This is a genomic window from Rossellomorea sp. LjRoot5, assembly GCF_964253455.1.
Classification (GTDB): domain Bacteria; phylum Bacillota; class Bacilli; order Bacillales; family Bacillaceae_B; genus Rossellomorea.
Map to the genome: position 1 here is coordinate 3,330,525 of NZ_CAXUQN020000001.1, position 57,671 is coordinate 3,388,195.

The window sequence follows — 57,671 nt, forward strand, 5'->3', positions numbered from 1 at the left end:
GTTGCGAATGAGAAACGGGATGGTCAAACTGAATCCCAGCAGGCTCATATAATAGGTAATCACGAGGGATGGGAGCTCAATGCGAAGTTTTTTCAGAAGCACAGAGTATACCGCCCAGTTCAATGTACTGAGAATCATCAGGAGATACCCGATATTGGCAGCAAATCCGATCGACTGTCCGCTCCCCGCAGTCGTTACCATCAGCACACCCGTAATCGCAATGATCATCCCCAGCGCTTTAGGGAGAGTCATTTTTTCATGTAGGAACATCATAGAGAGGATGACGGTGGACACCGGAGAAAATGAAATCATCCATCCTGCCGTCGATGCATCAATGTTCAGGAGGGCCGTCGCCTGGATGACTTGGTGAATGAAGACCCCGAGGACCCCAAGGATGATCAAGTGAGGGATATACTTCAGAGGGATGGTGAGTTTGTATCCTTTTAGTAATAGAAGCATGAGCAGAAACAGAGCTCCGATTCCAAAGCGTAGGACGAGGAGCGTATAGGGATCAAGGGTACCCAGCACCGCTTTCGTCGATACGAAGGATATGCCCCAGAAGCTGATTGACATTGTGGCATATAGGGACGCGGCTGCCTTTGTTTTCACTGAGATCATGGACGGTGCATCCTTTCTGGACATGGTTTCTTTTTATCAAGGTATGCTCGTCCCGGGGAAAGATGCGCAGGGGATTGGTGTTGTTTTGAAAATAAGTTGGTTGGTTTTGAAAATATATTCTGGTTCTTGAAAATAAGTTGGTCTGTTTTGAAAATAAGTATGCCAGTTTTGAAAATATAACGGGAGTCGTTCCGTCACGGGCCATATAGAGTTGATAATAAAAGCGGAGAAGTCGATAATATTTCTGGAAAGTCGATAATAAGTCCACCAATACCCTTTCCTTCCCTATTCTCTCCACCAAAAAAACGTCCCAAAGCATAATTCGGGACGTTTCCTATCTTTAATTATGGGTCACCTCTCACAAAACTGAGGCAAATACTCTTTATGAACCTCAAGCATTTCATCCAGCAGCTGCTTCGCTTTCACATCACTCGTCACTAGCGGATTGATAGTCATGGCAAGCAAGGCTTTTTCATAGGAGCCGGTTACGGATGCTTCTGCCGCCACCCGCTCAAAGGATTTGATCTGTTGCACAAGTCCACTGACCGACACAGGTAGTTCCCCGACGGCAATCGGCTTCGGTCCTGCTTTCGTCACTACACAGTTCACTTCCACGGCAGACTCCCTTGGCAAATCATTGATTGCCCCGTTATTGCGTACATTCAAAGTCTGGATATCCCCGCGATCGTTATAGATGGAAGATATAAGATTGCATGCAGCATCACTGTAATAAGCCCCTCCCCGCTCTTCAAGCTGAGGAGGCTTAACCGCTAAACTTTCATCCTTATACAAATGAAACAGCTCATTCTCCAACTTCTGGACGACCTCCGCACGAGTCGTACCCGTCTGGAATTCCTCAAGCTGCTTTTCTAAAATATCACCCGTTTTGTAGTAATAACGGTGATATGGACAAGGGATGACTCTCAGACTCCTGATGAATTCAGAATCCCACGGCAGGGGCGCAATATTCCTCATGCTGACCTGCCTCTCGGGATCGCTCATGATGTCGAGTACTTCCCCCAATACAGATTCCCCGTCCACCAGCACGTCCAACCCATAGACCATATGATTGAGTCCGGCAAAATCGATATGCAGGCGTTCCACCTCGACACCGAGGAGCCCTGCCAACGTAATCCTCGTATTGATGGGAAGATTGCAAACGCCCACGACCTTCGGATGAGACCCATAGCGAAGCATTGCTTCTGTCACCATGCCAGCAGGGTTCGTGAAATTGATCAGCCAGGCATCGGGGCACAGTTCCTGCATTTCCTCCGAGATTTCCAAAAGGACAGGGATCGTCCTCATTCCCTTAAAAAGTCCACCCGCCCCATTCGTCTCCTGACCAATCATCCCATATTTGATCGGGAGACGCTCGTCCTGAATCCGGGCTTTCAGATGTCCGATCCGCATTTGGGTCGTGACAAAGTCAGCTCCACTCAACGCCTCTCTCCTGTCCAGTGTAAGATGGACTTCCATCGGGACTCCCGCTTTTTCCACCATTCTCTTCGCTAAGTTCCCGACAATATTCAATTTCTCTTTTCCCTCTTCAATATCCACAAGCCACAGCTCATTCACCGGCAGCTCATCATAACGCTTGATCAATCCTTCAACAAACTCGGGAGTATAGCTCGAGCCCCCGCCGATGGTGACGATCTTGATTCCTTTTTTCATTGCAAAAGCCTCCAGTTACCTGGCCACAAAAGCCAGAATGAAACTTATGACGAAACTGACCACAACGGCTAATACGATCCGCTTCTTTTTAACAGAAGCGTCTTCAACCGGTCCTTCAATTTTCAATAAAATGTATGAAAGCCCGATGGAAGCTGAAATACCCGTAGCCAAAAACATACTCCATTCTTTAGCCAGTCCCGTGCTCATCAATGGTTTAGAAAGAAGTAAAAGTCCAATAGATACAGAGATTAATAATACAAACACACTCTTAAAACCGATTCTCTTTGGCACAACGGTTTCTGTCATTTCCATCACTCCTGACCTAGTAAAGAAGTGGGAATCCTGGGACTCCCACTTCTTTTTTATATAATACTCTTATGCTTGTCGCCTCAGGGCGAGCCCCTTCCGCTTTTCTATGCCGCTTGTTGGTCGCTTTCTTCCATCTTCATCATTTTCCTGTCGTACATTTTCAAGAATGGGAAATAGATAGCGAATGAGATTCCGACATTGATCAGAACCATGACGATCGCTCTCCAGTCACCACCCGTTGCAAGGTACGCTCCGATTGGTGCAGGCAGTGTCCATGGTGGCATGATGTACGTTGGTGATACCAACCCGACAGTGGTTGCCACATATGAAAGAGTGGCTGTAATCAAAGGTACGGTGATGAATGGTATGATCAAAATCGGGTTCAATACGATTGGAGCACCGAATATGACAGGCTCATTGATATTGAAAAGACCCGGTACAAGACATGTTTTCCCTAATGCTTTTAAATATTTTGAACGGGAGAAGAAGACCATCGCAAGAACCAATCCAAGCGTGGCTCCTGATCCACCGATCCAGATGAACCATTGGTAGAACGTTTCCGGAGCGATATGCGGGATCGCTTGCCCGCTTGCAACCGCATCAGCGTTGTTCACAAGGAATACTTCCCATAGTGGACGCGCTACGGTACCGACAACGGATACGCCGTGTATCCCGAATGACCAGAAGAAATCGATCAGGAATACCGGAACCAATACACCGAATATGCTGTCACCGGCTGTAACCAGTGGTGCGACGGCGACACCGACCAACTTATGCAGGTCTACCCCTGCTAAGACCGTCACGGATGAAATCAATAAAATTACGATTGCTACAGGTATGAGTGCTTCAAAGCTTCGTGAAACGGATGCCGGTACTTGCTCTGGCATTTTGATCGTGATGTTCTTTGTCTTACAGAAACGCAGGATTTCAACGGCCAGTATCGAGACGACCATGGACACAAATAATCCCTGCCCACCGAGGTTGGTCATTGGAAGGACCCAGCCTTCTCCTTCCATTACTTTCGGTGTGATGGTCAATAGAAGTGCTGCGACTGAGATCTGTGCGCCGGATAAAGGATCCAGTTTATAGCTTTTCGAGAGATTGTATCCGATCCCGAAGGCGACATAGAGCGACATGATGAACATCGTCAGACGGTACGGAATCAGGATCTCGACAATATTGTCTGCTGCCCACTGTTTGATGTCACCGAATATCCATGCGTCAGGCAGCGGCGGAAACGCTAAGATCAGAAAGAATGAACCGACGATAATAAATGGCAGTGCTGAAATAACCCCATCCCGGATTGCTTGCAAATGCCTTTGTTCAGAGAGTCTGGCCATTGGACCCGACAAATTATTCTCCAGAAAGTTCACAAACGTTTGCATGTTACTACCCCCTTGTTTCCTATTAAATTAGTTTGTTAATTCTTTTACTGTTTTCAGTAAAGTCGGCCCACCCAGTGGCGTGTAAGCCTGTGGCGGAATCGGCCCGCATGGAACATTGGCCTCATCGGCGGCTTTCTTCACTTGATCAAATCGGTGTCTGATCTGAGGTGCTACCATACATACATCCCATCCCTTAGAGATTTCCTCGGATACTTCCCCTGTTCCGATTGCATGGACTTCCATCTCAATGCCCTCTTTTGTTCCTTCTTTTTTCAGGGCATTGACGACGATTGCACTGGACATCCCACCAGAGCATACGAATAATACTTTCATCCCTATTCCTCCTCCTCTTTCATTCGCTGGACCACTTCATGTGTATGAATAATTTGCTCGTAAACGCCATGTCCCTTTTTCATGCATAATGCCACGAATAAAGCGTCGATCACGACGAGTTGAGCAATTCTTGCCGTCATGGTACCGATTCGGATATTATGTTCCTCCTCGGAAATCGTCAGTACGATATCGGCGAGCTTTCTTGCCGGTGATTTACCGTGCTGTGTCAGGAGTACAATGGTGGCTCCCTTTTCTTCTGCGACATGCATCAGCTTCAGGATTTCCTTCGTCTGACCGGATGTTGAGACGACGAAGAGTACGTCTCTTTCCGTTAAGTTCGCAGCCATCATCATCTGCACATGGATATCACTTGCCTGAAACGCCAGGTAGTTCAACCTCAAGAGCTTTTGCGTGAAATCTTCCGCTACCACTGCGGAACCGCCCACTCCATACAGATAGACTCTTTCGGCTTCATGAAACGCATTAACCGCCCTACCGAGTTCATCAATGGAAAAAAGCTTTTCCGTATTCTTGATAGCTTGATAGGTATTGACCAATACTTTATTGAAGACGGTTTCAAGATTATCTTCAAAGGAGAGAAGCGTATTGATATCATGACTCTTCGTTTCTTCGATGTTCGTACTTTTCGCGAGCTCGATCTTCAGGCCGCTGAAACTGTTGATCCCGATCCGTTTGCAGAACCGGATGATGGCGGCTTCACTGCTGCCGCATGATTGTGATAGTTGCTTTGTGGTCATCTCCATCACTTTCTCCGGAAATTCGAGCACATATTGAGCAACCGCTATTTCAGACGGTGTAAAGCTCTCCATCTGACTTTTGATGTGTTTTAAAACCTGGAATTCTGTCATGGTCACCTCCAAAAAAATGATTGTCTTGAAAAGGCTTTCAGTTTAATATGATTATATGCGATAATGAAATTAAATTTCAATATTATTTTAAAATATTTAAACTTTTATTTTACAAAATTGGTAGAAAAGAGTTCTAAAAAGGTCCAGGGAGGAATACACGATGGCAGAGATCCGCAACGTGGAAATGGAGATATTTGAGATCATATCAAACGGTGGAAATGCGAAGAGTACGGCTTATGAAGCCCTCGCTAAAGCACATGAGGGGAAATTCGATGAGGCGGAAGTGATGATAAAGACTGCCCATGACGAACTGAATAAAGCCCACAAGACGCAAACAAGCCTGATCCAGGCCGAAATCAACGGGGAAAAATTTGAAAAATCCCTTCTTATGATCCATGCACAGGATCACTTGATGACGTCAATCAGTGAAATCTCATTAATTGAACAAATGATACCTATGTTAAAGAGAATCCATGCACTCGAAAGCCAATCTAATTAAGGAGGGAACCCGATGAGTAAAAGACTGGGCGTTTCAATCTATCCGAATCATTCTACAACTGAAAAAGATAAAGACTATTTGACCCTTGCCGCTTCTTACGGATTCCAGCGTGTGTTTACCTGTTTATTATCCGTTGAAGGGGACAAGGAAGGCATCATTGCGAACTTCAAAGAAACGATCAAGTTTGCCCGTGAGAAGAATATGGAAGTCATAGCCGACATCAGCCCACGTATTTTTAAAGAGCTGGATATTTCTTACGATGACCTATCCTTTTTTGCCGACCTGGGTGCTCACGGTATCCGCCTTGACCTCGGATATACCGGTCATGAGGAATCCATGATGTCGTACAACCCTTATGATTTAAAAATCGAATTGAACATGAGCAATGCCACGAAATACATCGATAACATCATGACATATCAGCCCAATAAGGATCAATTATTAGGGTGCCATAACTTCTATCCGCACCGCTACTCCGGCTTATCTTATCCCTTCTTTATCGAATGCAGCCAGAAATTCAAAGACTTCGGTATGAAAACGGCAGCCTTTGTGTCTTCCGCAGATGCCACATTCGGTCCATGGCCGGTCACAGAAGGATTGCCTACCCTGGAAATGCACCGTTCCCTTCCTATTGATGTGCAGGCGAAGCATCTTTTTGCGACTGGACTGATTGACGACGTCATCATCAGCAATGCGTATGCATCAGAACGTGAAATGCAGCTGCTCAGTGAACTGAATACATCGAAGCTGACTTTTACCGTCGAAACCCATGAGACGACAACCGATCTAGAGAAAACGATCATCTTTGAAGAACCACACTTTTACCGCGGGGATGTATCGGATTATATGATCCGTTCCACTCAAAGCCGCGTCAAATACAGAGGAAGAGAATTTGCTCCCCATAACAACGTCGACATCAAGCGTGGAGACATTATCATCGAAAACGACCTGTATGCTCAATATGCGGGAGAACTTCAAATTGCCCTTCAGGATATGGAGAACTCCGGTAAGACGAATGTCGTGGGACGGATCCGTGAAGAAGAAATTTTCTTACTGGATTATTTGAAACCCTGGGGCAAATTTGCCTTTCTGCCAAGTAAGAAGGTTTAAGAGATGACTAGAGTAATAGGGATCGATGCAGGAGGAACGAAAATTCAGGGACTCGTCATGGATATGGAGAAGAATATCCTTTTCCAAAGTTTATCCGGACACGGGAACCCGTCAGTCTCGTACGAGGAAGCATTGCGTAATCTCTCCTCCGTCGTTCAACAATGCCTGGACCATACTGCTTCAGATGATGCCACCCACGTTGTAATCGGTATGGCAGGGGGAGGGTCGGGAAACCTCTCCCACCGAATTCAATCAGAATTGAGCAGGATGACTTCCCTTCCCATCATTCTTATAAACGATGCGACACTCGCCTATTTCAGTTTGATCGGTAACCGGAATGGCGTGATGACAATTGCGGGGACGGGATCGATTTGTTACGGAAGGAACGGAACAAGGGAAGAAACGACCGGGGGCTGGGGGCATCTTCTTGGAGATGAAGGCAGTGCGTATCACCTTGCCATCGAAGCGTGTAAAAAGATCGCCGGGGAAATCGATTTCGGCATCCCGCTCTCTCCCCTCTCCTTGAGCCTGATGAAGGAAATCGGCACCTCTGATGTCAAAGGGTTGAAGGGATTTATCTATTCTTCTTCAAAAGGGGAAATCGCCCGGCTTGCGAAAGTGATCCACAAGGAAGCAGAGGCCGGGGATGAAACGGCCCTTACCTTATTGAAAACCGCCGGCACACAGCTTGCCGCACAGACAATCGCATTGATCGAAGCGTTACAGATTGAAACAAAGCCTGTCATAGCTTTGAAAGGTAGTGTCCTCGAACACAATCCTGTGGTTCAATCCACGTTTAAAGAAACGATTTCATCAGTGTTTATGGATCCGATTTTTGTCGTTGATTCTACGTCCCCCGCTACAGGCGCAGTGGACATAGTTGAAGCCATACGGAAAGGAAGGTTGTCATATGAGTAAACGATTAGCAGTCGGACTGATGTCCGGCACGTCCGTTGACGGGGTGGACGCCGCCCTTGTTTCTATTGAAGGATCCGGGACGAATACAGTTGTGGAGCTTGTGCACTATTCGTCGGCCCCCTTCCCTCCCCCTGTGAAAAAGAAAATCTTTGATGTCATGAGTCCTGATGATTCCTCCACTCCCCTTTTATCCAGCCTGCATTTTGAGCTTGGTAACGTATACGCCGATGCCGTAGAGAAAGTATGTACGGAGGCGGGCATCTCTGTTGATGAGCTTAGCTTTATCGGATCCCATGGACAAACGGTCTATCATCAGCCCTTTCAAACGGAAGATTCGGTTGCTTCCACTCTTCAAATCGGAGAACCGAGCGTGATTGCCTACCTTACCCGCACACAGGTGGTATCCAATTTCCGTTCCATGGATATGGCTGCAGGGGGAGAAGGTGCCCCGCTTGTCCCTTATACAGAGTTCCTTCTCTACCGGAAAAAGGATGGGGGGAGGCTCCTTCAGAACATCGGGGGAATTGGGAATGTAACCGTCCTTCCGAGGGACTGCTCCCTTGAAGAAGTGTTTGCTTTTGACACTGGTCCCGGGAATATGGTGATCGATGGACTATGCGAGAAGTTATTCGGCTTGGCTTTTGACGAGGATGGATCGATTGCCTCCAGGGGAACGGTTCACCATGAAGCAGCACGGAAATGGGTGGAGTGGGAAACGGATTTCTTTCAGAAAGCGCCTCCTAAGTCCACCGGCCGGGAACTGTTTGGCGAGGTGTTCGTGAACCGGATCCTGGCTGAATATAGTAATCTTGCGAAAGAAGATTTGATTGCGACGGCCACCTACTTTACCGCCCTATCCATTTCGGATGCCTATAAGACATTCATCTTCCCTCAGCATCCGATCAACGAGGTCATCATCGGCGGCGGGGGAAGCTATAACAAAACGCTTCTCCAAATGATGAGGGAACTTCTCCCTGAAGTGACAATTCTCATTCAGGAAGATATCGGATACTCATCCGATGCCAAGGAAGCGATTGCCTTTGCCCTATTAGCCAACGAAACCCTGCACGGCAATCCAGGCAATGTCCCAGGGGCAACCGGAGCGAAAAAACCCGTCATCCTCGGGTCGATCACCCCAAGCCCCATCATTACCAAATAATCTATCATGAGGGACGGACCTTGACCCCAGTCGGGTACCGTCTCTCTACTCATTTTATGAACCGTTTTGAAAACTCGCAAAAAAGGTGGAAACCAGTATGATTACTCCTGATATCAAGAATCAGTTCGTCAGCATCGTCGGTGAAGATCATTACCGTGATACCCCTGCTGAAAAACTTGTCTATTCCTATGATGCAACACCTAACTACCAATCCATGCCCGATGCCGTCATCGTTCCCCGGTCAACGGGGGAAGTAGCGGCAATCGTGAAGATCTGCAATGAGCACGGCATCCCCATTGTCCCGCGGGGATCCGGAACGAATCTATGTGCCGGGACGTGCCCAACCGAAGGCGGTCTTGTTCTCCTTTTCACCCATATGAACAACATCCTCGAATTGGATGAAGAAAATTTAACCATCACCGTCCAGCCCGGGGTTGTAACACTTGATTTAATTCACGCCGTTGAAGCCAAGGGACTCTTCTATCCTCCAGACCCCAGTTCCATGAAAATCTCCACCATCGGAGGGAATATCAATGAAAACTCCGGTGGTTTGAGAGGGTTGAAGTATGGAGTCACCCGGGATTATGTACTTGCCCTTGAAGCGGTCCTTCCGAATGGTGATATCATCCGGACCGGCGGGAAACTCGCAAAAGATGTAGCCGGGTATGACTTGACCCGCCTGTTTGTCGGGTCGGAAGGAACGCTTTGTGTAATCACGGAAGCGACATTGAAGCTCGTCCCCATGCCGGAGACGAAACAGACGATGCTTGCCCTTTATCAGGACATAGAAGCAGCTGCAAAAAGTGTGTCGAGCATCATCTCGAATCGGATCATCCCGACGACCCTGGAATTTCTGGATCAGCCTACATTGGAAGTGGTGGAGGATTTCGCCAAAATCGGACTGCCTACGGATGTGAAAGCAGTCCTGCTGATTGAACAGGATGGTCCTCCCGAAGTGGTCGCACGTGATATGAAGCGTATCAAAGAAGTGTGTGTTGAAAACGATGCCGTATCCGTTCAACTCGCTAAAACCGAAATCGAAGCAGATGCCCTTCGAACTGCCCGGCGTTCTGCCCTCTCGGCTCTTGCCCGACTTAAACCGACGACAATCTTGGAGGATGCCACGGTACCCCGCTCCGAAATTGCCAAGATGGTGAAAGCGATCAATGATATAGCCGAGCGCTACGAGTTGAAGATTTGCACCTTTGGCCATGCAGGGGATGGAAACCTTCATCCGACCGTTGCCACAGACGCCAGGGACCATGATGAAATGGAGCGGGTCGAAGCGGCCTTTGAAGAGATCTTCGCCCACGCCATCGAATTGGGCGGGACTATCACCGGAGAACACGGCGTTGGGATGATGAAGGCCCCTTATCTGGAATGGAAACTTGGACCTGAAGGAATCGGTGCCATGAAGATGATCAAGCAATCCTTCGACCCCAATAACATCATGAATCCGAATAAAGTATTTGCGAAAGAATCAAGAAAACGTGTGGTGATTTCAAGATGACGACCGTCCAGGAAAAACAAAAGATTCAACAGGCGTTCAAAGACCGAATGGATGAAGATGAATTATTGAATTGTATGAGATGCGGATTCTGTCTTCCCTCCTGTCCCACTTATATCGAATCCGGATTCAAGGAATCACACTCCCCACGGGGTCGCATCGCCCTTATGAAGGCCGTCGTCGATGGTGTGATCGAGCCGGATGAAGAAGTCGAGCGCACACTGGACCTTTGTCTCGGATGCAGGGCCTGTGAACCGGTCTGCCCATCCGGTGTGAACTATGGTCACTTATTAGAAGAGGCACGGGATATCATCAATCAAAATAAAAAGCATTCCCTCCCTGTCCGGGTTGTCAGGAAGACCGTATTCGAAGGTTTATTCCCACATCCGGACAGAATGAGGATGGTCACGAACCTTCTCGGAATCTATCAGCGTTCCGGTTTACAAAAGGCCGTCCACACGACAGGCGTCATGAAGCTATTCCCGGAAAGCATGGCAACGATGGAACGCGTCCTCCCTCAGGTCCCAAAGCTGAAAGCGATGAAGGAACGCCCGACTTCCCTTTCTTCGATTGGTGAGGTTCGGAAAAAAGTTGCATTCTTTTCCGGTTGTTTGATGGATACGATGTTTCTGGAAACCAATAATGCCACAACGAAACTCCTTCAACTGGCAGGCTGTGACATCGTGATTCCGAAGACACAAACCTGTTGCGGGGCCTTGCATGGACACAGCGGTGAAAAGAATGCTGCCAAGGGATTGGCTAAACGGAATATTGAGGCATTTGAAGCTTCCGGGGTCGATTACATCATCACGAATGCCGGTGGCTGCGGAGCTTTTCTTGTGGATTACGATCACTTACTGAAAGATGATCCCGAGTGGAAAGAGCGTGCAGTCCAATTTAAAAACAAGATTAAGGACATTTCCTCGCTTCTGGTAGAATTGGAGTTTCATAAAAAGGCATTGAATGTGGCACCACAACGAATCACCTATCAAGATTCCTGTCACTTACGAAACGTACAGAGAACATTCATGGAACCAAGGGTACTTCTCCAATCCGTGGAAGGTGCCGATTACGTTGAGATGAAACAAGCTGACCACTGCTGCGGATCGGCAGGAATTTACAACATCGTCGAATCCGACATGTCCATGAAGATCCTCGATCACAAAATGGAAAAAGTCGAAGACACCCGGGCCACCACCATCATCACATCCAATCCCGGCTGCCTCCTCCAAATGAAACTCGGCATCGAACGGGAAGGCCTATCAGACAAAATGCGAGCCATCCACATCGTCGACTTCCTTTTAGAAGCAGTCGACTGAGAGGGACGGACCTCCAACCATCCTTTTGCTTTCTGCAAAAGAGATGATGGGAGGTCCGTCCCTCGATTTTTATCTTTTGATTCAACTGCTGACTTATCACGAATTTTCTGCAGCTGAATACTTCCACTTATTCACCTGCTGAACATAAACATAAACAAAAAAAAACACCAGACACCCCCAAAAGGCATCCGATGTCTCCCATTCTCATTGACTCGCAATCTCATAAATCTTCAAATTCCCATAAATCAATCGTAAATCAGGGACATCTACGTCCTTACTCTCGGCAGCTTCCAGTAAGTAACCGTATAAATGATCGGCCTCCACTGATAGACTTTTCTCCATATCACGCTGCAGGGAAGACTTCATGCTGTAGCCCATCCCGCTGATTTTATCGTAAAGAGCGTCTTCAATATTTTCTGCAAGTGGCGCCTTCAACTTTCTCATGACCATCGCTGCCTGAGAAAGGACCGCCTTGATCCGCCCCTCTCCTTCACCGGTCTCCCTGATCGGACCGATCGGTGCACGATAAAGGGACGTGACGCCTGACAGGGTAGTGATGAAGAGATATTTATGCCACATTTCCTGCTCGATGGTAGCGGATAAACGGAAGCTCGCTTTCGTTCCAGAGAAAGCTTCTTCCAGTCTGGTGATCCGGTCCGTCCGATCTCCATTTCTCTCTCCAAACACCAGGTCATGGATAGGGCTTGTCTGAATGACTTTACCTGAACCATCAAGTGTGGACTCGACAAAGCATAAGCCGCCTATCACTTTTTCTTCCCCGAAGGCTTGGATCAAGTCATCGACGTGAGACATGCCGTTTAACAATGGAAGTATCATAGTGTTCTCCCCTACAAACGGGTTTAGACTATCGATTGCCCCTTTTAGGTGGTACGCTTTGGTGGATAATATGACAACATCAAAGGGCTCTGCTTTTTCTTCAGCCTTAATCGTCTTCGGCTGATAGTGATAATCGCCTTGAACGCTCTCGATGTGAAGGCCATGTTCTTTCAGCTGATGTTCCCTTTTATCCCGCACGAGAAACGTGACGTCCTCACCTTTCTCTGCCAATCTGCCTCCAAAGTATCCGCCGACGGCTCCTGCTCCTACAACCAATATTCTCATTCCATCCGCCTCCTTTTTCTGTTAGATCTTCTATTTCATTCTCCAATATGAAAGCGGATAAATCAAAAATTCTGATTAATACATCAACCCATAAACCAGAAACCGCTCATATTCGTTCTTCGCGAACTCCCCTGTTAACGAAACTTCTTGTCGCAACTGAAATAATGGATGATCCTCCAAGAAATGAACATAATCATCCGAGCTGTAGTACAGAAGAATCTCGATGTCACGGGGGAAGGATTCCACTGAAAAGAGAATATTGTTAATGACTTTCATAAAGATTTGTACGGAAAATGGATTGAAAAAGTAAAAGCGATTGTCTTCGGGATGAATCTTATACTCCTCTGCCAGGCAATGGCGGAAGGAAATCGCACCATTCCTGATTTTTGCTTTCTCACGATAGGTCGAAAGATTTCTAATGCAATCTCCGTAAAACTCGTCGTTCATTTCCACACCGATGACAGTCGATTGAAAAAGATGATGAATGAAGAAGTTCAAACGCCCTTTCCCACATCCGAAATCCACCACTCGGTCACTGCTTTTCAGTTCATAATGCCGAAATAAATCTTGTAATGCCGCGTATGGAGTCGGTTCATAGCGATGATAGTGAAATGATCTATGAAAGCCTATTTGACGATCGCCCGTATTTATATTCAGTAATGTATCGTAATCATGTTCGTTCATCTTGATCTCCTTATTGAACCTGCCGTAAGCACTCTTCAATCGTAACACTTTTGGGCGGACCTTTCAGATATATAAAAAAGCAAACCCCTCCCCAATGGGGTTTGCTTTCATATTTCTTATACCCAGCCCAATGCCCTGACAATCGTTGCCACCAGGAATGTGACCCCGATTGCTATCGCTGTCGGAATCGCAAAGGATAGGAACGTCCATTTCTTGCTTTTCGTTTCCTTATAGATGTTCACAAGGGTCGTGCCGCAAGGGAAATGGAGCAGGGAGAAGAGCATCATATTCAGTGCCGTTAACCATGTCCATCCATGACTGACAAAGACTGCTTTTAACTCGGTCAGATCATCAAGCTCAAGCATCGCCCCTTGAGAAAGATAAGCCATGATCAGGATCGGCACGACTATTTCGTTGGCAGGCAGTCCGATGATGAAGGCTGCCAGGATGAACCCATCCATTCCAAGTGCCTGCCCGAACGGATCAAGGAACTGTACAAAATGCATGAGGATGCTCGTGTCACCGATATGGATATTCGCGATGATCCACGTGATGATCGAAGCAGGTGCGGCCACGATCACGGCCCTTTTTAACACATACCAGGATTTATCTTTACTCGAGCGCAAGACGGTACTCCAGATTTTCGGACGACGATATGGAGGTAACTCGAGTGTGTAATGCGTCGGAACTCCTTTAAGTGCCGTTTTGGACAGTATCCAGGATACCGAAATCGTGACGACAATTCCGATCAACACCATGGTCATGACCATTCCGGCGGTCACAAGGGAAGCCATTCCCCCGGCATACCCCGCTGCCATGAATAGGGAGGCAAGCAGGATCAACGTCGGCCAGCGACCATTACAAGGAACAAAGTTATTGGTCAGGATGGCCAGCATCCGTTCTCTCGGTGATTCGATGATCCTGGTCGACATGATGGCTGCAGCATTACATCCAAAGCCCATCGCCATCGTCAAGGATTGCTTTCCGTGCCCTCCTGCTTTCTTAAACAGGCGATCCATATTGAAGGCGACACGGGGTAAATACCCGTAATTCTCAAGAAGAGCAAAAGCCGGGAAGAAAATCGCCATCGGAGGAAGCATAACGCTGATCACCCAGCCGGTACCCCTGAAGAATCCCAGTACGAGTACACCGTGAAGCCATGCTGGTGCATTCATGGCGTTAAACAGCAGGGTCAACTTCCCTTCCATCCAGGCAAACCCTTCCGCCAGCATGCTGGATGGGATATTCGCCCCTGCAATCGTCAGATAAAACACCGCTCCAAGCATGGCAAGCATAATAGGGAAACCCCAAATAGGTGAAGTCAGCACTTTATCCAGCTTTTCGGAATGGATCCGTTCTTTGTTTTTGTACTTTACGACTTCCTTGCAAATCCCTCTGCTCGTTGAATAAATGTTTTCTACAATTTCATCCCGCAGGTTGTCACTCGACATCCCTTTCGCATGATTGAATAAATACGCAAGACTCTGATCTCCATTATGTGGTTGCATTGACTGAGACATTCGTCATTCCTCCTCCCTTTCTTTCCTTCTTGAAGTGATCATTCAACGAGTTGAGTATACTTTCATCCCCATCCAATAAACGCAGGGAAATCCACCGAATCGGAAATTCATCCCCTATCATTTGCCTTACTTTTGGAGAGAGCTCTTCAATCTTTGCTTCGATATCCTCTGAATAGGTCATGCGATATGGAGTGGTCGCTACATTTCCTTTGGCCATTTCATGGACGGTATCCAATAACTCTTTGATGCCTGTATTATTTCTAGCAGATATTTTTACTATTGGAACACCAAGCTTTTCGCGGAGTGCTTCACTATCTACTTCAATTCCCTTTTTCTTCGCTTCATCCATTAAATTCAAGGCTACGATGACCCGATCCGTCATTTCCATCACTTGAAGAGCGAGGTTCATATTTCTCTCGAGTGAGGTTGCATCCAGTACTACAAGTGTCACATCCGGTTTATCAAAGATAATATAGTCCCTCGCAACCTCTTCATCCGTTGAATTGGAATAAAGAGAGTATGTCCCGGGCAGATCGACAATGGTGAAATCCGTTCCATTATGCTTAAACTCACCTTCTGCATGAATCACAGTTTTACCCGGCCAGTTTCCTGTGTGTTGTCTTAAACCTGTCAACAGATTGAATAACGTGCTTTTCCCTGTATTTGGATTTCCTGCAAGGGCAATTCTGTATGAACCCATCCTTACGCACCTCCTATTTTCTCAACATGAATCCTTGAACTTTCTTCTTTACGGAGGGCAATCGTCGTATCACTCACCCGAAAGGCCATTGGATCCCCCAGTGGACTTTTTTGAACGACCGTGATCTCGGATCCCTTCACAAATCCTAAATCCAATAATCTTCTTCTCATCGTACCTTCTAATGATAATGATGTTATAAGAACGCGATCTCCCGGCTTACATTCTGAGAGAAGTAACGTTTTGACTTCGGACATGTTTGATTCCTCCGGTAAATTATATTGTCTTTGCGTTAAAAAGTTTCCCTAGTGCAAATTATATGTTCATCTTATTCCCTTCACCCCCGAAATGTCAAACAAAGTTTTATATTTTTATAGAATTTTCCGATTAGATATCTCCACAAGTCTTATCCTTTTACAAGAAAAAGAGGCATCTGGCAACCAGATACCTCTTTCTTAATAAATCATATGGAACTCTTCTTCTAACCAAGATATCCTAATAGATCAAGCTCACCCTCTTCCCATTCTTTCTCACCCACCGCTTTCACCATCAGCTCATTGATTACTTCATACCCAATGCCAGCCGTTTTTTGTGTATCGTCATCGACCTTTAACCATTTGCATCGGTTGTGAACTTTCTTGTAACCATTTCTTTCATATACTTTTGGATGATCCGCAAATAATATGATAAAGTCGATGTCCCGTTTGCCGCAGAATCCCTCTGCTTCCTTCAGTAGTTGTGAAGCGATGCCCCGGGAACGGTTGGCTGCAGACACACAAACATCGATGAGACTCAGCACATTGATTCGGCGTCCATTCAGATTCATCACCCGATAATCACATGCAATATGTCCAACCAAACGATCCTCTATGTATGCCAAAAATCTTAAGTGAGGCTTCTGTTTGAAATAGATCCTGTCCAGAGGATAATCCTCTCCGAAGCACTCACATAATAACGGCTGCAAGTGACTTTGAACCTTTCCGTTTATATCGAGTTCCGAAACTTTTCTTATTTCAACATAATTCATAATCTCTTCCCTCCCCATGTATTTTCAACACGCCTATCCCTTTACAGGCTCTCTTATCTTCTTTTCCTTATTTACGGATACGATCAACCATTTGTTTAACCTTACCGAAAAAAAAGTTTCAGCAAACACATCACATGATTAACCTTCGGGACTTGTGGTAAGTTAAACATGTTGGAATTAATGGATAAGGAGTGAATGTTCGATGTCTACAAAAGACCAAATCAAGCAAGACATTTTAGATGCTTACCATTTCAGACATGCAACCAAGGAATTCGATCCTGACAAAAAGGTTTCCGAAGACGATTTCAGGTTCATTATGGAGACGGGGAGATTGTCACCGAGCTCATTCGGGTTCGAACCATGGAGATTTGTGGTCATCCAAAATCCTGAACTGAGAGAAAAGATCAAGAACACCGCGTGGGGAGCGTACGGAAAACTGCCGGAAGCCAGTCATTTCGTCGTGATCCTTGCGAGGACAAAGAAAGATACCAAGTACGATTCAGACTATTTACAGGATCATTTTAAAAATAAAAAGAACATGCCTGAGGATCATTTGGCAAAGTATTTAGAACGAATCGAACAGTTCCAGAAGGTTGATTTCGATTTACTTGAAGGCGAGCGTCCTCTATACGACTGGGCCGGAAAGCAGACTTATTTAGCCCTTGGTAATATGATGACCGCTGCTGCCCAGATCGGCGTAGACTCCTGCCCGATTGAAGGCTTTGACATTAAAAAAATGAATAAGCTGCTGGATGAAGAAGGCTTACTTGAAGACGGAAGTTTCAGCATTTCTGTCATGGTTGCATTCGGTTACCGTGTCAACGAACCTGCACCTAAATCACGCCGTCCTTATGAAGATATCGTGAAGTTTGTGTGATAATGTGAAAAGGAATCCCGCTTTCGCCGGGATTCCTTTTTTAATCTATTCACCCTGTATCTGCCTTCAGAGACTTGTCCAATTCTATAAAAACAGTGGTACCTCTATTTAACTCACTTTCCACTTGGATATTGCCCTTCATCGAATGCACAATAATAGTGGCTGCCATCATACCCAGGCCCGTTCCCTCATCCTTTGTCGTAAAAAAGGGTTCTCCAAACCGTTGAATTTGTTCCTTCGTCATCCCCTTCCCAGAATCAGAAATGGAAATCATAAGGTTTTCTTTTTCAACCATGGTGATGGACACCTCCCCACCAAGAGGCATGGACTCTATGGCATTTAATAGTATATTTCCAATACATTTCCGAAAGCTATTACGTTGACCATCCACATACACCTCATCTATAAGCTCATGGTGGAATGAAACCTGTCCAGCCTCAGAGTTTAAAGTTTCGATTAGTTCTAGGATGGACTGCTTTACATCAATTCTTTCTATTTTATCCGCAGCTGAGTTTGTGAACGTCAAATACTCCTCTATGACATGAGTGGCTTCATCAATGCCTTTTAAAGACAGTTCAATAAATTCCCTCTGTGTTTTTTCGTTTCTTTCTTCTTGTACAAGCTGCAGGAATCCTTTGGAGGATGTTAGAGGATTTCGTATCTCATGAGATATACTGGCAGCCAATTGACTTACCACTCTCAGCTTCTCATGTTGGGAGAATGTTTTTCTCAGCATCATTACTTTTCGTATCATTTCCGATATCATCACAGAAATCATGGTGGCAGCTAAAGGAATAATCACAAGATAAAGATACTCATCCACTGAAATCTCAGCTTGATGGATATATCCAAATAAGAGATTAAAGATTGTCATACTAAAACAAATGGCAACCGTAAAGACCATTTTCACTTTTTTCTTAGCCCGCAGAAAACCTTTTGAAAAGGCTGACAAAATGATAAAGGTGATAAAATAGTTGAGGATCACTAAATGAATCAGACTGCTCCCGATGATCAAGTAACGTAACGCGATGATGATGATCATCAAAACAAATGATACGGCCGGTCCAAAATATAAGCTGGCCAGAAAAAAAGGTATCCTTCTTAAATCGACATAAACTCCATTTGTCAGCTTATGACTGAACATCACACATAACAGGATCGTAGCCGTTGAAAGTATGATAACGATTCCTTTTGATGGTTGCTTCTTTGTCACGTCGTAATAAAGGGCGAATAGCAAGAGTCCCACTACAATAAATAAAAAATTCAATAATAAGTTCGTTAAAACAGAATCATGCATGTGTACACCCCTCTCTCACTTCAATCGGACAATCTTATCAGGAGGGAATTTCATAATCCTTGGCCTGTTCCTCTTCTTTAATCAGCTGAGTGGAGGCAGAGCTTCCTCCAATCAGTTTACCTTTATGATTAAATAAGGGGTGGCAGGTAACATCATATTCATATGTTTGATCGGATAACGGAAAAGAGATTTTCCTTCTAATGGATGTACGAACACTAATGACCTCTTGCTTTAATTTCATTAATTCCCTGGTACCATCATTATCTTCTAATTCCACGTCCCGCTTACCAATTACTGAAACAGGATCGAAGTCCGTATGAGGGTTGAAAATCCATGTATATCTTAACTCTAAATCAAAATGGGCAATCACCATCGGGGAATCTTGCAGGGCGAAATAAAAGGGACTTTCCTCCAACTCGAAGACGGAAACATGAAAATTCAACAGCTCTGCCAAATTCTCTGCCAGCCTCCTGCTTGGTACTCTGACGCCACTTTCAATTTTCGAATAGTAGGACCTGTCGATATGAATTAAATAGGCAATTTCTTCTTGGCTATACCCCTTCATCTTTCTTAATCGTTCTAGCCAATTTCTCTTTTGATGACTCATTCGCATCCCTCCTACAAAACCTTTCTAGTTCTATTATACTGATTCAATATCCAAAAACTATGTGACTATTTTGTCACTATTGCAAAATAACGTAAAACCCACTAAAAGCCCTACATTTAAGGAAAAAACAGAAAAATTCTGCTAGTAAAATGGAATTTATGTCACCATCCATTCATAAAAAAAGAACTCCAGGAGTAATCCTGAAGTCCCGCATTTAGTTCCTGAACCAATCCGCCCCCTCATCCATATGAACAAACGGAATGTCAGTATCCACTTTACCCATCACTTTTTCCTGTTCAACATCCTTACCCTTTAGCCATTCGGCAAAATCAAAGATAACAGGCTCCCTATCCCCTCCAAGGGCAAACCATGCTTTCATTTCTTTCGGAAAATAAGCCGATGTATGGATCGTGCCGGCCCAGCTACCATAAAGATCTGAGAATACCCCTTTATCACTGTCATTCATTAATCGGAAGGCATTATGAGCGTCTTGGTCACCCGCTTCCCTCATGACGCTCAATCTTCGCTTGGAATCGACCAGGTGATTTCTGTTCTCATGGGTCATGATTTCAAAATGATTGGTACATGCATTCGCTTGGCGAGTCTCCACCCCACGCGGTGAGGTTTCCACTATAAACGTTTCCCCGCTCCTGTCATACACGACATAGCTGAATGAGTGCCGATGAGGGATCTGCTTCAACATGTCAACGGCTTCGGTAACATCTTTACACGATTCGAGGATCAATCGTCCAATCATGCAGCAGATGAAACCATCACCGGGATTTTTCCGGTGCATGAAGTTGTATCCCATTGCCAAGCCCTTTTCGTTCATGCCATCCATCCTGCCCGTCACGCGCTGACTGGGACCGATGATCGCGTATCCTTTATCCGTAGGCTGATAAAACGTATACCTTCCCTCATACGTTTTCGGATGATAATCATAATTCCTGATTAGATAATCTTCACCCGTTACGATTGAGCAGCCGGACTTCACATAATCCACCCGGTAGCCGCCAAACTCCTTCAACACCCGCTCCATCGGCCACTGGAGTGCTTCCTGTAATCCAAGAAGCTCATCCCAGATCCCTGGGGCAAATCGATTGATCGCATTCTTTGTTTCTTCAACACTGATAGAAAACCGGGGTTTTCGTACCTTCCATTGATTCTCCCGATTTTTAACCGTTATGGAATCTTTTATCCGTTCCCCTTGCATAAACCCGAAGTCATAATGGGACCCGCGAAATTGAATCACATCGCTATGTATTGTTTTCATGTTAAAACCTCGTTTTCATCATAATCTATTCTACAAGGATAATAGAATGGATGAGAAAAAGAAAGAAATCGCTATCTCCTATACATGCTTATCAACGAGTGATTGTACCAGGTACAGAATCACCACTCTGTACCTGGTACATTCCAGTTCGTTCAGCTGCTGAATAAAAAAAGAACGGCCATCAAGACCGTTCCCCCATCTATCATTTCTTCTTCTCGATAATCTCATCAATGATCCCATATTCCTTCGCCTCATAAGCACTCATGAAATAGTCACGGTCCGTATCAAAGGCAACTTTTTCAACCGATTGACCCGTCTTCTCCGCAATGATTTCATTGATATGTTCCCTTAATTTCAGGATGCGCTTTGCCGAGATTTCAAGATCTGTCGCCTGACCACGCGCTCCCCCTAAAGGCTGGTGGATCATGATTTCACTGTTCGGAAGGGCAAATCGTTTTCCTTTCGTACCCGCCAAGAGCAACATCGCGCCGAATGATGCCGCCATGCCCGTGCAGATCGTCCGCACATCCGGACTGATATACTCCATCGTATCAAAGATCGCGAATCCCGCCGAAGTCGAGCCCCCCGGACTGTTGATATACAAGGAAATGTCTTTATCGGGATCATCTGCTGCGAGGAATAATAATTGAGCAACGATACTATTGGCCATATGATCATTCACTTCGTCACTCACCATGATGATCCGGTCCTTTAATAACCGTGAATAAATATCGTAGGAGCGTTCCCCTTTACTTGATTGTTCAATCACATAAGGTATTGCATTCATATCTTCTTCCTCCCTCATTCGTTATGCAGCCATCGAGAGGACGTTCCAAGGCGAAGGAGATGTCGGTGCAATCATGTGGACTGTTGTACCATTGGCAAGCAGCGTCGGGATGTAGGCAATGAGAAGACTGGGATCCTGTGCTTTCAGGCTCCGATATAAAATGGCGTTCAACTCTTTTTGAAGAGTATCGTCTCCATATGTTTCACTTTCGCCCCATTCATCATCGCCGGAGATCTTTTTCAGCTTGGATCTGGAACGGTTCAGCAATGCCTTCACAGCGGTTTCTGTCAATTTTAATAAAACGGCCACTTCAGAAATCTTGTACTGAAAGGCTTCCTTTAAGACAAAGGAAACCAGTTGCTTAGGCGTCAACCTGCTGGAAAGCACGCCGACCATCTCAGGACTGATCCATTCTTTTGGATGGATTTCCAAACCAGACTCCGGAACAGATCCGATTGTTTCCCTGCTCTCTTTCCGTCCCTTATCGATCCACAGATGATAGGCCATTTTCTTCAGTAAAGCTGGACTCCAATCCTGACGATCGGGGTAGCGGCTGAGGGCTTTATAAACCGATTCCTGGGCAAGATCCTCCCCGTCCCATTTGTCCTTCGTCAGAAAATAGCAATACCGGAACAGTTTTGGGACCATTTCTTCGATCCCTTCTTCGTCCAGGTTGAATACCGATCTCATTTGCATTGTCTTCACTCCTTTTGCATCCTCTCATGCTTATAACGGATAAGGGTAGGAAAAAGATATGGGTATAAGGATGATTTTATTATAATTATATCCAACAGGTGGGAGTTGGGTAATAAATTGGTTTCATCTCATGATGAGTCGATGATCGGGGGAATGTGATTGGTTTATCGCATGGGGTTGGAAAGGATCGTACCTGATAAGAATCAGGCACGATTTTTATATTGCTCTAATAATCGCTCTAACTTCTCAGGATCATCCACTCTCAAAGCCACTTTAGATATCTCTTCTCTTCTACCCATGAAGAGTGTTGCTTCGACGGGATCCTTCAATATCAGGATAACTTGAGGATGAATCTCTTCAAAGTCTTTCTGCATAAAGACCATGGTGCATTTACTTGGTTTCTTCTCACCCCATTCCATCTCCTCGATGTTTGATAGGGGCAGAATCAGTCGCTGCCTTAATCACTGCACGACACGGTTGGGAAATGGTAAATGTTTCATTTTTTAACCGTAAAAAACCTATCCACCATGTGATGGATAGGCTTCATTCATGCTGCTTGTTTTTTACCCGCTTCATTATTTTTCAGGAACATATACAATGATGCCCCGAAGATTACAATGTATCCGATAATACTGAAGACATCCGGCACCTGACCGAACAGGAAGATGCTGATAAGCGCGGAATACACGACAGTGGAATAGAAAAAGATCGATATCTCCCTCGCCGGCGCAAACTTGTATGCGATCGTAATCCCAAACTGACCGACTGTCGCAAAGACACCTGCGGATAACAGGTACACCCACTGTTTCACACTCATCGGTTCATAAAACCCGATGACGAACGGCAGCAGCACGACCGTCGTGAAAAAGGAAAAGTAAAAGACGACTGTATAAAACTTCTCCCTGCTCCCGAGCACCCGGAGGACCGTGTAGGCACCTGCTGCAAAAATAGCGGAACACACCCCTGCAACGTATGGGATGACATCAAATGAGAACGCCGGTTTGATGATGAACAGCGTCCCGATGAACGCAATGATGATCGCCACCACCTGAAAGACGCGGGTCCGCTCTTTCAAGAATAGCGCCGAAAAGATGATGGTCAGAAACGGACTAAGTTTGTTCAGCATATCGGCATCGGACAGCACAAGATGATCGATGGCATAAAAAAAGAGCACGATCCCGACAGCCCCTAAACCGGAACGCAGTAAAAGTAGTTTTTGATTTTCTTTTTTTCCGAATAGGCGTTCCTTGTGGTATCGGACAAAACCGAATGCAATGAACGCAGAGACGATATTCCGGAAGAAGGTTTTCTGGATCGTAGGCACATCCCCCGATAACTTGACAAATGCCGCCATCAAGGAGAAACCAAACGCTGATAATAATAATAGTAATATGCCTTTATTTCGATTCGACATTATATCCTCCAATGATAAACAATTTAGCAGCTAAATTAGTGTATCAAAAAAAAGAGGCAAAGAAAAAAATCCGAACCGTTACCTATTTTTTCCTGAAAAAGGAATGTCTTTTGAACTAGACGGGTATAGGAACAAATAGTATTCACACTCTCTGTATAGGAAAATATTCCTCACTTATACGGTTATTGAAACATACAGGGTCTTCATCCGTAGATACATACCATGAAAAAATCAGAGGTGACCAGTTTGACGTTAATCGACGTACTACAAGAAAGAATTTCTATATATGAAGTGGAAGATCATCAGGATGTTTCAGAGAACATTGTCCATCATTTAGATGATCGCATCATACAGCTTCTCAAGAAGGACAACGAGTCCAATGCCCGGATTATCATTCACACATCCAGGGGAATGACCGTTACGACGGACAAGGAGGAATTCGAGGCATTTGAAAAAAGAGAACAGCAATATAAGAGATTGGATACCATCTGTTCGGTCTTCTTCAGGAAAAAGACGAAAGACAAAGACCGACAGGCATTCCTTGATTTTCTTGAACTCTTTGCCGTCCCCAGCCGTTCACAGAACGACTTGCTTTCCTGCTATAATGTTTTGAACGAACTGAAAACGTATGACGAGGAAACGACCCAATACAATAAACTCCTTTACAGGAACTTTATGACTGCGGATGTGGATAAAGCAACTATTCGTGGAGTCATGAAGCAACTGCATGAATGTTTCACGGTATTCCGTCAACTGTCCAAAATGCCTTCAGCCCAGATCAAAAAACTGATCTCCCCTGCAAAAGTCATCTATTTCGCTGTCCTTACCTGGAAGATGACGAAATGGAAGGTGTATAACTTTTGGCACGACCATTATTTTTACCTGTTTAGCAAATGGGAATCCAATCCTGACAGATTTGAAGAAATGTATGAAACCTTGTGTCCGACTTCCGGGGTGACATATACAGGTGATGAAAGTGCTCGCCTACAGAGTAAAACAATCTCGATTACAAATAGAGACCTTTATATTGAAAATGCAGAAGAAAGGAATGAAGCACCATGGCATTCCTGATCATCCCTCTTGCCACCATACCGTTTCTCATTTATATGTTTGCCTTGGTGGACCATCACCGGCATTACAGGGTCCTCCTGAGATACGCTTTAATCAGTGCAGGGATTTGGGCTGTAATCTTTTCTGTCACCCTCATCGTAAACCTCCATTACTTGGAGGAATATGGTTTCCCACTCCTTCCAACCGGATCAGAAATCAAGATCATGTTGATGGTTTGCGGATTATTATTGGGAATGATCATGTTGATCGTCATCCTGATGGGAATCTTTTCACGAACGCCATTTATGCAATCAATCATGCAAAGTTCTCCCATTTTCATTGTCATAAGCCTATTATGCCTGACCATGATGATGATTTTCATTTTCGTCCTGCCCGTCGCAGAGAAATCCACCTACGCTGCGGCCATGAAGCGAGCAGATAAATCTTTAAGCGATATGGATACACAAACCGATCAGCCGATTGGGATGACGCTTTCGATGTCACAGCAAATATGCTACTCAAACTCCTCATCCTGCAGGGGATCGGATTATTCCAACCTCGTATTCATGAGGAACTTTGAGGATCGTGACCTGCTGGTCCAAGTTCAGATTGCGTTTTATGATTCTTCGGGGAATGTAATGGACACCATTGAAACGGATACTATGTCCATTGGTGCGAATGAAACGATCCCCTTCCTCCCGAAAAGTGAAACCACTAGGGACACTAGCCTGTGGAATCGGTTTACCATTGATACAGATGAACGTACAGCAAACATTCAATATCGCTACCGGTATAAAGAGGCCAATTAAAAGAAGAAGCACCTGCTCAAAATTCAGGTGCTTCTTCTTTTTTAAAACATGACCTTATTTCTTCATAACGGGAACCCAGACCTCGCACCTGTAATCCTCGTCATTCGGATTCCCCGGCGGATATAGTTCAAATTCAGGCGCATCTCCATGCTCATACCCTGTAGACGGGAACCATTCAGAGAAAATCCTTTTCCACACACTTTGAATCGCGTCAGGCATCGGACCGACCGATTCAAATACTGCCCATGTGGAAGCAGGTATCTCCTTTACCTCCAGCGGGGGATGAGTGTCAGACTTCTTTTCTGATCCGATAAAATAGGTGAACTCTTCATTCGGATCATCAAACTCCATGCAGATTCCGAGCATTTCATCATTACCCGCAGCCTCGCAAATCTCACTGTCCAAGCCGGAAGTATTCACCTCATCCCAAAATGTCGGAATCTCCTTCAAGTTTTGGCCATTATTGGTTGAGACTCTTTTCCCTTTTCCAATCACCCGAAAGGCTTCTTTTTCAACGATTTTATAATTCATTTCAACTTCCCCTTTTAATTGGATTTGGAAGGAGATACGCGGGAATGCTTTCAAAGGAGTTCCCGATTCTCTCACCTGGGATGGTGAAACACCGTGAGCTTTTCGAAACGCCTTCGAGAAGGATTCGGGTGTTTCGTAACCATACCTGAAAGCGACATCAATGACCTTCACATTCGGATGATTCAGTTCCTGAGCCGCAAGAGTCAGCCTTCTTCTCCGGATGTACTCAGCTACAGTGCAGCCTGTGACTAAAGAAAACAGCCGTTGAAAGTGAAACTTCGAGTTCAGCGAGAGCCTGGCAAGCTCCTCCATCTTGATCTCCCCTTCAAGATTTTCCTCTATATACTGAATGCAGTCATTCATCCTATGAAGCATTTCCATGGTTCATCTTCTCCCGTCTCAACTAATGTACCATGCAGATTGTATATACTCCGGTCATTCTGTGCGATGTGGTGACCGGTGTTTCTTTATAAATTGTACAAAGTATGCAGATACTAGTATTCACCAAGACACTACTTCTACACTCTTTCAACTATCTCCTCTTTTCATTGACGCGAAACCATATGGTGTTATATTATTAAAATGAAACCAATTGGTGTTATTTTAATCACAGAAAGCAGGCGAGAAATATGAAATCAAGTCAAAGCAATCAGCTTCAAGATATTAACCAAACTGTCCTCTTCAATACCCCCATCCAGAAGGTTTGGGACACCGTTTCCACTTCAGAAGGGATATCTTCATGGTTCATGCCCAATGATTTTCATCCTGAAGTCGGGCACGAATTTCACATTCAGTCCCCTTTCGGTCCGTCTCCATGTAAGGTATTGGAAGTTGAGGAGCCTCATAAGCTGTCCTTCTCCTGGGATACGGATGGCTGGGTCGTCACTTTCCTTTTAAAAGAGGTTGGGACACAAACCGAATTCACGTTGATTCATGGTGGCTGGAAGCATGATGATGCGGTTGTTTCAAAACCGAACGAAAAAAGCTCTGTTATCCGGGAACGAATGGCGAACGGCTGGGTCGGCATTGTGGACCAGCGCCTTCGGAAGGTTGTGGAGGAATAAGTGTCTGCCGTTAAACATGACGTATTCCAGGCGATTGCAGACCCGACCCGCCGGGAAGTGCTTCGCCTTCTTTCAGAAAAAGAGATGCCCATTTCCGCTCTGACTTCCCATTTTCCCATGAGCCGGACCGCCATTGCAAAGCATCTTGCCATCCTGACAGAAGCCGAGTTGGTTTCAGGTGAAAAAATCGGCAGGGAAAAGATCTATCGCCTTCAGCCTGAGCCCCTCGCAGAACTTAAGGAATGGTTAGCCTATTACGAACAGTTCTGGAGCAATAAACTGACCAAGCTGAAATATGTTCTGGAAGAGAATAATGAAGATTGAATTATGGGAGGGACCGTCAAGTGTCCTTTACATCATTCGAATGACTTTCTTCACAGATGGCTATATCGGTGATAAAAAAGAGGGACGGACCTTTTTTCCAAAGGTCCGTCCCTCTTATCATTATTTCACTTTGATCACGATTTTCCCTTTTGCGTGGTGCGTTTCGCTGAGTGCGTGAGCATCTTTTACTCCTTGTTCACTCAGTTCGAATGTTTCTCCGATCACTGGCTTTAATTGACCGGATTCGTACAGGTCGGCAAGCTTTGAGAGTTGCTCGCCTTTCGGATCAAGCCAAAGGAATTCGGCTTTCACTCCGTACTTAGCTGCTTCCTCCTCTTTCGGGGGCTCTGCAATCGATACGAGCTTCCCATTTTCCTTGAGGACTTCATAGCTGTTCGACTGAACCTCTCCGCCCATGGTATCCACCACCAGGTCAAAGCCCTGTAACACGTCACTGAAGTCTTCTTCTTTATAATTGATGAATTGATCGGCTCCCAATGATTGGACGAACTCCTCATTCTTTCCGCTTGCGGTTGTGGCGACATGTGCTCCGAAGCTTTTGGCTATCTGAATCGCGAAATTCCCTACCCCGCCGGATCCTGCGTGGATCAGCACCTTATCGCCTTCTTTGATTTCACCAAAGTCGACTAAGCACTGCCAGGCTGTCAATCCTGCCAGGGGAATCGCAGCCGCTTCTTCAAAGCTCATGTTTTCAGGCATTTTAGCGAGCAACTCTTCATCCACTGCCACATACTCAGCGTAGGTACCTTCCCTTGTCGTAGCCGGCCTGGCAAATACACGGTCACCCACTTCGAACCCTTTTACATTTTTACCTTTTTCAGCGATCACTCCCGCTGCATCCCATCCAAGGATGATTGGGAATTCAAAGTCCAGCATCTCTTTTAAATAGCCTGCCCTCACCTTCCAATCAATCGGGTTGATGGATGTAGCATGATTTTCGAGCAAGATTTGATTGTCCCCGATCGCCGGATGGTCGATTTCTTTTTCCTGTAAAACGTCTTTGTCTCCATACTGGTTGATGATGATGGCTTTCATATTGTTTCGCCCTCCTTGTATTTATTCATACGGTTTATCTTCCCTCTTACTTAGGGTATTTAAACAATGGAGAGCCCATCGTCATTTATTAAAATGTATTACTGGATTCTTCCCTCACACTATTGTAAATTTAAGACAACCTACATAGTCATAAGCATATGGGAATCTATCTTACTAAAGGAGGAACACTATGCAACACTATAATCTCATCATCAATGGAGAACAAACCGGATCAGATCTTGAAAAGAAAGAGGTAACCAATCCTGCTACATCAGAAGTGATCTCAACCATTCCGAATGGAGGCAAGAAAGAGGCGTCAAAGGCGGTGGATGCCGCTCATGAGGCATTCAAGGAATGGTCCCAATTCTCGGCATACGAACGAAGTGAACTCATCCGAAAATGGTATGATCTTATTAATGAGAACAAAGAGGATCTTGCACGCACGATGACCATCGAGCAAGGAAAACCGTTAAAAGAGGCACTCGGCGAAATTCAATATGCCAACGGATTCATCTCTTGGTATGCAGAAGAAGGAAAGCGTGTTTACGGGGAACAGATCCCTGCCACTCAGCGGAACAAGCGATTATTCGTCCATAAGCAGCCGGTCGGGGTTGTAGCAGTCATTACTCCGTGGAACTTCCCTGCGGCAATGATCACACGAAAGGTTGCACCGGCACTTGCCACCGGCTGTACGGTCGTGATCAAACCGGCAAATCAAACCCCTTTGACTGCGTTAAAGATGGCTGCGCTTGCTGATGAAGCCGGCATCCCGAAAGGCGTCATTAACGTCGTGACAGGTGATTCGAAATCCATCGGGGAAGCGTGGATGGAAGATACACGCGTCCGGAAACTGACCTTCACCGGTTCAACGGAAGTCGGAAAGGTCCTGATGAAGGGATCAGCCGACACTGTTAAGAAAATATCCCTGGAACTTGGTGGCCACGCCCCAGTTATTGTAATGGATGACTCGGATTTGGAAAAAGCCGTTGACGGTGTCATCGCCTCTAAATTCAGGAATGCCGGCCAAACCTGCGTCTGTTCCAATCGGATCTATGTACATGAATCCATCGCAGATACTTTTTCTGAAAAACTCGTTGAAAAAGTGAAGGGGCTGAAAGTCGGAAACGGGCTCGAAGAAGGCGTCGATATCGGTCCATTAATCGATGAGGATGCCATCGAGAAAGTCCGCAAGCATGTGGAAGATGCCGTAGACAAAGGAGCTTCCGTTGCCTACGGAGGAAAAGGAATAGAAGGGCTATATTTTGAACCGACCGTCTTGACGAACGTCAACGATGACATGCTGTGCATGAATGACGAAACATTCGGACCGGTCGCGCCGATCACCACCTTCAAAACCGAAGAGGAAGCCATCGAACGGGCCAATGACTCCATTTACGGCCTCGCTGCCTATGTATTCACCGAGAATATCACCAAGGGGATCCGGATCAGTGAGCAACTTGAATACGGAATCGTCGGACTGAACGATGGGATGCCATCGACTCCACAAGCTCCATTCGGAGGATTCAAGCAAAGCGGCCTCGGCCGCGAAGGCGGTCATCAGGGCATAGAAGAATTTTTGGAAGTGAAGTATATTTCCCTAGGATTGTAAGCACAATGCATAGACAAAGGCACGCATCCCCACGCGTGCCTTTGTCTATTTTTTTCGAAAATGCACCCTGATTTCCCGGTACAGATACAATGCCCCGGTCATTAGGAATAAGAAAATAATAAAATTCATATTTTCCGGTCCAATAAACCCTTCAAACCCTTGCAAAAATAAGAATAGCATCCCGAAAGAAAGATAGATTGCCGCAGCAACATGCTTCATGGAACCAACTCCCCCACTTTTTCTATATACATATTCCAGACCCATTCTTTCCATTACCTGAAGACAGAGAAGAAATTAACATTATAGTAGGAAAATTCATTGACGACCCAAATAGCCTGTGCTAGATTGTGAGTATTAATGAAATTTTAAAAAAGAAGAAAAGTATGAATATAGCAAATCTGTTTTTCCTTACGAAAGTTTGGAACATAGGGAATATGGTTAGTTATGCGAGTTCAGACTCGTCCCTGATCAGGGGCGGGTTTTTTCATGTGTTATGTAAAATGTGACTGAAGGCCTATCAGTCGGTCATTCATTTGGAGGCGTGTGTATGAGAAAAAGAGATGTCCTGATTTCGGGATTCATGCTTTTTTCGTTATTTTTTGGTGCTGGGAATTTAATATTTCCGCCCTATCTCGGGATGGAATCCGGAACCCACTTTCTAGCAGCGATTGCCGGATTTATTTTAACGGCAGTGTTCCTGCCTTTTTTAACGATCATTTCCGTATCCCTTTCAAAAAATGGATTATTATCGATTGGTGAACGAGTCCACCCCTTGTTCGGGATTGTTTTTGCCGTTGTGATTTATTTGTCCATCGGTGCTCTATACGGAATCCCGAGAGCTTCCAATGTGGCGTACGAATTGGGATTTCTGCAAATGGTCAGTGTGGAAGGGCGGCTTCCATTATTATTATTCTCGATCGCTTTCTTTGGGTTGACCTACTTGCTCAGCATCAATCCTAAAAAAGTGATTGATCTCGTCGGACAATTTTTAACACCCATATTACTTATAGTATTAGCGGTACTATGCTTACGGGCTTTTTTCACCTTTGATTATATTGACGTGAAAGCGACAGAAAAGTTCCAGTCAGCACCGTTCCTGAAAGGCTTCCTTGAAGGGTATTTCACGATGGATGCCGTGGCAGCCCTGGCATTCGGTATTGTCATCATCAATGGATTAAAAGATAAAGGAGCTTCCGGTAAAAAAGAGCTGATCCGGGGAACCATCAGTGCCGGAATGATTGCCGCCATCGGATTGGTGATGGTGTATCTTTCCCTCGGGTGGATCGGACGGGTAATTCCCCATGAAGCACCTATCAGTAATGGTGCAGAAATACTCGTGTTAGCATCCCAGCAACTATTTGGGTACAGTGGCAATTTCCTTTTTGGTTTGATTGTGATGATTGCCTGTTTGACGACATGCATCGGACTGATCAATGCATGCGGGCGCTTTTTTCATGAGATTTATCCAAGATACTCATATAAAGCATATGTACTGATTTTTATCCTGATCGGGATGGCCGTGACCAACCTGGGGCTGAATATGATCTTAAAGGTCGCCACCCCCCTGCTTGTTCTCATTTATCCCGTGGCGATTGTGCTCGTAGCCCTTTCCCTCTTTCAGCACTTCTTCGGGGAAAGCAGAAGGATGTATGTGTATGGTGTCAGCATAGCAGCGGTCTTTTCCTTATACGAAATGCTCGCAAGCCTCAACCTGAAAATGGAAGGAATACAGGGAGCCATCAGCCATCTTCCCTTAAGTGCAAATGGACTTGCCTGGACCACCCCCGCCCTATTGGCCGCCATCATCGGATACGGTCTGGACCTCTTTCAGAAGAAAATCATTTGAGGGACGGACCTCTCAAAAAAAAAAGCAGCAAGAGGATGTGACCCATCACATTCCCCTTGCTGCTTTTTATATACTGGTCTGTTTTTGATAAACTTTCATAGAACCTCCACTGAGACCAATGGCTTCGGTTGCATGAGTCCACCCGTATTTTTCATAATATCCTTCCAGGTCAGTCGTCAGGTAAAGCCAGTTGTACCCTTTTTTATGAGCTTCCCGGAGAGCATGGTCAAGGAGGGCAGAACCAAGTCCGTCCCCTCTCTGGTCAGGGTGAACATACAGACATGCAAACCACGGAAACAGGTCCTGACGGCTGTTAAGATCGTTTCTTAGCAATGCGTACGTGCCGATGATTTCCCCCTCACGAACAGCGATATAAAAACGGGGAAGATCCGCTTCGGTATGACAGGAATGAAACATGCAGTCATGGTAGAACCTGTAATTATCCTCATTACCCCATTGTTCCCAGAACACCTTCACTGCTTGTTCAAACATGCTTGAATCCTTATGTAATTCAATTATTTTCATGGCGGTTTTCCTCTCTCCCTTATGGAATGTAACACTATTACATTCTTCATCCATTACAGAAAACCTCTTTCAAAAAAGAAAAAAGGCACGCCCAAACATAGAACATGCCTTTTTTTCATCAATTAGTAAGCCCCATCGGAGTAAGTTAATTCATAGCTGTGGGAATAAATCTCGAAAATATTTCCGAATGGATCCTCCACATACACCATGCGGTACGGTTTTTCACCGGGATAATACTCACGGACCGGCATACGCTGCTTTCCTCCGTGCTGCTTGATCTTTTCGACCATGCCTTCTACATCGGGGTCCTGGATACAGAAATGGAATAATCCAGTCTTCCAATACTCGAAGTTATTCTCCGGTTTTTCATTATGAGGGAATTCAAATAGCTCGATCCCGATTTTATCACCTGTTGCCATGTGGGCGATTCTGAACTTCTCCCAGTCGTTTCCGAACACGTCGCGGCACATCTGACCGATCGCCGTGTCGTCATTTTCGACATCGGAAGGTTCCATGATGACGTACCAGCCGAATACCTCCTGGTAAAATTTTATCGCTTCTTCAAGGCTTGGGACGGATAGTCCTATATGAGAAAATGATCTTGGATATGGTAACATTGAATGGTTCCTCCTTTGTTTTGATTAGTTTCATCTAACACGACTTCATTATACGAAGAGAAGCGTATCTATGTAAGAATGCACTTTTTTGTGAGAAACTAACCTTTAGGTAAGAAAGGACTGGTTAAAGATATGGATATCCCCATCGATCAAGACGGAAAACTGAAGTGTTCAATTGAGTACACATTGAGGAAAATCGGAGGTAAATGGAAGACCGTCATCCTCTGGCACCTCGGGATGGAGGGCACTCACCGGTACAATGAACTCCGCCGTCTTCTTCCAGGTGTCGCCCACAAAGTACTGAGCCAGCAGCTGAAAGAACTCGAAGAAGAAGGATTCATCAACCGCACCCAATACGACACCATCCCCCCTAAAGTCGAATACTCCATGACCGACCTCGGCATGACCCTCATGCCCATCCTCCACCACATGCACCAGTGGGGAAATGAGCATGGGGATTTCTAAGAAGAGAGAGAGAGAGGGACGGACCTCCAAGCGGGTACCTTATGTAAAGTAGAAATCCCTTTTGGAGGTCCGTCCCTCAATTAAACCCGTGCCGCAGATTATATCAGGTCAATCAAAAAGAGTACACTGAATATTGTTAGGACGATGCCCGCTGCTCGATTAATTATTTTTAGTGAGTCTGGTCCGAGCCTGCTGCTTATCCAGCCACCCACGAAGGCAAGTATCCCCCACCATAGAGCAGAACCGGAAAACACTCCCGATACCACTGTCAAAGAGGTCAGGAAATCCTCAGGACCTGCCACCCGAAACACCCCGAAGATCGCGATAAAGGCAAGAATGGTCATCGGATTCGTGAGCGTTAATAAGAAAACGGACAAAAATCCTTTCACCGACGAAGGAGTATCCAGCCCCCCTGCGTATAATGCAGCCGGTTGTGAGGTGAAAGTCTTCCAACCCAACAGCAAAAGGAATACCCCTCCCCATACTTGAATCCAGAACTGATGAGCCATAAGGAAGCCGGAAACGACCGTGAGCCCCATAACGGCAATCAACCCATATAAGGCATCTGCCGTGGCAGCTCCCAACCCTGATAAGAAACCTGTCCGCCTCCCATATGCCAGTGTCCTATGTATGCAAAGGATCCCCACAGGTCCAACAGGTGCAGCAATGGCCACTCCTATAATAACGCTCTTTAAAAACAGTAATGCAGCAGTCATTGTTCCCTCTCCTTATTCTGAAGAAAACATATCTGATTGTAACAACAAGAAGAACCTTCATTAGGAAGATCCATCATCAGTGTTTGTCCAGATGAAATGATTATCACAAGGAGGGACGGACCTCCAACATATCCCTCAATGAATTCCAAGAGAACCGTTTGGAGGTCCGTCCCTCTCACTTTCTATTCAAGCCATCCTGTCAGGAATTCTTTTTGGCTGCCTTCATAGTATTCTTCGAAGAACTGTGCAAAGGTGTTCGAATCTACATGTTTGAATTGATACTCTTTGTAATAAGCCGACAGGAAGTTCAAAGCTTCCGTTCGTCCCCCATTATTCTCGAAGAAATCATTCAACAGGTTCGGCCCTTTTCCGTACACAGTTGAAACATAATTCTGCTGAAATTCATTGAGGGGTGTATTCAAGAACTTTTCCGGCTTCACCGTGTTCAACACTTGATTCGAAAAGGCAAAGGCTTTTCCCTCGTCCTTATATGCATATGCGAGATAGTAGGAGGATAGTAACTCTGCGAGACTTTCATCAAGCCATGCATCCCGATAAGGATTGTTCGCCACTCCCTGGTAGAACCATTGATGGGCGATTTCATGGACCAGTGGATGTTCATAGCCATCGGGATCACCCGATATTTCCACGATATTGGAGTATTCCATGTCCCCATTATTTGCAATGAGATCCAGTTCACCGGTCGGATTCTCACCGATGTTATCATGGTAAAAAAGAAATGAATCTGCTGCTTTTTTGAGCACATCAACCATAATGGATTCCTGTTCCTTTTTCATAAAAGCACGGATGGCCACGTTTCGATACATCCCAACTTTCACTTTTTCTGTTTTTTGTTCCCATTCATCCGGGTTCAGGAATGCGAGATAGAAATCCCGGATGCTGCCTCCTTCGATTTCCCCTTTATTCACCGGTTCTTCCGATCCATCTTCCCCAGAGCTTGCCACCAAATATTCCTCTGGAGTTTCAAAGGAAACATGATAATTTCCATAGGTTGTATCATATGATTCGCCTTTGGGATCGAAAGGTTCAATATCCCAACCATCTTGATACGTCGCAAGCATCGGATACCACTGTGCCAGAAAGAAGTCTTCCCCTTTCTGCGATAACCGCAATCCATCTTCCGGAAGTTTCAAGCGGTAGTCTATACTGATCGATTTCGTTTCACCAGGCTGGAGCTTTTCATCAAGATCGACAAGGAGCTGATTCCCATTTAAGGAGTACTGGAGATCCTCACCGGTACTATTGATCGAGTGAATACTCGTTTCCGCATGATCTTTAAGGAAATCCGGTTTATTTTTTTCCGTAAATGCATTCGGAATAAAATAAAATCCAATATCCTCAAATGCTTCTTCCGAATGATTGGTCACTCTGATGTCAGTCTCCACACTCCATTTTTTCTCCTTATCCATTTTTATCTTCATCGTATAATCCCCTGTTGCACCAGGGGAAACACCGGTTTCCTTCAATGAAAATGGCTCTCTGCTTTTTCTCAGGTCTTCTCTCGTAAGTTCCGCCACTACATCTTTGGGATGATCAGGAATCCTTCCGCTTATCAGAAAGCGCTGATACTTCTCGGGCACTTCAAACGTCAATAAAGCCGTCACTCTACCTGGGAACTTCAATCTCCCCCCACGATAATTGAGTGCATCCACAATGTCCGTTTTCAATGGATAATACTTCTTCTCCTTTTCATCCAATAGGAAATAGGCACCTGGTTTGAATGAGAGGCTGGTTGTATTGGGATCACTATATTTAACGTCCCAGCTGACAGGAATCGTGATGAGCTGATGACTTTTTTTTGCCTTTAATTCGGGTGGTGTTTTACTCGGTGACTCAATAAGGATCGTTTGCTGATCAAGCTCCAGTTTTTCACCCAGCTCTGCCTGTTTTCCTGCAAGTTCTTTTGCTTTTAAAAATGCGAGGGGAGCATCCTTTTGTAGTTCAGCCTCCTCTTTCTTTTCCGGAGCAAAGACCGCTGTTGTTTTTCCTTCCGTTCCTTGTTCTTTCACGGGAGATACCACTTTGGCGGTTTCAACTTTCTGCACTTCGGGAATACCCTTCCCCACTAAAGTCATGACACAGAGGAGGAGGATGACAGCAGCGCCTGAAAGAATGTATTTGAATTGCTTTTCCACTTTCTTATCGTTGCTGTATCCTCCATTCAGCCCTTGATAAGGAGGAGTATTGGCTGCCTTCCCCGCAGGCAGGACGGCTGCGATGATTCCAGTGACGACCGGGATTGATAGGGCGGCCCCATAGATCCACCAAAGGGTGAAAGGGAAGCTTCCGTAAACCTTCCAAACTAACGTAAAGGCAAAAATCAGGCCAACGAAACCGGCAAGTGCCCCTGAAAACATCCCTTCCAGAATGACAAGCATCCGGACGGTCCCATTTTTCCAGCCAAGGGCTTTAAACACCGATATTTCGGGCTGTCTCTCAGCTACATTCTGCCAGATGATTTCAGCCGTAGTCAGGATGGCGATCGAGAGGGCGATCCCCATTGCCACATAATGCATCGTACTTACTTCCATGGCCACGTACTCCCCTAACCAGGTCGTATACATGACTCCTTTCAATCGAAAGGTGATGAATAAGTAAAAGACAAGAAGACCCGTCGGCAGACCCATGGAAACGACGGATAGAACGGTCCGTTTCCACCTGGACACCATTGAATTGATGGCCATTCCGACCACTGATTCAGACCTTGCCACCCGTTTGTGTTTAAGGGAGATTTCCCCTGATCGCATCGCTTCGTATGGTCTGATTTTTTTCACAAGATAGGCGGGAATGACTGCACCCGCGATATAAATGGTCAGTCCGATCAATCCGATGAGGGCGACTCGAATATAGGATGTTTCCAGTTCACCTGCCACTGTAAACCATGCCAGGATGAGCCAGCTGATAAAAGATACGACGATACCCAGCAATAACGCTTCAAGGAGCAGGAGCTTGGAAAGCTGATTCGGACGCCATCCCAGGGAAAGTAAAACGGCAAACTCCTTCTTCCGTGCATACATCATGATGAGATTCGATGAAAACACATACACGATCGCCACCAGGATGACGCTCCCCACCACTCCTGACACCCCAAGCTTTGCTTCTTTAAAAATCGTGATGGAAGAACCGATCTTAATCCACGGCTGTTCGATCCAGCCAAAGCCCTTTTCCCCCTGTATGCCAGGGATATGAGTCAAAGCAGGCTGCGGGGAGGAACCTAACGTGACATCCACGATCAAACCCGTATTTTCTTCGATTTCTTTTGCCACTTTTTGAAGGGCGGCTTCACTTTCTTCATTGAAGCTGTCAACCCCCTTCACGTTGACACGTATGGCTGAGATGGGTTTATCCCCCAGGACATGAGCTGCCGCATCCAGTGTCGTCAACATCAAAGGAGGCTTGGTCAGGAAACCATAAGGATTGTTTGCAGGCTTCATCGTGACAGGAGGATTGATGGGATCCCCTTTCTCATCTAATACCCAGCTGGCTTTCGAAGGAAAGTACGTTTCGACGGGAAGCTCCGTCAAGGGATCTTTCGAAATGGTCAGCTTCTGGGCATCAAAGATCCCGATGTAATCGAGCCGAAGCCGCGGCCAGCTTGAGCTATCCTCTCCGAACGTCTCAACCGGCCTGTACGCCTGATCGACAGCCAGGAGAGAATCCTTCGGTAAGCTGTATGGTTCCACTTCGTAACTGAAAGCCCACCTTTCCTGAAACGGGCTCGACACCGGTTTGTATTCGACCGGAGACGGCTTGAGGGCCATCCAGCTCATACCTCCCAAACCTGATTCGAAACTTGGGTTCATGACGGTATTGACAATTTTTTCGTGCGCTTCCTCTGTCGTAAAACTCCTTTCTTCCACGACACTCCCTGCTTGCTCCTCTAAATATTTCTCCCCGCCATTTTTCTTCACTTTTTCCATCGTTGCATCCTGATTGTCGGGATCAAATGGCATATCGAGCTTTTCCACTGTATAGTGTATTTCCCCATCAACGAATTCACGGTTGCTTAGAATGACCGGTATCGACGTATCAGTCAAACTATCTCCCAGAGGTATATCCATGACCTCGTCATTCTCTGAAAAATATCGGCTCCCTTTTCCCGCCACCATAGCATTGTCCAGTCCGACAAGCTTCGCTTCCTGTTCGGGATCGATCCCTGCAACGAGGACCTGTGTACCGTAGGATAATTCACCTAATGACTCACCAACCCCATATGCCGGGTCCATCGAATACTGTCCGCCCCCGACTGTAAAATAATAATTCCCATCGTTGACTTCCGCTTTCGCCCCGGTCTGAACCGTTTCTTTTTGATTCAACCTGTAAATACCCGGCTCTGTTATATTTAACTGTCCCATCTGGACGTCATTGAATACATAGCCCACCATAGAGATGGGTGCCGCAATCTTGACATCGTCCATTCCTTTGATCACTTCATATTGTTCCAGCGTGATGCCTCCGTCGAGTCCACTCAGATAGTTCGGTTCCAATAGATTCATCTCTTCCGTGACACTTCTTGAATCAGGCGGCCTTACAACCATGTGATAGGAAGATTTCCATCTTTTTTGCAGTTCATTCACAATTGTTCCATTGTTGGTTTGCGTCATCCCGACGAGATAACTCAGTCCGACACTTAAAAGGAGGACTCCGATGATCAAGAGGATGAACCGTTGCTTGTTCCGCCACCACGTATTCCATATAAATCGGATCATATGGGTTCCACCACCCGATCAGACACGATCCTGCCATCCTTCATTTCAATGATTCGATCCGCTTTCAGAGCAAGTTCGGAGTCATGGGTGACAAAGATGACCCCACAGCCTTTTTCCTTATTGAGTGACTTAATGATTTGAAAGATAAGGTCCCCCGTTTCCGTATCCAGGTTGCCTGTCGGTTCATCGGCCAGCAACCACTTAGGCTCGTGTACCAATGCACGTGCAATCGCGACCCTCTGCTGCTGCCCGCCTGACAATTGAGAAGGAAGGGAACCTAACTTATCCCCAAGACCTATCGATTCCAACAATTCTTTCGCCCGCTGTTTTTTATCATATGGAACTTTCCTTGAGAAAAGAGGTGCCATCACATTCTCCAATGCCGTCATCGTAGGGATCAAATGAAATTGTTGAAAGATAAAACCGATGTTCTCAAACCTGAAATCCGCCATCTCCCTCTGACTGAATTCAGTTACATCCTTTGACTCGAATAAGATACTTCCACCTGTCGGACGGTCCAACGTCCCGATCACACTCAATAGCGTTGACTTTCCCGAGCCGGATGAGCCTACCACAGAGACAAATTCCCCTTGTTGAAATTCAGCCGTTACATTCAATAAAGCATACGTCTCTACACCTTCACCTTTATATACCTTAGATACCCCATCGACCTTGACCCCACTAACCATCCAAAAGCCCCCTTTATTTTGAATTTTTTAACAATTATAACAGAAATACTACAAATGCATTACAAATATTTGAAAACCCATGAGGGACGGACCTTGATGTTTGGATGATAGGGCTATAGGTAGGGATGAGTTTTCATAGATTTCTAATCGTTGCTTCTTCCCCCATTCCCATTTATCCTGATAATAGAAGGAGGGTTTACGATGTCTATCATTTTGAAACGAATCTATGAGGAACCTCCCCGATTAGGAGGTCACCGAATCTTGATTGACCGTATCTGGCCCCGTGGAATATCGAAAGAAGATGCAGACCTTGAGGAGTGGATGAAAGATATTACACCCAGCCCCGCTTTACGGAAGTGGTTTAACCACGACCCTGAAAAGTTCGTGAAGTTCAAACAAGCCTATAAAGACGAACTCCACCAAGACGAAGAAAAACAAAAAAAATTGCGGGAACTGAAGGAAATGGCAGAAAATGAACGCCTAGTCCTTCTCTACGGAGCAAAAGATGAGAAGCACAACCATGCCGTCGTGCTTAAAGAAATCCTGGAGGATATGTAAGAGGGACGGACCTCTACATCAGCAACATTCGCTGATTGAAGGTCCGTCCCTCAAAAAATACTTTCGATCAAAAGATAGATGCCGGTAAATAAGAGGAGTACGTAAGTAACGATTTGAAAGAGCTTTTGATTGATTTTGCTGAATAATGCTTGTCCTGTGATTAAGCCAATCGCTACTACTGGTAATGCTTGCAGGCTTGATTTCCAAACGGTCAGAGTGGTTCCGGCAACTTCCACCTGGATCCATAGACTGACGAGATAGATGAACAAATAAAAGGCAAGGGTGGTGCCCCGAAGTGTCTCTTTCTTTGTTCCGGTGCCTGAAAAATACAGAAGCAGGGGCGGCCCTGGCATACCGATACTCGTGGTCAGCACACCTGACAATCCTCCTGCCAGAAAGTCCCGTGTAGTCGACTGCCTAATGCGGAATTTCATGATAAGTAAAATCGTGAGCAAGATGATGACCAGGCTGATCACTACTTTTAGGAGACTCATATCAATAAGAGTAAAAACCAATATTCCAAGGAATAAGCCAGGCATGCTCCCCACCACAAACCTTTTTACAAGTGAAAAGTCTATATCCCGCCTGATTTTCACAATCAGTGCCAGTGAGATCACCAGGGATAAGATCAAATTAATCTGAATCGCTTCTTTAGGTGGATATAAGAGCAATAGAAAAGGTGTAGCCATGATGGAAAATCCGAACCCGGTACTGGTTTGCAGGATAGATGCACATAAAATGATCGCCAGAAACAAGATAAATGTACTCACGACACACGCTCCTTACTCACACTTTCATGCAAATATCGATTTGACCTCACCCATAAACCAATCTCGATTATGAGAAATAGACACACAATCCACGCCCAAACATGTAAGAACTCCTCATGAAACGGATAGAAGCTATTCAAATAATAAGGATTAGCATGCATGGTCATCGTAAAAGCATAGAACATTCCAAAGGTGAAATTCCGCGACCACTGACTAATATGATAGGTGAAAATCCCCTTTTTCCACCCCAGTTTCTGAATCCGCTTGACCGCTCTCACCATTTCCAACCATTCCACTCCAATCAGAAGGACAAATACAAGCAGCCAGAAAAACATTATCATTCTTCCGGACAACATCCCAGAAGACACGATGGCAAGGCCCGTAATGGATAAAGCACCGTGAATGATACAGTTTGTACTCGGCCAATCATCAATGAGTGTCCAGCGGTTTCCTCTGACATAACGAACGATCATCAGTGTAAACCCAATCAAATAAAAAATGGTTCCCAGTGATATCGCCCCAATCAGCAATCCCTCTGGAAGAGAAGGATAAACCTTCACCCAAAAAACCACAACTGACTGGGTGGCAACGGTAGATAATAACACAACACCATGAGTGGAGTATGCGGTCGGCCGTTTCACCATCTCTTTAAACTGGTAGACGCAGCTTGCCATAAAACCGAGCCACATCATGGTATTAAATAGCATGACAACCTGAACCGCCACGCTCATATCAGGAAAATATTTGACGACCACATTACTCAATACCGAAATACCTGCAATCCATGATCCAATGATGAATGAAGGTACAGGTTTCGATAGTAAAAGAATTCTATCTGATTTATTTAACAACTGCTTAATAAGAGATTTATATATAATGGCAGTCAGCACAATTAAGGAAACACTTAGTATTTTTACGGGGATGTGATTCACCCATGTAAACGCATCAATGGCAGCATAAAGAAAGATTCCAAGAGCCATAATGATGGCACCTGATGCTGGATGGATGCTGTTTTTATTTTCTTCAGTCCTCATCTTTCTACTTTAGAGACCTCCTTTCTGCTTGTTGTAAAGCGGAGCCGAATGAAACTCCGGGCACCTCGTATTCATATTCACAAACTTTCCTCCTAAACTCGAGATATACCAACTATATAAGTTTAACATTTCTCAATCGAAAAGAGGAACGGACCTCCAATAAGCAATAAAACCATTTGGTTCATTACGAATTGGAGGTCCGTCCCTCACTTATATCATCTTAACTTGCGTCGTTTTCAGGCCGATTAAAGATAATCGCAACTCAGAAGCAGGCAATGGCCTGCTGAAATGATACCCTTGTCCAACCTGACATCCATTCCGTTTCAGGAACTGCATTTGATTTTCCGTTTCGATGCCTTCTGCAATGGTTGTAAAATTCATATTTTGACTCATATCAATGATGGCTTTGACAATGGAAACCTGATTGGAATCTTCCATAATATCATCCACGAATGATTTATCGATTTTAATACTATCAATCGGTAAGTGTCTTAAATTACTCAACGATGAGTAACCCGTTCCAAAGTCATCCATGGAGATCATGACGCCAACCTTTTTCAACTGATTGAGGACATTCGTTGATATTTCAAAGTCCTGCATAATGCTCTCTGTTATTTCCAGCTCAAGTCGGTTCGGTTCAAACTCGTATTCTGATAAAATTTCTTTTACCATTTCAACAAACCCGCCATCCTTAATCTGTCTGACGGATATATTGACAGCAACAGGAATGCTGCCCTTTCCGGTCTCTTCCCACTCTTTACTTTGTTTACAAGCCTCTCTCAAAACCCACTCCCCGATGGGAATGATCAACCCGGTCTCTTCTGCCAGTGGAATAAATTCAGCCGGAGAAACCATCCCCAGTGTAGGATGCTCCCAGCGTATCAACGCTTCTACCCCAATTATATTACGGGTATCGAGGTCCACTTTCGGCTGATAATGGAGGCATAATTGGTCGAATTCCAATACCTTTCGCAACCCATTTTCAATCTCCATATTCCTTGACGAAGCCTTTTCGAGTTCCGGATAATAGAATTGATAGTTGTTCTTCCCTTGCTCCTTAGCTAAATACATAGCTGTGTCAGCATGTTTAATTAAACTCTCCTGCTCTTTCCCATCCTTTGGATACATACTGATACCGATACTCGGGGTCACAAAGAATTCCTGTTCTTGGATGAATATCGGACTAATGAAACTTTGTAAAATTTCTTTCGTCGTTGCTGCAACCTCTTCTTCACTCATGTTGGAGAGAATGATAATAAATTCATCTCCCCCTTGTCTAAAAACAATCCCTTGATCGTTTACCACCTTTGTCAATCGAAAGGCGACCTTCCCTAATATAGCATCTCCAGTCGAATGCCCTTTTGTATCATTAATGACTTTAAATCGGTCCAGATCCAAAAATAATATCGCCATCGATTGATCCGGATTGTCACGTAAAGATCCGCTTAAATGTTGTTTGAATTTATTTCGATTTGGAAGTCCGGTCAGTGAGTCATAATAGGCCATGGCATGAATCGTTTTCTCAGCTTTCTTTCGATTCGTGATATCCCTGCCAACCAATTGTATGGCCATCCTTCCACCATATAAAATGGGCATAGCGGAAATCTCCAACTCTATCTCTTCACCGTTAAGGCGATAAACGGTCAGTTCAAAACGTTCACCTGAGGTAGAGCCATGGGTTTCTTCCCTTATCCTCCTGATATTTTCAGCACTTGTAAATCGGGAGACATTCTGGTTTATGATGTCTGCCGGGCTATCTGCGCCTATCAGCCTGCTTCCCGCTTCATTTATATAATCAAAGGTTCGGTCACTGATCACTGCAATGATATCCGGTGACAAGTCTACTAAACTGCGATATTGATCTTCACTTTCCTTTCGGTTGGTGATATCAAACAACACACTCGTAAAAGAAGTCATTTCCCCGTGTTGATCCAATGTCGGAATGCCCCTGTCCTGTATCCAGCGAACCTGGCCATCAGGCCTTACGATCCGGTAAATACTTACACATGCCTGACCGGAACCAAGATTCTTCGCCCTCTCTTCCAATACCGGCATGTCTTCAGGATAAATCACTTTTTTCCACAGCAGTGTATCCTGATAGAAATCATTCAATGGATACCCATACAACTTTTCAATGCCCGGAGTGATCAATAGAACATCTGATTTCAAATCATGAGACCAGATGGCTACATCCAGCGTCTCGAAAATACTGTTTAAATTCTTATTGCTGTTGGATAGTTCCCTGGAAGCATTCCAATTCCCCCTAAAGAGGATAAACAATAGAGCAAGCATACAGAACACTAAACCTGTGTGAAGAAATAGCGACCCTTCACGATTAGGTTGATCGATTGTCTTCCATGAAAAATCGAGGATTTCTAAGAAGATCATGGTGATAAAAAGTATGAGGACTGTTTTTTTATTTTGTGTAAAAAACATCATTACGCTCCTGAATATAGAATTTCTACTTATCCAAGTGTACTATTTATGACTTTCATTCACAATACAGCTAAAAATTTCCTGTATCACCTTTTCAAAAAACCAACTCCTGCTAGTAAGAGTTGGTTCTTCATTCAATACGACACACCCGTCCGTGTATGCGTCTTCTTAAATTCATTCATATCCGGATCGAAATAATCTTCATTGAATGCAGGGACGAACTTACCGTCCTTCAAGTAACCGGATCCCCATGTCGGATCCAGAGTCACCCATTCCCCATCAAGATTCGCTTCCACCCACGCATGCCTTCCCGGGAAAATACCGCCTGCCCTGCCTTCCACGAATCTCGCCTCAATATCGCTGGCACGAAGCATGGCAATCGCCAGATACGCATAATCCTGGCACACGCCGGTTTTGGATTCCAATGTTTTCAATGCACTGTCATCCCAGTTAAAATCATCGTTTTCATACTTTTTAACATCATAAGAGACATTCTTTGCGACATAATCATAGATGGCTTTTGCCTTGTCCCTGTCACTTGATTTTCCTGAAGTGACGGTTTCTGCCTGCTTCTTAATTTCAGGGGAGTCCGACTGAACACCGCGTGAAGGCAGGAGATCCCGCTTGTCTTCCCCTGTGGATTCGACTTCGAACTTCGCAAAGCCGAAAAACCTGAAGTAATCACTGTTCTCTTCCTTGATTTCAGGTACACTGAGGGTCACTTCATACGTTCCCGGCCCAAAGCGCAGGTAAAACGAATCATCAAAGTTGAAATCTTCAACCGGGATGACATCCAACGCTTCGTCCTCCCCTTTTTTCGTGGTGATATAAATATGCGTCGTTTCCTGGCCGAATTCTGCTTCCGGATCGATGCTTCCTTTTATCCTGTATTGGCCCTCCGACTCCTCTCCCCCAAATTGAGGAGATTCAAGGATCACTCCCCGCTCACGATACGTATCCGCATACTCAATCGGGCTCATCACCCGGTCGGACTCGTTATCTATAAGAAGAGTGGTCGCCGTCTGGTAGTAATTTTCACGGTCTCCATCCGGAACCAGCACTTCAAGCTCGTGAACCCCTTTTCCGTAAAACAAGGGAACATCATAGTTAAATTCCCCATCCTTCACGGGGATGACTTGCTTCCAGTGATCTGAATCCTTCTTTAGTCTGAGCATGATCGTGTCTTCATCCGAGAGACTCGCAGCCCCCCCTTTTAAAGAAAAGACTTCGTTGCCTTTAACATAGCTGGATTTCGTTTTTAATGACAGTTCGGCATCCTGGCCAAACGGTGTCAGGGTCACATCCCTATTGATCTCAGGATTTACATTATGGACGGTAAAAGACGCCGTATCATAGTAGTAATTTTCACGGTCCTTGCTTGGGAGTTGCACGGAGACGCTATACTCCCCTTCCCCGTTAAAAAAATGGATATCCTGTTTGAACTTGCCGTCTTCGATCGGTGTGTAATATTCGAGTTGCCTTCCTCCAGGTCCTTCTTCATTCGCCCTGACCTTTATCCAGGCAAAGTCCGATTTCAGATCTTGATACTTTTCAATTTCCCCCTTCACGCTTACCTTTCCATTTGCAGCGAATTCTTTATATGCCGGCTCTTCGATTGTGACGCCGATTTCCTCGCTGTAGGATGTAAGTTTCAGAGGCTCTTCTTCCCCGATTTCTTTATTCATTTTCTTTACTTCTTTTTCATACGGATCTTCTTCTCTTTTATCGGCTTTCGTTTCCCCACCGCTGGCATTCGAGTCACTGCATGCCGTCACAAACAAAAAACTACTCAATAAACACAGAACTAAAATCAAAAACGAACGTTTCTCCCCCATGTCTTCCTCCTCAAAACTTCTTTTCTACCTACACATACGAACCAGACAGATATTAGTTTCTGATTCTATTTTACTATTAATAGAGGGACGGACCGCTAATTTTGATGACAACTGTTAAATTCGAGACTGATGTGAGGTCCGTCCCTCATAATCATAACCACTAAACAACCAATATTCTAACTTTTTCTGGAAGTTTTTTTATTTTTGTTCTACACACACTAGAACAATTCTGTTATACTTAACATATAACAAAACTAGGAGGTGACACTTTGTTTATCCAAATTGAACCTCAATCGAATACTCCGATTTATGCTCAGGTAACAAACGGGATCATGGAAGGGATTGTCAGGAGCGAATTGCTTCCAGGGGATATTCTTCCTTCTGTACGGGGTCTTGCCGGTGACCTTGGTGTGAACATGCATACCGTGAATAAAAGCTATCATGAATTGGAAAGCAAAGGAGTGATCCGGATTGTTCCGAAATCGGGTGCCGTCATCTGTTCACCTTCCGAGGGAACGATTCCCCCGCAAAGGTTGAATCAGATTTCAGAAGGATTACGGCCGATTTTAGTCGAATCACTGGTCGCCGGCATGAGCGAAAAAGAGATTGCCGAATTAGTCGCGTCCATCATTTCAAACGTTAAGGGGGATTAAAAAATGGAAATGACACTTATTTTCGTCACGGTAGGATTTCTGGCAGCACTTCAAATGGCGGTTCCTTTCATTGTGAAACGAACGGTGGTATTCGGTGTAACCATTCCTGTTGAGGAGGTAAAGAATGCCCAACTTCGTCATTATAAAAAACTTTATGCCATCCTGACATTGTTCGTCTCAATCATCGTGTTGGTCACCTATTTCATTTGGGCAACCATGAACACTCTCACCGAAAACCACCTCATATTTGCGGGATTGTTTATGCCCTTTGTCATCTTATTCATTTCAATGGCTCTCTATTTTTATTTTCATATGAAAGTGACGCAAATGAAAAAGCAAGAGCAGTGGTTCAAGGACCGAAAACAGGTTCGCATTTCTGAGTTGAACCTCAGGACGAAAGATGAAATGCTCCCATGGATCGTATATGTCGTCCCCATGGTCATAACAGTCGGGTTAGTGGTGTTTACTTTATTAAATTACGCCAGCCTTCCTGAACAGATTCCTACCCACTGGGGACCGGATGGTAAGCCTGATGCTTTCACCAGTAAAACATATCTTTCTGCTTTAACCCTTCCTCTCGTGCTACTGGTAATGAATGCCATGTTCCTCGGGATCAATGAACTCACAAGAAATTCCGGCATCAAGCTGAGCGCAGGGAATGTCAAGTCTTCCCGCGTCCGTCAGCTGCGCCTTCGAAAGTACACGAGCTGGCTATTGTTCTTCATCTCCATCCTGGTTTCCATGCTGTTTACGTTCCTGCAGTTCACCACTCTGTACGAAAACAGCGTCAGTGACCTGCTGATCATCACGATGCCACTAGCCTTCTCTGCACTTGTCCTGATTGGGACAGTCATACTCGCCATTAAAGTGGGGAAAAAGGATTCAGACCTGGATGTTGAAATCATCGATGAAAGCTCTGGAGATGTGATCAACGCTGACGACGATCAATACTGGAAAGGTGGCCTCTTCTACTTCAATCCCGAAGACCCTTCCATCTTCGTCGAAAAACGCTTCGGAGTAGGGTGGACAATGAACTTTGCAAGACCCTTGGGATACATCGTCCTCATCGGACCACTCCTCGTTATACTAATCGTGACACTATTATGATATAGAGGGACGGACCTCAAAAATCAAGCAAAGACGTGAGGCAAACGTCCTGCTGATTTGAGCTCCGTCCCTTTCGTTATACTATTTCCACGTTTTGTCTTCCTCCTGAACTCTTCCATTATTCACCTGAAACCGAGGTCCGTCCCTACTGAAAAAGGCTCAATCTCTGGAAATTCGACAATTGTTATGGACAGATTGTTCGGAATACTATATAAATAGTAGATGGAAACTCACAAAGAAAACGTTTACAACACGAGATGACAAGGAGGATTCTATGTTAGATGTGCTAGACAAGATTAATTCATTCTTATGGGGGACACCAAGTTTAGTACTATTATTCGGTACGGGTCTATTCTTAACATTTATGCTGAAAGGACTTCAGTTCCGTAAACTGATGTATGCTTTTAAACTTGCTTTCACGAAAGAGAAGCCTTCCACATCCTCTGATCAATCAGAGGGGGATATCAGTAACTTCAAAACGCTGATGACGGCTTTATCTGCAACGATTGGCAATGGGAATATTGCCGGAGTGGCCACGGCTCTGACCATCGGAGGACCCGGGGCGATCTTCTGGATGTGGATCGTCGGTCTGCTTGGGATGGCCACGAAATACGCAGAAGCCCTGCTTGCCATGAAATACCGTGTAAAGAATAAAAACGGGGAATACTCCGGTGGTCCTATGTATTATGTAGAAAAGGGGCTCGGAAGTAAGTGGAAGTGGCTGGCCGTGGCATTCGCATTGTTCGGTGCATTCGCCGCTCTCGGCATCGGGAACAGCGTGCAGTCCAATACGATTGCAGACGTCATGAATACAAGCTTTCACATTGACAATCTCGTAACAGGAATCGTTCTCGCTGTCCTGACAGGATTGATTATCTTCGGAGGGATTCAGCGGATCAGTACCGTCGCTTCCTTCTTTGTCCCGGTCATGGCGTTCCTGTACATCGGTGGCTCACTTCTGATTATCGTCTTAAATTACGATATGATCATTCCAGCGTTTAAAATGATTTTCTTCTACGCATTCAATCCTGTGGCAGCTGCAGGTGGGTTTACAGGGATCATTATTTCAGAAGCGATCAGAAGCGGGGTATCAAGAGGAATCTTCTCAAACGAAGCAGGTCTTGGTACAGCAGCCCTGATTGCCGGCAATGCGAAAACCGACCACCCGGTCAAACAGGCACTTGTCGCCATGACAGGAACATTCATCGTCACGATCATCGTGTGTACGATGACCGGTCTCGTTCTTTTAATCACAGGTTTCTGGGATCCGACAGGTGGAGCGATATCCGGTGTCGAGCATGCTCCGAGCCTTGATGGCGGGGCATTGACGAGCGCCGCGTTTGGACATGCTCTCGGTGTAGTCGGAGAATATATCGTATCCTTCTCAGTCATCTTCTTCGGATTCTCGACGATCGTCGGATGGTACATGTACGGAGAGAAATGCTTCGAGTATTTGACAAACTATCGATTTGCCAACTCCTACAGGCTTATTTATATTATTGCGACTGGACTTGGGGCAGTGGCGAATCTAAACCTGGTATGGGCCTTTGCAGACATGTCCAATGCCTTGATGATGATTCCGAACCTGATTGCATTACTATTACTCTATAAAGTCATCGTTTCGGAGACAAATCATTATTTCAACGAATACATGCCGATGATGGAAGCTCGTCCGAAAAGAAAAGCAAGTTAAAGAAAACCGGTGTGACCCCTGTCACACCGGTTTTTTGAATTTGATCAGGCATACCACTTATGCCACATATGGTCATTTCTTCCTCTGGTAAAGGCATCCACCCGGTTCGGTCCCCAGGAAACGACTCCCGGTGATGAACGCACGCCTCCCCGTGGTGCACCAAGATCCTCCCAGTTGCTCCAACGGGAACCGTTCCACCATTTGTGCCACATATTGTTGTTGTCTCCACGGACGAAGGTGTCGATTCGATTGGTTGCCCATGAAGAAGCTGCCGGAGCCCCTTCAAAACCACGAGGCGGCGATCCGAGATCTTCCCAATTACTCCACCTTGAACCGTTCCACCACTTATGCCACATCCGGTCATTGTTTCCACGTACAAAGCAATCGATCCGATCTGGTCCCCATGATACGGCACCAGGTGAGTCCCTCAAGCCGCCTCTTGGAGCGCCAAGATTCTCCCACTGACTCCAGTTACTGCCGTCCCACCATTTATGCCAAAGATTATTGTCGTATCCCTGGACGAACACATCCAGTCGATTGGCGGACCAGGATGATACCGCCGGATCTCCCTTGAAGCCCCGGGGCGGTCCACCAAGGTCTTCCCATTCACTCCATCTTCTGCCGTCCCACCATTTATGAAAGAGAGTATCCCGATTCCCCCTTACAAAGGTGTCAATCCTGTTTCTGCCCCAGGATACGGCAGCCGGCGAACTCTTTAATCCCCGCCTTGGAGCTCCGAGGTCCTCCCAATTACTCCAGCGGGAACCGTCCCACCACTTATGATACATTCTATCGTTTTCACTTCTGACAAACGTATCCAGCCGGTTTGCCTGCCAGGATGCAACGGCAGGTGAACCCTTCATTCCCCGTGGCGGTGCACCAAGATCCTCCCATTCCCTCCAGTTGGCCCGGGAGTCGAATGGATCCGTATAAACAGACTCTGGGGCATATCCCTGAAAAGAATAGTTCTGCGGATAGTAATCCTGGTGTGGAACGTATTGCTGATAAGTATGAGGTAAATACATATCTTCATAATCATTTCTTACTTCTGCTCCAAATGGGCAGCACTCATACGCTGTTGGATAAACCGGATGGCGTCGTTGAAAAAACATACTGCATCCCTCCTCAAGCCTACTGTATGCAGAAGCCCAGATGGGTGAGCATGTACAATGATTGACGATTTTTTTGTAAAGGTTAAAAGTATACTTTTCAATAAAGAAAAAAAGCACCCTAAACCTAGGTGCTTTTACCCTTATGAACGGAATTAGCCTTTAAACGGCTGTGGCTCCTCGAAATTTTTATTGTCTTTGCTCTTAGGGCGAACCGCCTTATACCACTGATAACAAAAGATTACGATCAGAATCAAATCAATCATATCACCGCCATAATACATAAGCATCCCTCCACTCTGTGCCTGCTCGCGGGGTATTCCAATCGGAGGGTGAGCATAAATGTATTTAGACAAAATGCCATGGCCGCTCAAGGCAAGAATCAATACAATCCCTCTGTAAATATATCCTGTTCTATGCGGGGCCGGATCAATATAGATCATGGAAATTGTAAAGAGATATCCAGCCAGGAAGACGTGGATGTGTATGAATAAATATAGGAGTATATCGTGATGCATGGCCTCGTACAAACGGGTGGTATAAAGAACCCACAGACCTCCAATATTGAGGATGGCAGCGACAATGGGGTCACTCACCAATCCCATAATGCGGCTTTTAAGTATGTAGGACAGTCTCCTGGCAAGGGTGACTGGCAACGTCCGCAGTGTAAGTGTGACCGGAGCAGCAAGTACCAAGAGAAGAGGGGCCAGCATTCCTAAAAGCAGATGACCAAGCATATGAAAAGAAAACTCCATATGTGCCCGCTGAGCCACCGGTCCTGATACAGCAACCAAAGCACAGCCGACACCGATGATCCATAAGATGGTACGGGAAACCGGCCATTGTTTATGCTTACGATTGGAAACTACCACAGCAAGGAGGTACAGTGCTAATACAACTATAAAAGGCACGGCTAGAAGAATATGGGAATTCGAGCCCGCGCCTTGAGATACGTTTAAGATAGAATGATCAGTTTGCATTTGCAGTATTCTCATATTTTTTATATCTCGTATTTACAACCATTACGACCCCGACAAGAATCATAGCCGCCGCACTCGCATTCCAGACTACATCATACATAAGGAGATTCTCCACATAACGGATCTGATGAAGCCCCATCAGCTTATGCTGCACTGTCCCGTCATACAATTGAAACCCTCCTGCTCCAAGCAGAATGCCTCCCCACCATCTTTTCTTCCACAGCCCTTTTTTACGGCGTAAGTCAGCAAACATAAACAAACCTCCGATAGTAGCAAACCAGCTAAATGCATGAAAAAAACCATCAGATACGAGCCCGATCGATGTGGTGGACTTGTCATAAAAATGATGCCAATGAAGCAACTGATGAAATACAGCTTCATCGATAAATGCCACGATCCCCATGCCAAATAAGATACCGGACCATAGATTCCGAGTTGAAGACGTCTTTGTGTAGTTTGCTATCATCGTTACAGCATCCTCCTTTGTAAATTATTAGCCACTCTACCCTTTCCTGTATGTAGGTAAACTTTTCATATACGGGTGCAAAGTGTCCAGTTGATGTATTGAAATGCCGGTCTGAACCTATTCTTGATAGGTTTACCGTGAAGTACCCGGCAATAGTAAAAGTAAAAAACAGGACCTTTCGATTAGAAAAAGGCCCTGTCTTTCAATGTTAATCCTGAATGATATACTGTTGATACTTCTCAAAGTCACTTACCTTGCACTCAAGTGTCAATTTCGTCCCTGATTCTTCATATTCTGTTTCCACTACATTTGCTTGTTCATTGAAATAAGATATCAAATGACCTTGATCAAATGGTATAAGCATCTGACACTTTTTATAGTCTTTAAAAATATAGCTTTTCACAACTTGGAGCAATTCGTCCACCCCGATTCTCTTCTTGGCCGATAAATAAATTCGATCCTTTTCGACTCTGGGAACTTCTCCTTCCACTAACTCTGCTTTATTAAAGGCATAGATGACCGGAATATCTCCTACTCCAATGCCTTCAAGCGTTTTGTCAGTCACGTTCATCAATTTCTCATGATGTGGATCAGAATAGTCTACCACATGTATGATGAGATCCGCTTCCAGCACTTCTTCAAGAGTGGAGCGGAACGCCTTGACCAGTTGATGGGGCAGTTTGTTCACGAACCCGACCGTATCTGTCAGGAGAAATTCTTTTTTGTCCGGCAGGGTGATGTTTCTTACGGATGTCTCCAAGGTCGCAAATAACATATCCTTCTCAAAGACCTGCTTGTTCTCGTTCGGATGGAAGGTTTCCACAAATGCATTCATGGTCGTCGATTTACCCGCATTCGTGTATCCGACAAGAGAGACGACGGGGATTTCTCTCTTTTTCCGCTGCTTTCGCTGTGTGGTTCGCAGATCGACTAATGAATCCAGTTCTTTATTCAAGGCTGTAATTTTTTCTTCAATACGACGGCGGTCAAGCTCAAGCTTCGTTTCACCGGCTCCTCGGTTGGCCAGTCCCGACCCGCCACCTTGACGACCCAGTGATTCCCGGCGTCCAACCAGGCGGGGCAGCATGTATTGCAGCTGTGCCACCTCAACTTGCAGCTGTGCTTCACGGGTTTTCGCCCGCTCTGCAAAAATATCAAGAATCAGCATCGTTCTGTCCATCACCCGGACATCAAGCTTTTCCTCGAGGACCCGGATCTGAGAAGGTGCAAGTTCATCATTTGTAATCAAGACATCCGCTTCCCATTCTTCAATAAGCGGCAACAGTTCGTCAATCTTCCCTTTTCCAATATAATGCACGTGATTCGGCCGAGGCAGGTTTTGAGTGAGTTCGCCCACGACATCGATTTGCCTGGCATCTGCCAACCCTTTCAGCTCTAAGATAGAATACTCAAAGTCATTGTTCTTATCCTTCGTATTAACGCCTATGGCGATGGCTTTTAATCTTTCTTCCATTACATAGTCACTCCTGTTTGTTTATTTTGGTCATGATGGTGCAGAAAAAAGCACAGGCCTCCGCCTGTGCTTTTTGTAAATGGATTTGAATCTACCAATGGCATAAGAAGAAGACCGCATTTTCCCCTGGCGTGTTTTTCATTAAAAACACACAATAGCGCCTCTCGGTAAGTATTCAATTCTATTTTTAAGAGAGTGTCATACGCACTCCCTTCCTTCATTTCACGTCGAATGAAGAATTCCTTTAAAAATAGTCAGACCAATCCCATTTACCCTGCACACAGGCAGAGCCTTTGAACTTATTCAATTAAGCGTTCAAATTGCGGATGCGTAGTCTGATCAAAATCAAAAGGAAAACCTCCATTTCTCATAAGTTACACCCATTCTACCACACCCTGTGAAGGATGGGAAGATATGGTTTGAGGGACGGACCTCCAATTCCATTGATCAAGAGGTCCTGCAAAGGTTATTTCGAGGTCCGTCCCTCACCACATTACCTTACTAAAGAAAAGAACCCCCAATCTTTCCTCTTTTCCGATTGATTCACAAACGGATCGGGGAAAAATTGGAGGTCCGTCCCTCAAGCTTACAGGAGATCTTTGAAGTCTCGTGCTTGGAGATCGAGTCTTCGGGCTGCACTGCCGATTTCTTTGAATGCGAGGACGGCCTGTTGGTTGCGGTCCTGGTTATTTGAAATGCCTGATTGTGACCGGACCGTTCCTTCATTGATTTTTTTGATCTCTCCTGTGATTCCTTCCACATGGGAGTTCACTTCCTGAATTGAATCCTGGACCCTTGTGGCAAGCTTTCTGACTTCTCCGGCTACGACATTGAATCCTCTCCCATGTTCTCCGGCCCGTGCCGCTTCAATGGCAGCATTCAGCGCAAGAAGATTGGTTTGAGTCGCAATGTCCCTAATCGTTTTGACAATATTACCGATTGAATTTGCCTGCAGAGTAAGAGACTTCAGCGTTTCCATATTTTCATTCGAGTCCTGCACCAGCTTCCCGGTGGCCATAGCCGCTTCTTCACTTCTTGTAATACCCTGCTCCGCTTTTACGCTTAACTCTTCAGACATCTTCTGTAATTCAGAAGCGACCTTTTCAATTGTGGTTTCCCGTTCCGTAATATCCGTCGCGATCTTCACAACACCTTCTAGCTTTCCTTCTTCGTTATAAACTGGTGTATATGTAGCCTCCAGCCAAAGGAGTTTCCCAGTCTTCGTGACCCGCTGAATTTTCTCCTGAAAGCTTCTCCCACTCCTTAAGTCCCGCCACAATTTCTTATACTCCAGACTTCCGGCAAACTCCATTGTACAAAATGCCTGATGGTGCAACCCAATCATTTCTTCTGCATCATATTCCATCGTATTTGCGAAATTCCCGTTCACCCATAGCACATTTCCGTTAACATCGAATTCAATCATGGCAAGCGATTCTTCGATGGCTGCAAGTAAAGCAGACTCCCCAAACACTTGAGTACTATTTCTTGATCTTGCTTTCAGCACTTCGCAACACTTCCTCTTTTTCAAAAAAATTTGTAGAAACAAAACAAATATGTACCAAAGAGATAGTAGTCGTTTTTATGAAGGCTCTCAGTTTGGCGTGTGCTGGCCGGTTGCGCCACTCGCTCCTATTCACTAACAGCGCCCATTTCATCAGTGAATGATCCTTGCTTCCAACTCATATATTCGTAAGACTATCCTACTAGTTAGACCTATATTTAACAACTATTACCCTCTGAATTTAATAAATTTTCTTCCATTTATATATTTAAACGAAAAAAGACCCCCATCCCACCTGCAACCCTGTGATGTAAAGGCTGCCGTAAGATTGGAGGTCCCTCCCTCATATTATTCAGTTCCCTTTTTCCACTCTTCTTCCTCGATCAGCATTTTACCCGGCCATGTGTAAGCCATGATGCCTCCGTCTGCTGTGATGTCTTCACCTGTCACATAAGAGCTGTCATCCGATGCCAGGAACAGGGCAACCGTCGCCATTTCTTCAGGTCTTCCCAAACGGCCCAACGGTGTGATCCACTTATTAGCCTCCCTGAATTTCTCGCCCATCTTATCCTGTTTGCTCCCGACAAGATCGTCAATCAGAGGCGTCTCGATTGTTCCTGGTGAAAGAGAATTAACACGGATGCCATGTCTCGCATAATCAATTGCCATAGCCTTTGTAAAGTTGATAATGCCACCCTTTGCCGCATTGTAGCCGGACCGGTCCAAATCTGCCGCTTGCCCGGACATGGATGCTGTATTTATAATGGATCCACCATTTTCAAGCATAAGGGGAATGAAATATTTGCTGCATAAAAAGGTCCCTCGCAAATCCACTGCGATGATTCGATCAAATAATTCCACAGGATATTCATGCACTTTTCCACCTTGTTCATCTACCCCAGCGTTGTTAAAGAGGACATCGATCACACCAAATTTCTCTCTTACCTTTTCAGCAATCGACGCGACGCTTTCCTCACTGGAAACATCGAGTTGAAATGCCATTGCATTTCCGCCCTCGCTTTTGATCTCATCCACAGTTTTATTCATTTCCTCTTCCTTCACATCTGCACACACCACAGTCGCTCCTTCATGCGCAAACACTTTGGCAGTCGCTGCCCCGATTCCTGTTGCAGCTCCTGTAATCACCGCAACCTTACCATCCAATCTTCCCATAAGAGAAACCCTCCTTGAAATATCTAATGGAGAGTATTTTCCCTTTATGTGAAATAGTAAACATAGAGAGGGACGGACCTCCACGTAGCCTGTTTCATCCTCGGATGAAAGGCATTTGGAGGTCCGTCCCTTTTAAAAGAAGCTAGGTTAGCATCCCAAAGTACTGCAAACAGCGTTTTTCAACACAGATACCAGGTTGGTGTTTGGAGCCAAAATCGATACCAACAACCAAGCGACCAACAATAAAACGGCAATTAGAAAGGTAACAAGTCCTAACGACATATAGAATCCCTCCTTTCTATTCATAAATCTAGTAAGTGAGCTCTCTTACAAAGTTATCCTATGAAAAAATGATAGAGTTGGACCGGCAAATATAATAGAAAAGAAAAAAAGGGCCTTTCCCCGTCTTAACAAAACATTCACAAACAATGGGTATTTCGTGTGATTGAGATAACCATTACATGGGTATACACTATACTGGAATGAACATTCATTCCGCATTACCGTTATGAAAGGCTGAGTTGGTATGTCAATGGCATTAAATAAGCGGGACAGCATTGTAGCGAGTTCACTTGCTCTATTTGCAGAACGGGGTTATGACGCTACAACAATTCCCATGATTGCCTCGTCTGCAGGCGTGGGAGCAGGAACGATCTATCGCTATTTTGAAAATAAAGAAGTCCTTGGAAATACGATTTTTCAAGAATATGTGAGGATTTTTACTGAAACAGTGGAATATGCTTTCCCTTATGAGCAGTCGATACGGAATCAATTTCATCATATTTTCCAATCAATGATTCAGTTTACAAAAGAACAGAGCCAGGCGCTCTACTTCATCAGAACACATAGCAGCGCCCATTTCCTGAATGAAGAAAGTCACGCATGCTTCGAGGAATTGTTGAATCTATTTAAATGCTTCTTCGATTCTGGTAAAGAGAAGAAGGTCATCAAGAGTCTGCCTTCGACGGCTTTGATCGCCATCCTTTATGGTGCCTTTCTCGAGCTTCAGCGACTTGTACGGATCGGGGAATTAGAGCCTGATACCTCCATGCTTACAGATGTAGAGGAAAGTATGTGGGATGCTGTTCGATTACATGTGTGAGAAACGATTCGTTTCTCATGCCCTAACCGGAATGAACGTTCATTCCGT

Annotated in this window: 56 protein-coding genes (1 of these 56 only partly in view); 19 read left to right on the forward strand and 37 right to left on the reverse strand. The window is 45.2% G+C overall.

Annotated features, from left to right (window positions below; genetic code table 11):
• The 6 genes from ACSQ2E_RS17020 to ACSQ2E_RS17045 all read right to left on the reverse strand — a co-directional run.
• On the reverse strand, window positions 1-618 hold the 5' portion of the coding sequence (locus ACSQ2E_RS17020; RefSeq protein WP_435992430.1) for a DMT family transporter. The gene continues 306 nt to the left of window position 1, outside the view; the window shows 618 of its 924 coding nt (coding positions 1-618); it begins with the start codon at window positions 616-618; its stop codon lies off the left edge, out of view.
• Between the two features lie 351 nt (window positions 619-969).
• On the reverse strand, window positions 970-2,289 hold the full coding sequence (locus tag ACSQ2E_RS17025) for a 6-phospho-beta-glucosidase (protein ID WP_435992432.1): 1,320 nt from the start codon (window positions 2,287-2,289) through the stop codon (window positions 970-972).
• 15 nt (window positions 2,290-2,304) lie between these two features.
• Window positions 2,305-2,595, reverse strand: a complete 291-nt coding sequence (locus tag ACSQ2E_RS17030; protein ID WP_435992434.1) for a hypothetical protein — start codon at window positions 2,593-2,595, stop codon at window positions 2,305-2,307.
• Window positions 2,596-2,702: 107 nt separating this feature from the next.
• Window positions 2,703-3,983, reverse strand: coding sequence for a PTS sugar transporter subunit IIC (locus ACSQ2E_RS17035; protein ID WP_435992436.1), 1,281 nt, complete (start codon window positions 3,981-3,983; stop codon window positions 2,703-2,705).
• 27 nt (window positions 3,984-4,010) lie between these two features.
• Window positions 4,011-4,316, reverse strand: coding sequence for a PTS sugar transporter subunit IIB (locus ACSQ2E_RS17040; protein WP_060673327.1), 306 nt, complete (start codon window positions 4,314-4,316; stop codon window positions 4,011-4,013).
• A gap of 2 nt (window positions 4,317-4,318) precedes the next feature.
• Window positions 4,319-5,185: a MurR/RpiR family transcriptional regulator gene (locus ACSQ2E_RS17045; RefSeq protein WP_336200923.1), complete on the reverse strand. Its 867-nt coding sequence runs from the start codon at window positions 5,183-5,185 to the stop codon at window positions 4,319-4,321.
• Window positions 5,186-5,345: 160 nt separating this feature from the next.
• On the opposite strand from ACSQ2E_RS17045, the gene ACSQ2E_RS17050 reads away from it, so the two are divergent.
• The 6 genes from ACSQ2E_RS17050 to ACSQ2E_RS17075 all read left to right on the forward strand — a co-directional run bounded on the left by ACSQ2E_RS17050 (window position 5,346) and on the right by ACSQ2E_RS17075 (window position 11,697).
• Entirely contained in the window at window positions 5,346-5,684 is a 339-nt protein-coding gene (locus tag ACSQ2E_RS17050; protein ID WP_435992439.1) for a PTS lactose/cellobiose transporter subunit IIA, read from the forward strand.
• A gap of 12 nt (window positions 5,685-5,696) precedes the next feature.
• Window positions 5,697-6,794 carry a DUF871 domain-containing protein gene (locus tag ACSQ2E_RS17055; RefSeq protein WP_435992441.1) on the forward strand — a complete coding sequence of 366 codons (1,098 nt, stop codon included), beginning with the start codon at window positions 5,697-5,699 and terminating at the stop codon, window positions 6,792-6,794.
• Between the two features lie 3 nt (window positions 6,795-6,797).
• Window positions 6,798-7,712, forward strand: coding sequence for a BadF/BadG/BcrA/BcrD ATPase family protein (locus ACSQ2E_RS17060; RefSeq protein WP_435992443.1), 915 nt, complete (start codon window positions 6,798-6,800; stop codon window positions 7,710-7,712).
• Window positions 7,705-8,871, forward strand: coding sequence for an anhydro-N-acetylmuramic acid kinase AnmK (gene anmK / locus ACSQ2E_RS17065; RefSeq protein WP_435992445.1), 1,167 nt, complete (start codon window positions 7,705-7,707; stop codon window positions 8,869-8,871). The genes ACSQ2E_RS17060 and anmK overlap by 8 nt, the downstream gene beginning before the upstream one ends.
• 97 nt (window positions 8,872-8,968) lie before the next feature.
• Entirely contained in the window at window positions 8,969-10,381 is a 1,413-nt protein-coding gene (gene glcD / locus ACSQ2E_RS17070; protein WP_435992447.1) for a glycolate oxidase subunit GlcD, read from the forward strand.
• Entirely contained in the window at window positions 10,378-11,697 is a 1,320-nt protein-coding gene (locus ACSQ2E_RS17075; RefSeq protein ID WP_435992449.1) for a (Fe-S)-binding protein, read from the forward strand. The genes glcD and ACSQ2E_RS17075 overlap by 4 nt, the downstream gene beginning before the upstream one ends.
• A gap of 204 nt (window positions 11,698-11,901) precedes the next feature.
• Here the strand turns inward: ACSQ2E_RS17075 and ACSQ2E_RS17080 are convergent, their stop codons facing one another.
• The 6 genes from ACSQ2E_RS17080 to ACSQ2E_RS17105 form a co-directional block, all read right to left on the reverse strand.
• Window positions 11,902-12,819, reverse strand: a complete 918-nt coding sequence (locus tag ACSQ2E_RS17080; RefSeq protein WP_435992451.1) for a ketopantoate reductase family protein — start codon at window positions 12,817-12,819, stop codon at window positions 11,902-11,904.
• 75 nt (window positions 12,820-12,894) lie between these two features.
• Window positions 12,895-13,503, reverse strand: coding sequence for a class I SAM-dependent methyltransferase (locus tag ACSQ2E_RS17085; protein ID WP_435992453.1), 609 nt, complete (start codon window positions 13,501-13,503; stop codon window positions 12,895-12,897).
• Window positions 13,504-13,619: 116 nt separating this feature from the next.
• Complete coding sequence (locus ACSQ2E_RS17090) at window positions 13,620-15,011, reverse strand: nucleoside recognition domain-containing protein (RefSeq protein WP_435994609.1); 1,392 nt, start codon at window positions 15,009-15,011, stop codon at window positions 13,620-13,622.
• Window positions 14,998-15,723 (reverse strand): FeoB small GTPase domain-containing protein, encoded by a 726-nt coding sequence (locus ACSQ2E_RS17095; protein ID WP_435992455.1) that lies wholly within the window; start codon window positions 15,721-15,723, stop codon window positions 14,998-15,000. Before ACSQ2E_RS17095 ends, ACSQ2E_RS17090 begins: the two co-directional genes overlap by 14 nt.
• A 2-nt stretch (window positions 15,724-15,725) precedes the next feature.
• Window positions 15,726-15,977 (reverse strand): FeoA family protein, encoded by a 252-nt coding sequence (locus tag ACSQ2E_RS17100; RefSeq protein ID WP_435992457.1) that lies wholly within the window; start codon window positions 15,975-15,977, stop codon window positions 15,726-15,728.
• A gap of 224 nt (window positions 15,978-16,201) precedes the next feature.
• Window positions 16,202-16,747 carry a GNAT family N-acetyltransferase gene (locus ACSQ2E_RS17105; RefSeq protein ID WP_435992459.1) on the reverse strand — a complete coding sequence of 182 codons (546 nt, stop codon included), beginning with the start codon at window positions 16,745-16,747 and terminating at the stop codon, window positions 16,202-16,204.
• A gap of 202 nt (window positions 16,748-16,949) precedes the next feature.
• Between ACSQ2E_RS17105 and ACSQ2E_RS17110 the strand changes: the two genes are divergently transcribed.
• Window positions 16,950-17,624: an NAD(P)H-dependent oxidoreductase gene (locus tag ACSQ2E_RS17110; protein ID WP_435992461.1), complete on the forward strand. Its 675-nt coding sequence runs from the start codon at window positions 16,950-16,952 to the stop codon at window positions 17,622-17,624.
• Between the two features lie 49 nt (window positions 17,625-17,673).
• Here the strand turns inward: ACSQ2E_RS17110 and ACSQ2E_RS17115 are convergent, their stop codons facing one another.
• The 7 genes from ACSQ2E_RS17115 to ACSQ2E_RS17145 form a co-directional block, all read right to left on the reverse strand.
• On the reverse strand, window positions 17,674-18,921 hold the full coding sequence (locus ACSQ2E_RS17115; RefSeq protein ID WP_435992463.1) for an ATP-binding protein: 1,248 nt from the start codon (window positions 18,919-18,921) through the stop codon (window positions 17,674-17,676).
• 37 nt (window positions 18,922-18,958) lie between these two features.
• A complete protein-coding gene (locus tag ACSQ2E_RS17120) occupies window positions 18,959-19,528 on the reverse strand; it encodes a helix-turn-helix domain-containing protein (RefSeq protein ID WP_435992465.1) in 570 nt (189 codons plus the stop codon).
• 214 nt (window positions 19,529-19,742) lie between these two features.
• The gene (locus ACSQ2E_RS17125) at window positions 19,743-20,801 is read right to left on the reverse strand and encodes a C45 family autoproteolytic acyltransferase/hydolase (RefSeq protein ID WP_435992467.1); all 1,059 of its coding nucleotides are present in this window, start codon (window positions 20,799-20,801) and stop codon (window positions 19,743-19,745) included.
• A 202-nt stretch (window positions 20,802-21,003) separates the two neighbouring features.
• Window positions 21,004-21,606, reverse strand: a complete 603-nt coding sequence (clpP, locus tag ACSQ2E_RS17130) for an ATP-dependent Clp endopeptidase proteolytic subunit ClpP (RefSeq protein ID WP_286163088.1) — start codon at window positions 21,604-21,606, stop codon at window positions 21,004-21,006.
• A 3-nt stretch (window positions 21,607-21,609) separates the two neighbouring features.
• Window positions 21,610-22,284: a sigma factor-like helix-turn-helix DNA-binding protein gene (locus ACSQ2E_RS17135; RefSeq protein WP_435992470.1), complete on the reverse strand. Its 675-nt coding sequence runs from the start codon at window positions 22,282-22,284 to the stop codon at window positions 21,610-21,612.
• Window positions 22,285-22,487: 203 nt separating this feature from the next.
• Window positions 22,488-22,703: a hypothetical protein gene (locus ACSQ2E_RS17140; protein ID WP_435992472.1), complete on the reverse strand. Its 216-nt coding sequence runs from the start codon at window positions 22,701-22,703 to the stop codon at window positions 22,488-22,490.
• Between the two features lie 128 nt (window positions 22,704-22,831).
• Window positions 22,832-23,698 carry a DMT family transporter gene (locus tag ACSQ2E_RS17145; protein WP_435992474.1) on the reverse strand — a complete coding sequence of 289 codons (867 nt, stop codon included), beginning with the start codon at window positions 23,696-23,698 and terminating at the stop codon, window positions 22,832-22,834.
• 222 nt (window positions 23,699-23,920) lie between these two features.
• On the opposite strand from ACSQ2E_RS17145, the gene ACSQ2E_RS17150 reads away from it, so the two are divergent.
• Both ACSQ2E_RS17150 and ACSQ2E_RS17155 read left to right on the forward strand, forming a co-directional pair.
• Window positions 23,921-24,769 (forward strand): hypothetical protein, encoded by an 849-nt coding sequence (locus tag ACSQ2E_RS17150; protein ID WP_435992476.1) that lies wholly within the window; start codon window positions 23,921-23,923, stop codon window positions 24,767-24,769.
• A complete protein-coding gene (locus ACSQ2E_RS17155) occupies window positions 24,757-25,557 on the forward strand; it encodes a hypothetical protein (RefSeq protein WP_435992478.1) in 801 nt (266 codons plus the stop codon). The genes ACSQ2E_RS17150 and ACSQ2E_RS17155 overlap by 13 nt, the downstream gene beginning before the upstream one ends.
• 54 nt (window positions 25,558-25,611) lie before the next feature.
• On the opposite strand, the gene ACSQ2E_RS17160 is transcribed toward ACSQ2E_RS17155, so the two are convergent.
• Entirely contained in the window at window positions 25,612-26,469 is an 858-nt protein-coding gene (locus ACSQ2E_RS17160; protein WP_435992480.1) for an AraC family transcriptional regulator, read from the reverse strand.
• 248 nt (window positions 26,470-26,717) lie between these two features.
• Here ACSQ2E_RS17160 and ACSQ2E_RS17165 point away from each other — a divergent pair, with 248 nt between their 5' ends.
• Window positions 26,718-27,152, forward strand: coding sequence for an SRPBCC family protein (locus ACSQ2E_RS17165; RefSeq protein ID WP_435992482.1), 435 nt, complete (start codon window positions 26,718-26,720; stop codon window positions 27,150-27,152).
• Window positions 27,153-27,476, forward strand: coding sequence for an ArsR/SmtB family transcription factor (locus ACSQ2E_RS17170; RefSeq protein WP_435992484.1), 324 nt, complete (start codon window positions 27,153-27,155; stop codon window positions 27,474-27,476).
• A gap of 120 nt (window positions 27,477-27,596) precedes the next feature.
• On the opposite strand, the gene ACSQ2E_RS17175 is transcribed toward ACSQ2E_RS17170, so the two are convergent.
• The gene (locus ACSQ2E_RS17175; protein ID WP_435992486.1) at window positions 27,597-28,532 is read right to left on the reverse strand and encodes an NADP-dependent oxidoreductase; all 936 of its coding nucleotides are present in this window, start codon (window positions 28,530-28,532) and stop codon (window positions 27,597-27,599) included.
• 190 nt (window positions 28,533-28,722) lie between these two features.
• On the opposite strand from ACSQ2E_RS17175, the gene ACSQ2E_RS17180 reads away from it, so the two are divergent.
• The gene (locus tag ACSQ2E_RS17180) at window positions 28,723-30,141 is read left to right on the forward strand and encodes an NAD-dependent succinate-semialdehyde dehydrogenase (RefSeq protein ID WP_435992488.1); all 1,419 of its coding nucleotides are present in this window, start codon (window positions 28,723-28,725) and stop codon (window positions 30,139-30,141) included.
• Between the two features lie 45 nt (window positions 30,142-30,186).
• Here ACSQ2E_RS17180 and ACSQ2E_RS17185 read toward each other — a convergent pair whose 3' ends face one another.
• On the reverse strand, window positions 30,187-30,360 hold the full coding sequence (locus tag ACSQ2E_RS17185) for a hypothetical protein (RefSeq protein WP_435992490.1): 174 nt from the start codon (window positions 30,358-30,360) through the stop codon (window positions 30,187-30,189).
• A 328-nt stretch (window positions 30,361-30,688) separates the two neighbouring features.
• Here ACSQ2E_RS17185 and brnQ point away from each other — a divergent pair, with 328 nt between their 5' ends.
• Window positions 30,689-31,987, forward strand: coding sequence for a branched-chain amino acid transport system II carrier protein (brnQ, locus tag ACSQ2E_RS17190; RefSeq protein WP_435992492.1), 1,299 nt, complete (start codon window positions 30,689-30,691; stop codon window positions 31,985-31,987).
• Between the two features lie 66 nt (window positions 31,988-32,053).
• On the opposite strand, the gene ACSQ2E_RS17195 is transcribed toward brnQ, so the two are convergent.
• Both ACSQ2E_RS17195 and ACSQ2E_RS17200 read right to left on the reverse strand, forming a co-directional pair.
• Entirely contained in the window at window positions 32,054-32,512 is a 459-nt protein-coding gene (locus ACSQ2E_RS17195) for a GNAT family N-acetyltransferase (protein WP_435994611.1), read from the reverse strand.
• Between the two features lie 122 nt (window positions 32,513-32,634).
• Window positions 32,635-33,129: a lactoylglutathione lyase family protein gene (locus ACSQ2E_RS17200; RefSeq protein WP_034762355.1), complete on the reverse strand. Its 495-nt coding sequence runs from the start codon at window positions 33,127-33,129 to the stop codon at window positions 32,635-32,637.
• A 132-nt stretch (window positions 33,130-33,261) separates the two neighbouring features.
• On the opposite strand from ACSQ2E_RS17200, the gene ACSQ2E_RS17205 reads away from it, so the two are divergent.
• Window positions 33,262-33,594: a winged helix-turn-helix transcriptional regulator gene (locus ACSQ2E_RS17205; protein ID WP_435992494.1), complete on the forward strand. Its 333-nt coding sequence runs from the start codon at window positions 33,262-33,264 to the stop codon at window positions 33,592-33,594.
• Between the two features lie 98 nt (window positions 33,595-33,692).
• Here ACSQ2E_RS17205 and ACSQ2E_RS17210 read toward each other — a convergent pair whose 3' ends face one another.
• The 3 genes from ACSQ2E_RS17210 to ACSQ2E_RS17220 all read right to left on the reverse strand — a co-directional run bounded on the left by ACSQ2E_RS17210 (window position 33,693) and on the right by ACSQ2E_RS17220 (window position 39,729).
• Window positions 33,693-34,310 carry a LysE family translocator gene (locus tag ACSQ2E_RS17210; protein ID WP_435992496.1) on the reverse strand — a complete coding sequence of 206 codons (618 nt, stop codon included), beginning with the start codon at window positions 34,308-34,310 and terminating at the stop codon, window positions 33,693-33,695.
• A gap of 182 nt (window positions 34,311-34,492) precedes the next feature.
• Entirely contained in the window at window positions 34,493-39,040 is a 4,548-nt protein-coding gene (locus ACSQ2E_RS17215; protein ID WP_435992498.1) for an FtsX-like permease family protein, read from the reverse strand.
• Window positions 39,037-39,729, reverse strand: a complete 693-nt coding sequence (locus tag ACSQ2E_RS17220) for an ABC transporter ATP-binding protein (RefSeq protein WP_435992500.1) — start codon at window positions 39,727-39,729, stop codon at window positions 39,037-39,039. Before ACSQ2E_RS17220 ends, ACSQ2E_RS17215 begins: the two co-directional genes overlap by 4 nt.
• A 201-nt stretch (window positions 39,730-39,930) precedes the next feature.
• On the opposite strand from ACSQ2E_RS17220, the gene ACSQ2E_RS17225 reads away from it, so the two are divergent.
• Entirely contained in the window at window positions 39,931-40,287 is a 357-nt protein-coding gene (locus tag ACSQ2E_RS17225; RefSeq protein ID WP_435992502.1) for a DUF488 domain-containing protein, read from the forward strand.
• Window positions 40,288-40,337: 50 nt separating this feature from the next.
• On the opposite strand, the gene ACSQ2E_RS17230 is transcribed toward ACSQ2E_RS17225, so the two are convergent.
• From ACSQ2E_RS17230 to ACSQ2E_RS17245, 4 genes are all read right to left on the reverse strand, one after another.
• On the reverse strand, window positions 40,338-41,057 hold the full coding sequence (locus ACSQ2E_RS17230; protein ID WP_435992504.1) for a sulfite exporter TauE/SafE family protein: 720 nt from the start codon (window positions 41,055-41,057) through the stop codon (window positions 40,338-40,340).
• The gene (locus ACSQ2E_RS17235; RefSeq protein ID WP_435992506.1) at window positions 41,054-42,091 is read right to left on the reverse strand and encodes a hypothetical protein; all 1,038 of its coding nucleotides are present in this window, start codon (window positions 42,089-42,091) and stop codon (window positions 41,054-41,056) included. The genes ACSQ2E_RS17230 and ACSQ2E_RS17235 overlap by 4 nt, the downstream gene beginning before the upstream one ends.
• Before the next feature lie 210 nt (window positions 42,092-42,301).
• Window positions 42,302-44,530 (reverse strand): bifunctional diguanylate cyclase/phosphodiesterase, encoded by a 2,229-nt coding sequence (locus ACSQ2E_RS17240; RefSeq protein WP_435992508.1) that lies wholly within the window; start codon window positions 44,528-44,530, stop codon window positions 42,302-42,304.
• A 131-nt stretch (window positions 44,531-44,661) separates the two neighbouring features.
• The gene (locus ACSQ2E_RS17245) at window positions 44,662-46,362 is read right to left on the reverse strand and encodes a transglutaminase domain-containing protein (RefSeq protein ID WP_435992510.1); all 1,701 of its coding nucleotides are present in this window, start codon (window positions 46,360-46,362) and stop codon (window positions 44,662-44,664) included.
• A gap of 269 nt (window positions 46,363-46,631) precedes the next feature.
• Here ACSQ2E_RS17245 and ACSQ2E_RS17250 point away from each other — a divergent pair, with 269 nt between their 5' ends.
• From ACSQ2E_RS17250 to ACSQ2E_RS17260, 3 genes are all read left to right on the forward strand, one after another.
• Complete coding sequence (locus ACSQ2E_RS17250) at window positions 46,632-47,015, forward strand: GntR family transcriptional regulator (protein WP_435992512.1); 384 nt, start codon at window positions 46,632-46,634, stop codon at window positions 47,013-47,015.
• 3 nt (window positions 47,016-47,018) lie between these two features.
• Complete coding sequence (locus ACSQ2E_RS17255; protein WP_435992514.1) at window positions 47,019-48,122, forward strand: DUF1648 domain-containing protein; 1,104 nt, start codon at window positions 47,019-47,021, stop codon at window positions 48,120-48,122.
• 274 nt (window positions 48,123-48,396) lie between these two features.
• The gene (locus tag ACSQ2E_RS17260) at window positions 48,397-49,815 is read left to right on the forward strand and encodes an alanine/glycine:cation symporter family protein (RefSeq protein ID WP_435992516.1); all 1,419 of its coding nucleotides are present in this window, start codon (window positions 48,397-48,399) and stop codon (window positions 49,813-49,815) included.
• 44 nt (window positions 49,816-49,859) lie between these two features.
• Here ACSQ2E_RS17260 and ACSQ2E_RS17265 read toward each other — a convergent pair whose 3' ends face one another.
• The 6 genes from ACSQ2E_RS17265 to ACSQ2E_RS17290 form a co-directional block, all read right to left on the reverse strand.
• A complete protein-coding gene (locus tag ACSQ2E_RS17265) occupies window positions 49,860-50,927 on the reverse strand; it encodes a carbohydrate-binding protein (protein ID WP_435992518.1) in 1,068 nt (355 codons plus the stop codon).
• 152 nt (window positions 50,928-51,079) lie between these two features.
• Window positions 51,080-51,904: a cytochrome c oxidase assembly protein gene (locus ACSQ2E_RS17270; protein ID WP_435992519.1), complete on the reverse strand. Its 825-nt coding sequence runs from the start codon at window positions 51,902-51,904 to the stop codon at window positions 51,080-51,082.
• The gene (locus tag ACSQ2E_RS17275; RefSeq protein ID WP_435992520.1) at window positions 51,894-52,370 is read right to left on the reverse strand and encodes a DUF2243 domain-containing protein; all 477 of its coding nucleotides are present in this window, start codon (window positions 52,368-52,370) and stop codon (window positions 51,894-51,896) included. Before ACSQ2E_RS17275 ends, ACSQ2E_RS17270 begins: the two co-directional genes overlap by 11 nt.
• Before the next feature lie 208 nt (window positions 52,371-52,578).
• Complete coding sequence (gene hflX, locus ACSQ2E_RS17280; RefSeq protein ID WP_435992521.1) at window positions 52,579-53,844, reverse strand: GTPase HflX; 1,266 nt, start codon at window positions 53,842-53,844, stop codon at window positions 52,579-52,581.
• Between the two features lie 586 nt (window positions 53,845-54,430).
• On the reverse strand, window positions 54,431-55,351 hold the full coding sequence (locus tag ACSQ2E_RS17285) for a methyl-accepting chemotaxis protein (protein WP_435992522.1): 921 nt from the start codon (window positions 55,349-55,351) through the stop codon (window positions 54,431-54,433).
• Between the two features lie 345 nt (window positions 55,352-55,696).
• On the reverse strand, window positions 55,697-56,521 hold the full coding sequence (locus tag ACSQ2E_RS17290; RefSeq protein WP_435992523.1) for an SDR family oxidoreductase: 825 nt from the start codon (window positions 56,519-56,521) through the stop codon (window positions 55,697-55,699).
• Window positions 56,522-57,047: 526 nt separating this feature from the next.
• Between ACSQ2E_RS17290 and ACSQ2E_RS17295 the strand changes: the two genes are divergently transcribed.
• Window positions 57,048-57,623, forward strand: coding sequence for a TetR/AcrR family transcriptional regulator (locus ACSQ2E_RS17295; RefSeq protein WP_435992524.1), 576 nt, complete (start codon window positions 57,048-57,050; stop codon window positions 57,621-57,623).
• Window positions 57,624-57,671: the final 48 nt, after the last annotated feature.

Excerpts from the sequence above, each read along its gene's own strand:
- ACSQ2E_RS17025 (WP_435992432.1), bottom strand. The coding sequence starts at position 2,289 with ATGAAAAAAGGAATCAAGATCGTCACCATCGGCGGGGGCTCGAGCTAT.
- ACSQ2E_RS17030 (WP_435992434.1), bottom strand. The coding sequence starts at position 2,595 with ATGACAGAAACCGTTGTGCCAAAGAGAATCGGTTTTAAGAGTGTGTTT.
- ACSQ2E_RS17035 (WP_435992436.1), bottom strand. The coding sequence starts at position 3,983 with ATGCAAACGTTTGTGAACTTTCTGGAGAATAATTTGTCGGGTCCAATG.
- ACSQ2E_RS17040 (WP_060673327.1), bottom strand. The coding sequence starts at position 4,316 with ATGAAAGTATTATTCGTATGCTCTGGTGGGATGTCCAGTGCAATCGTC.
- ACSQ2E_RS17045 (WP_336200923.1), bottom strand. The coding sequence starts at position 5,185 with ATGACAGAATTCCAGGTTTTAAAACACATCAAAAGTCAGATGGAGAGC.
- ACSQ2E_RS17050 (WP_435992439.1), top strand. The coding sequence starts at position 5,346 with ATGGCAGAGATCCGCAACGTGGAAATGGAGATATTTGAGATCATATCA.
- ACSQ2E_RS17055 (WP_435992441.1), top strand. The coding sequence starts at position 5,697 with ATGAGTAAAAGACTGGGCGTTTCAATCTATCCGAATCATTCTACAACT.
- ACSQ2E_RS17060 (WP_435992443.1), top strand. The coding sequence starts at position 6,798 with ATGACTAGAGTAATAGGGATCGATGCAGGAGGAACGAAAATTCAGGGA.
- anmK (WP_435992445.1), top strand. The coding sequence starts at position 7,705 with ATGAGTAAACGATTAGCAGTCGGACTGATGTCCGGCACGTCCGTTGAC.
- glcD (WP_435992447.1), top strand. The coding sequence starts at position 8,969 with ATGATTACTCCTGATATCAAGAATCAGTTCGTCAGCATCGTCGGTGAA.
- ACSQ2E_RS17075 (WP_435992449.1), top strand. The coding sequence starts at position 10,378 with ATGACGACCGTCCAGGAAAAACAAAAGATTCAACAGGCGTTCAAAGAC.
- ACSQ2E_RS17080 (WP_435992451.1), bottom strand. The coding sequence starts at position 12,819 with ATGAGAATATTGGTTGTAGGAGCAGGAGCCGTCGGCGGATACTTTGGA.
- ACSQ2E_RS17085 (WP_435992453.1), bottom strand. The coding sequence starts at position 13,503 with ATGAACGAACATGATTACGATACATTACTGAATATAAATACGGGCGAT.
- ACSQ2E_RS17090 (WP_435994609.1), bottom strand. The coding sequence starts at position 15,011 with ATGCAACCACATAATGGAGATCAGAGTCTTGCGTATTTATTCAATCAT.
- ACSQ2E_RS17095 (WP_435992455.1), bottom strand. The coding sequence starts at position 15,723 with ATGGGTTCATACAGAATTGCCCTTGCAGGAAATCCAAATACAGGGAAA.
- ACSQ2E_RS17100 (WP_435992457.1), bottom strand. The coding sequence starts at position 15,977 with ATGTCCGAAGTCAAAACGTTACTTCTCTCAGAATGTAAGCCGGGAGAT.
- ACSQ2E_RS17105 (WP_435992459.1), bottom strand. The coding sequence starts at position 16,747 with ATGAATTATGTTGAAATAAGAAAAGTTTCGGAACTCGATATAAACGGA.
- ACSQ2E_RS17110 (WP_435992461.1), top strand. The coding sequence starts at position 16,950 with ATGTCTACAAAAGACCAAATCAAGCAAGACATTTTAGATGCTTACCAT.
- ACSQ2E_RS17115 (WP_435992463.1), bottom strand. The coding sequence starts at position 18,921 with ATGCATGATTCTGTTTTAACGAACTTATTATTGAATTTTTTATTTATT.
- ACSQ2E_RS17120 (WP_435992465.1), bottom strand. The coding sequence starts at position 19,528 with ATGAGTCATCAAAAGAGAAATTGGCTAGAACGATTAAGAAAGATGAAG.
- ACSQ2E_RS17125 (WP_435992467.1), bottom strand. The coding sequence starts at position 20,801 with ATGAAAACAATACATAGCGATGTGATTCAATTTCGCGGGTCCCATTAT.
- clpP (WP_286163088.1), bottom strand. The coding sequence starts at position 21,606 with ATGAGGGAGGAAGAAGATATGAATGCAATACCTTATGTGATTGAACAA.
- ACSQ2E_RS17135 (WP_435992470.1), bottom strand. The coding sequence starts at position 22,284 with ATGCAAATGAGATCGGTATTCAACCTGGACGAAGAAGGGATCGAAGAA.
- ACSQ2E_RS17140 (WP_435992472.1), bottom strand. The coding sequence starts at position 22,703 with ATGGAATGGGGTGAGAAGAAACCAAGTAAATGCACCATGGTCTTTATG.
- ACSQ2E_RS17145 (WP_435992474.1), bottom strand. The coding sequence starts at position 23,698 with ATGTCGAATCGAAATAAAGGCATATTACTATTATTATTATCAGCGTTT.
- ACSQ2E_RS17150 (WP_435992476.1), top strand. The coding sequence starts at position 23,921 with ATGAAAAAATCAGAGGTGACCAGTTTGACGTTAATCGACGTACTACAA.
- ACSQ2E_RS17155 (WP_435992478.1), top strand. The coding sequence starts at position 24,757 with ATGGCATTCCTGATCATCCCTCTTGCCACCATACCGTTTCTCATTTAT.
- ACSQ2E_RS17160 (WP_435992480.1), bottom strand. The coding sequence starts at position 26,469 with ATGGAAATGCTTCATAGGATGAATGACTGCATTCAGTATATAGAGGAA.
- ACSQ2E_RS17165 (WP_435992482.1), top strand. The coding sequence starts at position 26,718 with ATGAAATCAAGTCAAAGCAATCAGCTTCAAGATATTAACCAAACTGTC.
- ACSQ2E_RS17175 (WP_435992486.1), bottom strand. The coding sequence starts at position 28,532 with ATGAAAGCCATCATCATCAACCAGTATGGAGACAAAGACGTTTTACAG.
- ACSQ2E_RS17180 (WP_435992488.1), top strand. The coding sequence starts at position 28,723 with ATGCAACACTATAATCTCATCATCAATGGAGAACAAACCGGATCAGAT.
- ACSQ2E_RS17185 (WP_435992490.1), bottom strand. The coding sequence starts at position 30,360 with ATGAAGCATGTTGCTGCGGCAATCTATCTTTCTTTCGGGATGCTATTC.
- brnQ (WP_435992492.1), top strand. The coding sequence starts at position 30,689 with ATGAGAAAAAGAGATGTCCTGATTTCGGGATTCATGCTTTTTTCGTTA.
- ACSQ2E_RS17195 (WP_435994611.1), bottom strand. The coding sequence starts at position 32,512 with ATGAAAATAATTGAATTACATAAGGATTCAAGCATGTTTGAACAAGCA.
- ACSQ2E_RS17200 (WP_034762355.1), bottom strand. The coding sequence starts at position 33,129 with ATGTTACCATATCCAAGATCATTTTCTCATATAGGACTATCCGTCCCA.
- ACSQ2E_RS17205 (WP_435992494.1), top strand. The coding sequence starts at position 33,262 with ATGGATATCCCCATCGATCAAGACGGAAAACTGAAGTGTTCAATTGAG.
- ACSQ2E_RS17210 (WP_435992496.1), bottom strand. The coding sequence starts at position 34,310 with ATGACTGCTGCATTACTGTTTTTAAAGAGCGTTATTATAGGAGTGGCC.
- ACSQ2E_RS17215 (WP_435992498.1), bottom strand. The coding sequence starts at position 39,040 with ATGATCCGATTTATATGGAATACGTGGTGGCGGAACAAGCAACGGTTC.
- ACSQ2E_RS17220 (WP_435992500.1), bottom strand. The coding sequence starts at position 39,729 with ATGGTTAGTGGGGTCAAGGTCGATGGGGTATCTAAGGTATATAAAGGT.
- ACSQ2E_RS17225 (WP_435992502.1), top strand. The coding sequence starts at position 39,931 with ATGTCTATCATTTTGAAACGAATCTATGAGGAACCTCCCCGATTAGGA.
- ACSQ2E_RS17235 (WP_435992506.1), bottom strand. The coding sequence starts at position 42,091 with ATGAGGACTGAAGAAAATAAAAACAGCATCCATCCAGCATCAGGTGCC.
- ACSQ2E_RS17240 (WP_435992508.1), bottom strand. The coding sequence starts at position 44,530 with ATGATGTTTTTTACACAAAATAAAAAAACAGTCCTCATACTTTTTATC.
- ACSQ2E_RS17245 (WP_435992510.1), bottom strand. The coding sequence starts at position 46,362 with ATGGGGGAGAAACGTTCGTTTTTGATTTTAGTTCTGTGTTTATTGAGT.
- ACSQ2E_RS17255 (WP_435992514.1), top strand. The coding sequence starts at position 47,019 with ATGGAAATGACACTTATTTTCGTCACGGTAGGATTTCTGGCAGCACTT.
- ACSQ2E_RS17260 (WP_435992516.1), top strand. The coding sequence starts at position 48,397 with ATGTTAGATGTGCTAGACAAGATTAATTCATTCTTATGGGGGACACCA.
- ACSQ2E_RS17265 (WP_435992518.1), bottom strand. The coding sequence starts at position 50,927 with ATGTTTTTTCAACGACGCCATCCGGTTTATCCAACAGCGTATGAGTGC.
- ACSQ2E_RS17270 (WP_435992519.1), bottom strand. The coding sequence starts at position 51,904 with ATGCAAACTGATCATTCTATCTTAAACGTATCTCAAGGCGCGGGCTCG.
- ACSQ2E_RS17275 (WP_435992520.1), bottom strand. The coding sequence starts at position 52,370 with ATGATAGCAAACTACACAAAGACGTCTTCAACTCGGAATCTATGGTCC.
- hflX (WP_435992521.1), bottom strand. The coding sequence starts at position 53,844 with ATGGAAGAAAGATTAAAAGCCATCGCCATAGGCGTTAATACGAAGGAT.
- ACSQ2E_RS17290 (WP_435992523.1), bottom strand. The coding sequence starts at position 56,521 with ATGGGAAGATTGGATGGTAAGGTTGCGGTGATTACAGGAGCTGCAACA.
- ACSQ2E_RS17295 (WP_435992524.1), top strand. The coding sequence starts at position 57,048 with ATGTCAATGGCATTAAATAAGCGGGACAGCATTGTAGCGAGTTCACTT.